Origin of the sequence: Flavobacterium sp. FlaQc-47 (assembly GCF_044006475.1) — a bacterium.
GTDB lineage: Bacteria > Bacteroidota > Bacteroidia > Flavobacteriales > Flavobacteriaceae > Flavobacterium.
On the sequence record NZ_JBIPCQ010000009.1, the window covers coordinates 57,672 to 115,342 of the forward strand.

The window sequence follows — 57,671 nt, forward strand, 5'->3', positions numbered from 1 at the left end:
TATACTATTCGTCACTTTACAGAACAAGCTGCGTCAACGGTTGAAGAAAACAAAGTAGTTTTACTAAAACAAGTGAGCCGTGAAACGATGCAAATTGTTACGAAAGAGATGAACTAAATCTTTATTAAGTTAATTATTCAATTCAAATATATTTAAAAGCTTCACTAATTGGTGAGGCTTTTTTTTCCGATTTACACCTTCCCTTTCTTTTTCAAATCCTTAATTACTTTTCTTAGTTCTTTTATCCTTTCTTCATATTGTTCAATTATATCATCAGATAACTGGTAAATCGTATCTCTGGAAGATTTATTTTTCTGACTGTCTAAGTGAAATAATTCTTCGGGAGTAATTTGAAAAATGGTACATATTTTTAAAATGTGACTTGCCCACGAATGACTTTCGCCGCTTTCTATTCTTGCGTAGGCAGATTGCGAAATAGTTAGATAATCTGCCACTTGTTCTTGTGACAAATTTTTCTTTTTCCGAAGTATTTTAAGCTAATACCTACAACAATATTCATAATTTATCGCATTTTTCCTTATAAATCAATAGAGACAGTTTTATAAAAATATACTCACAAAAAAAATTATTTTTCAAATAAAAAATAAGCGTAAATTACTTACTAAAAATACCCGATAATCACATAATACTAAGTGTAACAAAATAGTAATTTAGGCTTACCCAAAAACAAGTAAATAATTTCCTGAAAAATCAACCACAAGATCTGATAAAAAGGAACTAATGAAACCACAAAAAAATCATGATTAATCCAGCATTGCTTCTCTCGCTTCTTGTTATTATTATAGCATTGGGATACCGATTTAGTAAAAAATATCCCTAATAATTTCTTGTATAATAAATTACAATAAAAAAAATTCAAAACGATACAATCATGAATTTTAATAACGATCGCAACGAAGAGACTCAAAACGAATGGCAGAACGATCCTTATAATTGGATCTGGGGAATCTTCTATTATAATACAAAAGATAATAGATTATTTCCTCCTAAAAGAATAAAACAGTTGGGATGGACCATTAATTTTGCCAATCCAAATTCGTTATTTCTAATCATAGTTATAATTGCAATTCTTCTTATTGTAGGAGAACACATTGCCAAATAAAATTTTAAAAACAAACTCTTGTTTTTTGACAAAATCATTGATTGAAATATGAAATTCTTTATCTTCAAATATAGCATGGCTATTATTAGTTGTCTTTATTTAGCTTACTTTTTTTACAACCCTAATTATACCAGCAACATGATAAAAACAGGAACTTCTGTCGCTTTAGCCTTTTTTATTTCTGTATCCATGATCTTTCAAATAAGGAACGGAAGATGATGTACGACAATCTTTTATGCTTAATTAAAAATATTTAACTAAATTTACTTATCACCAAATACGCATAAATCAATAAACATCAATATTTTATAATTATGAAAAATGATGATGAACCAAGCCGAGAAACTCAAAACGAATGGGAAAATGACCCAAATAATTGGATCTGGGGAATGTTTTACTATAATCGAAAAGACAAGAGATCCTATTTTCCAAAAAAAATAAAAGAATTGGGGTGGCATGCTAATTATGCTGATCCTAATTACAGTATTATTCTTTTATTATTGATTGCAGTAATCCTAATTATGATAAAATATTTCCGAAACTAGTATTAGCGGCACTTTAATGCCTAACAAAACTAAAATATCCCTCGCAACATTTCCCGATTATAAATACTACTTTTGATTTTTTAGAGTTAAAGTATTTATGTTGAAAAAATTACTGTTTTTAACGGTTTTGATTTGGTATTCCGGGCTTCACGCACAGGAAACGGAATCATCGTATAAAACAAAAAAAGTAATTGTAACGCGCGACACGATTCATCTGGAAGAATTTAGTATTAATTCGAGTTTTTTCGAAATCTTAAATACTAAAAACCAGCTTCTGGATACTACTTTTTATAAGATTGATTTCCAAAAAGGGACTTTGATCCTTAACGAAAAGTCAGGTTCAATTTCAGATACTTTAATTGTAAATTATTTAAAATATCCCGATTTCCTAACGAAAGAGTACAGTTTTTACAAATCAGATCAGGTCGTTACAAACGATGTTGGTTCTGAAAAACTCTACAAAATAGAAAACACAGCTCTTAAAAAAGTTACCCCTTTTGATGGTTTGAATACTTCAGGAAGTATTACGCGCGGCCTTACGGTTGGAAACAATCAAAATACAGTTTTAAATTCTAATTTAGATTTGCAGATTACCGGAAAAATATCTGATAAAATTAGTTTGCGGGCTTCACTTCAGGATAGTAATATCCCGTTGCAGGATGGCGGTTATTCACAAAAACTGGATCAGTTTGACAATATTTTCATGGAACTTTTTAGTGACAACTGGAACATTCGTGCGGGAGATGTTTTTTTAGAAAACAGAAAAACTCAATTTCTAAATTTCAATAAAAAAGTACAGGGACTTTCAACAAGCTTTAATTTTGGAACTGAAGAAAGTAAAACTAATATTTTTGCTTCGGTTGCTTTTGTAAAAGGTCAATATGCCAAAAGTACGTTTACAGGTCAGGAAGGAAATCAGGGTCCGTATAAATTAAAAGGTCAAAATGGTGAATTGTATGTTCTGGTTATTTCCGGCTCTGAGCGTGTGTATGTAAATGGTGTTTTACTGAAACGTGGCGAAAACAATGATTATGTGATTGATTATAATGCAGGAGAAATTATTTTCACTTCCCTTTTTCCCATTACTTCTGAAATGCGAATTAACGTTGAATACCAATATTCCGAAAGAAATTATAATAGGTTAGTTACTTACGCGGGCGCAACACACGAAAATAAAAACTGGAGTTTTGGCGGTTATATTTATTCTGAAAATGATATGAAAAATCAGCCTCTGCAGCAAAATCTTTCTACAGATCAAGTTCAGATTTTAAGTCAGGCGGGAGATAATCCTGAATTAATGAAAGCGCCATCTGCTTATGAAGATTCGTATGCCGATAATAAAATATTGTACAAAAAAATATCCGTTAATTCAGTTGAAGCTTATGAATACTCAAATGATGCGAGCAATGTTTTATATAATGTAAAGTTTAGTCTTGTTGGAAATAATCTGGGAAATTATATCATTCAGAACAATAATTCGGTAGAACGTATTTACGAATATGTGGCACCAATTAACGGTATTTTACAAGGAAATTATGAACCGCTTTTCAATCTGGTTGCACCAATAAAACTTCAGGTGGCTACTTTTTTAGGAAAATACAATCCTGATGAAAAAACTTTGGTTGACTTTGAACTTGCCGTAAGTAATAACGATAAAAATTTGTTTTCAAAGATTGACGACGGCGACAATGGTGGAATTGCGCTTAAAACGAATATTAAAAAACGCCTTTTTACAAGAGACTGGACTTTAGATGCTTTTGCCAATTACCAGTTTGTTCAGGAAGATTTTAGATCTGTGGAACGACTGTACAATATAGAATTTAATAGAGACTGGAATTTAAACGAAACTCTTTTAGGCAATCAAAGTTTAATTGTGACAGGCTTGAATTTTGATTTATTTGCAAAAAAAGAAACGTCAAACATTGGTTTGTTTACCTATCAATTTGAGAAATTAGATTATACCGAAAGTTATTCGGGAGCGCGACATACAACAACTTCGCTTTTTAAATTAAAGCAATGGACGATTGAAAATCAAGGCAGTTTTTTGAATAGTGACGCGACAAGTTCTACTTCAAAATTTATCAGAAATCAAACCCGAACTAAATATCATTTTGGTAAAAACTGGATTGGCGCGAGTTTGCAAATGGAGAATAATCAGCAAAGAGATAAAGTTACCAATCAGTTTTCGGCTTTAAGCCAAAGATTTACAGAGTATGGTGCTTTTATTGGTCGCGGTGACAGTACGAAGGTTTTTGTTGAAATTGGATATTTACAACGCCGAAATGATAGTTTACAAAATGGATTATTACAACACGTCAACAATTCGCAAACCTATTATTTAAAATCGAAACTGATTCAGAATAAAACCACTGATTTAGCAGTTTATGCAAGTTATCGTAATTTAGATTTTACAGATTCATCCCGAAAAAATGAACCTTCGTTAAATTCGAGAATACTTTATAATGATCGGTTTTTTAATCAATTCATGCAAATTGGCTCAGCTTATGAAACCAGTTCCGGAACTATTGCGCAGCAGGAATTCACGTATATTGAAGTTCCTACGGGACAAGGGGTTTATACCTGGAATGATTATAATGGTAACGGAATTCAGGAATTGAATGAATTTGAAATCGCTGCTTTTGCAGATCAGGCTCGTTATGTCCGCATCTTTTTACCAAATCAGGTTTATATTAAAACAAATCAGAATAAGTTTTCGCAATCTGTTGCTTTGAATCCGTTGCAATGGCAAAATAAAACTGGTTTCAAAAAAATTGCTTCTTATTTTTACAATCAGACTTCGTTTATTATGGACCGAAAAGTAAAAAGTCAGGGCGAACGTTTAGAACTGAATCCGTTTGATTCATCTCAAGAAAATATTTTGGGGTTAAATTCAAGTTTTAGAAACAGCTTATATTACAACCGGGGCAAACAAAAACATTCTGTAACCTATACCTATCTTATTAACAAAGGTAAAAACCTGCTTTCGATTGGATCACAAAATGTCAAAAACAGTTCGAATCAATTGCAATACACCCATTTATATCAAAAAAGCTGGTTGTTCAACTTCTTTACAAAAACGATTAGCACCACTTTAGTTTCTGAAGATTTTGTCGAAAAGAACTATGATTTACAAGGCTATCAGGTAGCTCCAAAAATTAGTTATTTGTTTTCTAAAAATACGAGTCTGGATTTCTTTTACGAATTTCAAAACAAGGAGAATCAGATTGGTAATTTCGAAAGTTTGGTTCAAAACAGAATTGGGACTTCGTTTTCACTTGCCGGAGAGAAAAAAGTAACCTTAAACGGGGAGTTTTCTTTTTACCAAAATAAATTTACAGGAAACGAATTTTCATCTGTGGGATTTCAAATGCTTGAAGGACTTCAGCAAGGGCAAAATCTTGTCTGGAAATTACTTTTACAGAAGAATATTACACAGTTTTTAGATGTAAATGTCAACTATCAGGGGCGCAAAAGCGAGACCGGATCTGTGGTTCATACCGGTAATATTCAGCTTCGTGCTTATTTTTAACACTTTACGAAAAACGTATTAATAAATTGACTAATTTTAATTGAAATTTAAACATGTAACCTTATGAAAAAATTATTATTACTCTGTTTTATGGTTGTTTTTTCTTCTAATTTCTATGCTCAGGAAACCACTGTAAAAGATACAAAGAGCAAAACGGAAACTGCTGCCAAAAAGAAAAAAGCAACTGCTGACAAAGCGGCAACAGATGCCAAAAAAGAAGCAGCAAAATCGAAAAAAGCAGCCAAAGATGCTACTGATGCATCAACAACTGCAAAAAAAGAAAGTGCAGCAGCAACTAAAAAAGCGGCCGACAAAGAAGCGGCTAAAGCAAAAAGCGATGCAACTAAAGCGTCTAAAAAAGCAGCTGCCGCAGCAGATGGCACAAAAGCTGACGTAAAAAAAGCTGATGCAGCTGCTAAAACTGCCACTAAAAAGACCTTAAAGGAAACTACAGAAAAAGCTCCAAAAGTAGCGGATAAAGTGACCGGCGAATATAATGGCAAAAAAGTATATACAGGACCAAAAGGTGGTAAATACTACATTAATAAAAACGGAAACAAAACATATATTCAGGATTAGTGAAAGATACTGAGCTGTTAAGACATTAAGGTTCTAAAATGCTTAGATCATAAACTTTAAAGCCGAACTTTACGTTCGGCTTTTTTTATTTGGCAAAAAAACTTAGAATCTTAGAAGCTAAGTATCTTAGCAACTTAAAGAATATACAGACTTAATAATTTAGTAATATGTGCGAAATATCACAAAAAACATATTTATCTATCTTCGTTTTTAAAAAGCGTTAAACTATGAGCATTGACTATTCTGCGAACAAAACAATTTTAGTTGCTCCATTAAACTGGGGATTAGGCCATGCCACGAGATGTATCCCAATTATAAAAGCGCTTCAAGAAAACAATTTTATTCCAATAATAGCTTCTGATGGTGTTGCATTGGCGTTGTTAAGAAAAGAATTTCCATACATTCAAACGCTGGAATTGCCTTCCTATCATATTGAATATGCCAAGAATGCAAAAAACTTTAAATGGAAGCTGATTAAAAACCTGCCTAAAATGATCGTCGCTATTCTTGACGAGAAAAAAATGGTAAAAAGCTGGATCAAAAAACATGGTATTGACGGCATTATTTCAGATAATCGTCTGGGTGTTTTCAGTAAAAAGATTCCTTCGGTATTTATGACGCATCAATTGAATGTAATGACGGGAAATACCACCTGGTTTACAAGTAAATGCCATCAACATATTATAAAAAAATATACTGAATGCTGGGTTCCTGACACTAATGACGCTACAAATTTAACGGGTGAACTTGGACATCTTAAAACCAATGATCTTAATTTAAAATATATTGGTCCTTTGAGCAGAATGCGCAAAAAGGAAACGCCAAAATTATATGATTTAATGATTATTTTATCCGGACCTGAACCTCAACGTACTTTTTTAGATGACAAACTTCAAAAAGAAATTACGGAATATGATGGCAAAGTGGTCTTTGTGCAAGGTATTGTGGAGAAAACACAAACCAAATGGCAGGCGGGAAATGTGACATATTATAATTTCATGAACTCGAAACAACTGGAACAAACTTTTAACGAAAGCGATTTTGTTTTATGTCGTTCCGGTTATACGACTGTTATGGATTTGGCTAAATTAGGCAAAAAAGCTTTTTTTATTCCAACTCCGGGACAATATGAGCAGGAATATTTAGCCGTAAAACTTCAGGAAGAAAACTTAGTACCGTACGCAATGCAAGACGACTTTACTATTGAAGATCTTTCAAAAGTAAAGTCGTTTAAAGGTTTGACTCAGTTTAACGATACTATAGATTGGGATAAACTATTTACCGTTTTTGAGGATTAATTTTAGAAGTTAAACTGTGCCTGCAATCGTAACAAATTCCCTTGTTGACGATTGATTGGCAACACGCTGTCTTCAAAAGTACGATCAGCAATTACATATTCTGCAGTAAACTCAAAGGCTTTGAATGGTTGCCATTCTATACCAATTTCGTAATCGCGAACGACGTAACTTCTGGCATCTTTCTCGTATTTTTTCCCTCCGTCATAATATTGAAATTTGGCAAAAGGATAAATATGCTGTTTTTTTATATCTAATTTATAATTGAATATCACATAGCCACCATTTAAATCCGTTTCGTCAACTGTATTGGTTACGGTATTATAACGAGGCCCTGTACCTATATTATATTCGGTTTGAATCCCGAAAGGCCTTGGATACAAAACAAAAGTTGCTCCAACTCTTTGGTCTTTTACATATTGCGGATCATTTACTTTTACTCCTGGTGAAATTTCACCCGTAAAAGCCCATTTTCCTGTATAAGCCTGAATTCCGGGTTCGATAATCTGACTTCCTATTACAAAAGGATATGTTACTCTGGCGACAACATTTAAATCCCTGTTACCATCAAGTTTATTGGCAATTTGTCCGTTGTACACTCCAAAGGCAAAAACGCCAAAATCGCCTGAACCCTTATAACCATCTTTTACTAACATGGCAAAACGCTCTCTGATTTCGGCTGGAGCCCAATAAAAGAATAATCCTAAATCACGCTCATTTAATATCGCACTATTCATGGCGTCGTTACGATCTAAAGCCAATCGTTGTGAACTTGATTGCATATTTTCAAAACCATACGGAATTTTACTTTGCCCCACACGAACGCGATATTCCTTTTTCTTATCAAAAGAAAGATCGAAATACAAGTCACGAATCTGAACAAAATTCTGGATTCCTGTACTTGGTGAACTCGCAAAATCAGGTTGAAAATAAAAGAAAACATTGGGATGAACCTGACCTGAAAATACTAATCGCGCACGGCGGATAAAAAGTCCGTTGTTTGATTTTGCATCGGGTTCTGTAGAAGTTGTTCCCCAGGATTTATCACATTGTTCGCAGGAAACTTTATCATTTGTAGAGAATAAGCCATTGTAACGTATTTGTGCATAACCTCTTAAGGAGATTTTATCATACCAATGTTCTTCGTTGTTAACCCCGGATTTAGTATCAGGTAGTTTTGCTTTGTTGATAGAATCCAAAATACGCATTACTTCGTTTTTTACATCCTGTTTGTTCAAATCCTGAGCAATTGCTGCAAAATTTATCAGCAATAATACGGCAACTAATTTTATTTTTATCATCCTTTCTCTGATTCCCTTAATTATAAGATGCAAAGATGCTTCATCAATGTTAAGAAATCATTAACAAGACGTTACGATAATAAAAATTTAATGTTATGAAGTTTTGCCGTAAATTGCTTAATTGTTAAAACACATTCTTTTATGGTATATTCTAAAAATCTGGTTACAATTTTTTAACCTCAGCTTTCTGTGCCTTAAATGCTTTTTCGAGTGTAAAGGAAAATTCAGAACCAATTCCGAATTCACTTTCTACATATACTTTCTCTTTATGCGCTTCGATAATATGTTTTACGATTGCCAATCCTAGACCAGAACCGCCTTCTGAACGGGTTCCGCTTTTATCAACCCTGTAAAAACGTTCAAAAAGTCTCGGAATATTTTGTTTCTCGACTCCTTCTCCGTTATCACTAATTCTGATTAAGACTTTTTTCTTGGTTAAATTTACAACTCCAACTTCGGTTAAACCGCCGTCTTTACCATATTTCACAGAGTTTACAAGTAAGTTTTCTAAAACTTGCTGGATTCTGTCCTGATCTCCGCGCACGATCACCGATTGTACATTTTTGCTTTCAAATGCTAGTGTGATTTTCTTTTTATCAGCTTTCATTTCTAACAAATCAAACACATTCTGAATCAGTTCAACTATATTAAAATCGGTTATATTTAAATCTAAATCACCTGATTCTAATTTGGTAATCATATCTAAATCTTCAACGATATAAATCAATCGTTCCACTCCTTTTTCGGCACGTTTTAAATATTTCTTTCGGATTGTTTTATCGTCCATTGCGCCATCTAATAAAGTAGAGACATAACCCTGAACGGTAAACAAAGGTGTTTTAAGTTCGTGCGAAACGTTGCCTAAAAACTCTCTGCGGTACTGTTCGCGAATTTCAAGCATTTCGATTTCCAGTTTTTTGTCTGTGGCAAACTTTTTCACTTCGCGTGAAAGTGTTTCCATATCTGTAGTTATGGGCTGATTGATTAATGTTGTAGATTCTAATAAGGAAACCTCATCGTAGATTTTCTTAACCCTTCGATAAATAAAGCGTTCTACACGATATTGTAAAACCAAAAAGGAGAAGATATAAATTGAAATAATGAAGATTATTCCAAAAGCAACCTGATGTTTCAATTGATTTTTATAGAATAAATTCATCAATATCAAAACGAATCCTGTCCCAAAAAGGCTGATGTATAATGCTGATTTGACAGCAAATTTGTATGTTTTTTTAAAATTAATTTTCATTGATTTATTGAACCATTAAATAGATTGTTTTTTTTGCCATATAAGTGATATAAGTTCATTTAAACAAAAGCTAATTATTTAAATAAATAAGAATTTAAAAAGTCCATCTTATCAAAGTTTGAGCTTTGACAAGATGAACTTAGTATAGCATTATAAAAGTACGTTCTATAATTTAAATGAACTTATATCACTTATATGGTTCAAATTTTATCGACTGTTTATACTTCAAATTTATAACCAACTCCTTTGATGGTTTTAAAAAGTTCTTCTCCTATTTTTTCACGCAGTTTTCTAATGTGTACATCAATTGTTCTTCCTCCTACTACCACTTCGTTACCCCAAACTTTATCCAGGATTTCATCTCTTTTGAAAACTTTACCGGGTTTTGAAGCTAATAAATAAAATAATTCGAATTCTTTTCTTGGTAAAGCAATTTCGACATTGCCTTTGATGATCTTGTATTCTTCGCGATTAATCTCGATTCCGCCTACATTTAAGGTATCACTCACAACTTCTTGTTCCTTTAACCTTCTTAACAAAGCCTTTACTTTACTTACCAACAATTTTGGTTTAATTGGTTTTGTGATGTAATCATCTGCACCTGCATCAAAACCAGCCACTTGTGAGTAATCTTCACTTCTTGCCGTCAAGAATGTTATGATAACATTATTTAATTCAGGAATTTTTCTGATGTGTTCGCAAGCTTCCATTCCATCCATTTCGGCCATCATCACATCCATAATAATTAGGTCCGGCAATTCTTTCTGAGCCTTTGCAATAGCTTCTTTTCCGTTTGAAGCTGTTACAATTTGATAGCCTTCCTGAGCAAGGTTATAGCCAACGATTTCTAAGATATCTGGTTCATCGTCAACTAATAAAATCTTGGTTTGTGTTTTTTTCATAAATAGCAAAAATTGAGATTTTTACATCAAATTTTCTTGATTATACATTCGATGTTTTTTATTTCACAGCGTAAATATACTAACAAAATAACCGTTAAAAATTGTGGTTAACGGTAATTTAATCTGGTAACAATTTGATAATCTACAAGACACAAAAACATAACAAGTGCCTAACATGAACTTTACACAGCGTTTCTTTCTTTGCACAAAAATAAATTAAACACAACACTGAAATGAAATTCAATTTAAAATTTCTATTTATCACATTATTTATCTGTACGATTTCGATCGCGCAAACCAAAGGTACGATTTCTGGTTTATTGACCGACAAAGAAACCAATAATGAAGTTTTACCTTTTGCAAATGTTTTACTTAAAGGTACAAATATTAGCGCAAATACTGACATTGACGGAAAATATTCGTTAAGTGTAAATCCGGGAAATTATATTATTATTTTTAGTTTCGTAGGATATGAATCTGTAGAACAGCCGGTAACCGTTAAATCAAACGAAACTATTACTGTTAATCAGGTACTTTCATCAGGAGGTTATACATTAAAAGATGTTGTTGTAAAATCATCAGCAGTAAACAAACAAAAAGAATCAGCATTATTAATGGATCAAAAAAATGCAGTTTCATTTAAAGCTGCAATTGGTGCTGAGGAAATTTCCAGAAAAGGAATCAATGATGTCGCTAATGCTGTAGCTAAAGTTAGTGGGGTATCAAAACAAGATGATTCAGGAAATGTTTTCGTAAGAGGTTTAGGTGACCGTTACAATGTTACTACTTTAAATGGTCTTCCTTTACCATCAAACACTCCGGCTAATAAAAACATTCTTTTAGATATTTTCACAACAAATATTGTCGACAACATTGGGATCAGCAAAACATTTGAAACTCAAAATTATGCTGATTTTGGAGGGGCAAATATTGACATCAGTGCAAAAAAATTCAGTGGCAAACCTTTTGTTAGTTTTTCAATTGGTACAGGTGCAAATACAAACGTTTTGGGTCAGGATCATTTTTACCTACAAGACGGTCCTACATACACTGGATTTAAAAAAGTGGGCGTTCCTAACTCTCCGCTTCAGCCATATAGCTATGCAACAAGCTGGGACAGACAGGAAAACAAGAATGTATTAAATGCTTTTTATACTGTATCTGCTGGTAAAAGATTTAATATAAATGACGAGAGCTCAATTGGTACTTTTGTTACCGGTTCATTTAGTGCAAAAAATAAATATACAGAAGGATACAGCAGAGGAGGAATTACTTCTGACGGAGATATATTTTCTGACTTTAACAGAACAGCTTACAAACACAGCACTACAACAACTGTTATGGGTACTGCTGATTATAAAATCAACAACAAAAACTCGATCTTTTTTACTACTTTATTCTTAAATTCGAGTGATCAGGATTACAGTGAGTACGAAGGAACAAACCAAAATTTTGATGGTGGTGGAGACGCACTTCAACAAACTACTGGTTTTATCAAGCGTGGAACTTTTGAAAGAACTCAATTAATTGTAAACCAATTAACAGGGAAAAACAAATTCAACGATCAGTGGAATCTAAATTGGGGAGTAGGATACAGCATGTCTAACAGCGCAATTCCTGATCGTATGCAAAACTCATTTGTATATGCTCCTAATGCTATAGACTACACTTTTTTCACGAACTCTAATATTAATAATCACCGCTTTTTTCAAGATTTAAAAGAAAATGAAATTGCTGCAAATATTGCATTATCATATAATTTTAACAAAAAAGACGATGACTCCTATAAGGGAAAAGTAACACTGGGTTATTCAGGAAAATTCAAGGATGTAGATTACAACATGGAACAATATTCATTTTTCCCAAACAGAACTACAATTTCTTTTCCTAAAGAAGACATACATCATGTAGATAATTACTTAGATCCTGCACATTGGGGCTCATCTTACTCAAACAGAATTAACCAATTGTACAATGGAAATTTAGATATTAATGCTGCATTTGTGAATGTTCAATACTCTTTAACGGAAAGATTGAGTGTAATATTAGGCGCAAGACTGGAGCAATTAAATCAGAATGTTTTCTACATCACAACTACAGTTCCTGGCGGTGATAGCTCTAATGATTCAAAGTTTAACATTTTACCAAGTTTAATTTCGAAGTATACCTTGAATGATAAACAGAATTTAAAATTCTCTGCAAGCAAAACCTATACACTTCCTCAGTTTAAAGAAAAAGTGCCAATTATTTATGAAGATGTCGCACAAGCATACGAAGGAAACCCTAATTTGTACGCTTCAACAAATTACAACTTCGATTTAGGATGGGAATTTTTTCCGAAAGCAGGGGAGTTAATCTCTGTAACTGCATTTGGAAAAATTATTCAAAACCCAATCAATGAAATGTTCCTTAATTCTTCTTCAAATGATATCTCTTATGCAAATACTGGAGATAAAGGAACTGTAGCAGGAGTTGAAGTAGAATTTAAAAAAGACATTTTTGAAATTGAAAAAAATGACAACCTGAAGACAAAACTTTCGTTTGACGCAAACGGATCCTATTTGTACACCAACCAGGATCTTAGCAACGATAAAGTAAACAGCGAAAATGATTTTGGAGCAAACTTTACTTTTACAGAAAGTAAATTAACGGGAGCTTCTAATTTCCTTGCCAATGCTAACTTATCATTTTTAAATGAATTCAGAGAAGGACAAGATTTCAGTGCAACGGTATCTTACTCTTATTTCTCAGATAAACTAGCTGTAATTGGAACTTCAAGAGTAGGAAATCTGGTTGATAAAGCAGTAAATAAGTTAGACTTTATCGCTAATACAAGTTTGACTAAAAACTTAAAATTAGGCCTTATTTACAACAACATTTTAAACCCGACTTTTAAACGCGTGCAAGAGCAAGGAAAAGTACCAGGAAAAGAATCTGTTGGAGATATTACTGCAAATTCATATAAGGCAGGATCAGATTTTAGACTTACTTTAAATTATACATTCTAAAGTTAAAACCATATTAGAAACTCAAAAGGTGATTAGATAATACTAATCACCTTTTTTTATTAATCAAAAGTCAATGTAAATTTTACATTAAGCATATTTATTTTTTACCCGACATACTTAATGTATTGTTAATACGGTCTTAACTCACCAAAAACATATGTTCATTTACTTTGCCTTAAATAAATAAAACAATAAAACACAACAAAATGAAAAAAAGTTTATTTGCAATGGCTGCAATATTAGGACTTGCTTTAACAAGCTGTAGTTCTGATGACAACAACAAAAATGAAAACACAAGTACTTTCGTTTTAAAAGTTGACGATTTACAAGGAAACATCAATGACGGTGTTGTAACTTTAGACCCTACTAAAACTTATACTTTAACAGGTGGTTTAGTAGTAAAAGGTGGAGCAACTCTAGTTATTCCTGCTGGAACAGTAATCAAGAGTTCTGCTACTGCACTATCTACATCTTTATTTATTGCTGTAGAAAGAAATGCTAAAATCAACATAAATGGTACAGCTGCTAAACCAGTAGTTATGACATCTGGAAAAGCAACTCCTGCTCAAAGTGACTGGGGAGGTTTAATTATCGCAGGTAATGCTAAAGTAAACACTGGAGACAATGGTACTTCTGAAGTAGGTTCTTTAAGCTACGGTGGTAATGATAATGCAGATTCTTCTGGAAACATTAATTTCTTAAGAATTTCTTACACAGGTTCTAAATACACTGCTGAAAAAGAATACAATGGAGTTTCATTCTTCGGAGTAGGTTCAGGAACTGTAGTTTCTGATATCTACACTTTCGAAAGTGGTGATGACGGAATTGAATTCTTCGGAGGAGCAGTAAACGCTTCTAACTTAGTAATTATAAACTCTTATGATGATTCATTAGATTTTGCTGATGGATGGCAAGGTACTGCTACAAACGTTTACATCAAAGGTGTGACTAAAGCAGGTGTTGAAGGATCTACAAACGCAAAAGATCCAAGTGGAGCTGTTCCAATGACTAACGCTAAAATCGTTAATATCTCTATTATTAAAGGTGATGCAGCTTTCACAGCTGACGAAAAAGCAATCAATTACAAAGAAGGTGGTGGAAAACAAGCTTACACAAATTTATTTGTTGCTGACGGAATGCCAAAAGACCTTACTAAATTATCTGCTGATGCTGGTGCAACTGCAAATATAGCTGCTGGTAACTTTACTATCACAAACTATACTTTTGGAGCTTCTGTAACCGCTTTTGATGGTGTTAAATTATCAGGAACAACTACTGGTGCTCTTGGTGCTGGTGCTGGTGCTGACTTACCAACTTGGGCTAATTGGACTAAATAATCCAACAAAAATATTAAATATGAAGCTGCCTGAAATTACTTTCAGGCAGCTTTTTTTTTCGGTAGAATTTGTAATAGTATTGAAATGATTATTTTTCCCGTAATTCATTTCTATTGAACGAGTTCAAATATAAATTGTTAAAAACATCCTAAATTTTTAGGATGTTTTTTTTTGGCGTACTTTTTGTAATTTTTTTTATATATATTTACAGTAATCAAAATAACGCGATGGCAAAAAACTACTTTTATATTACATTCTTATTGGCTTTTTTCTTTACTATAAGTGTTTCGGCACAAGATAGTAAGCAATTACCAAAACCTCAAGATGCAACTACCATTGAGGGTTTAAGCTTGTACCCTAATCCGGTTACAAACGGAAAAGTAAACATTTCGTCTAAAAACGATTTGGAAAAAGAAATCATAATTTTTGATATTCTGGGTAAAAAAATACTTCAAACACATTTAAGTTCTAGAGAATTAAATGTCTCAGATCTTATTCCCGGCGTTTATATCATAAAAATAAGCGAAGAAAATGCTTCTGCAACCAGAAAGCTAATTATTCGATAAAACTAAAAAAGCTCCTTTGGAGCTTTTTTAGTTTTCAGTCTCAGTCACAGTTTTCAGTTTCACTACATTTCAAAAACTGCGACTGAAAACTGTAACTGAAAACTAAAAACAATATCTTTGCACAAAAAAAGTTTTGATCACACCCAACGATATATTCACGATTTCGAGTCAGAAACAATTTGAAAAAACAGCATTAAAAGTGTTTCGTTTTCAGCACGAGAATAACAAAGTATATCGTGATTTCTGCGATTTTCTAAAAGTAAATCCACAACAGGTAAAATCACTGGAACAAATTCCTTTTTTACCTATTCAGTTTTTCAAAAGTCATGATGTTGTCTCAAATAACGATAATGCGCAGGTAACTTTTACCAGCAGCGGAACAACAGGAATGATTACAAGCAGACATATCGTTACTGATGCTTCACTTTATGAAGAAAGTTACCGCAACGGATTTTCTCAATTTTATGGAAACATTGAGGACTATATTGTTTTAGCTCTTTTACCATCCTATTTAGAGCGTGATGGATCTTCACTTATTTACATGGTCGAAGACTTAATAAAACTATCCAATCAGCCTGAAAGCGGATTTTATTTGCACAATCATGACGACCTAATTAAACAACTAACCGCACTAGACGAATCTGGTCAAAATGTTATTTTAATTGGTGTTACTTATGCCTTATTAGATTTAATCGAAAAGTATCAATTCAATCTTCAAAATACCATTATTATGGAAACCGGAGGAATGAAAGGCAAACGCAAAGAAATGATTCGCGAAGAATTGCACGAGATTCTTTGTAAAGGCTTTGGAGTTTCAGCAATTCATTCAGAATATGGCATGACCGAACTTTTGGGACAAGCATATTCTTTAGGCGAAGGTGTTTTCGAATGTCCGTCCTGGATGCACATTTTAGTTCGTGATCCCGAAGATGCGCTCACTTACGTGAAAGATGGAAAAACCGGTGGAATAAACGTTATTGATTTAGCCAACATCAATTCATGCTCTTTTATTGCAACCCAGGATTTAGGCAAAAAAAATCCCAACAACTCTTTCGAGGTGCTGGGACGCTTTGATAATTCGGATATTCGTGGTTGTAATTTGATGGTGTTATAGTTTAATGTTGATTTGTTTAATTGGTGAATCGGACCAGCCACGTTCAGTTTTCCTCTATAACCCCTATACTTTCTATTCCGTCTTTACTGGCTAAATCTCTTTGTTTAAATCCTCTACTCTCTAGAAACTTATAAACACCATAGCATCCAAGTCCACCAAAAAGTGCGAAAATTAAATTTAATCCTGCATCATCGTAATCTCCATCAGCAAGAGAATCAAATCCATTAATGAATCCAAGTGTGATAGCATAAATAAATCCCGAAATAAAAGTCATTCCATAATAAGATACCAATCCAATAAAGAAATATTTCCATTTGTTTTTATTGAACTGAATAGCTAAATCACTGAACGCCTTCCAGATCCAATAGATAAATATAAATCCAAACATAGTTTTTATTATTAAGCAATAAACTTAACAAATAAATCATTTGATTTTATCGTTAACAGAGATTTTCTTTCGCTTTAAAATAAAAAAAAATCCCAACAACTCTTTTGAGGTATTGGGATGTTTTGATATTCCTAATTGTAATTAATCATTCATAAATATCTTTTCTATGCCCTAAATCGATAACATCAATCAAAAGCACCTCATCAAATATTTCGTAAATAACTCTGTAGTCGCCTACTCTAATCCTGTAACCAGATCTTCCTTTTAATTTTTTATATCCTTTCGGTCTTGGATTTTCAGCTAATTCGTAAATATGTTTTTTAATAGCCGAATAATAAGGTTCATTAATCTTAACTAAAACTTTTAAAACTTTATTTCGAAATTCAATATTATATGCCATCACTTCGCCAGTTTTCGCTTTTCTTCAATAATTTTAAAAGCGTCATCTATAGAAATTCTAAAACCATCATCATTTCTTTTAGCTTCATCATACAATTTAACATCCTCTAAATCTTCCAATTTTTCCAGAAGTTTATTGTATTGTTTTATTGGCAACAAAACAGCAGTTCTATTCCCTTTCTCATCTGTTATAAATTGTGTTTTCATAGTCTAAAAATAGGATTCAAGTAAAGTTAAGAAATTACTTTGCTCTAATCACAAAATAATTCTTCCTCCCACTTTGCAATAACACAAACTGATCATTAATCAAATCATTTGCAGTCAATACAAAATCTTCTTTTATCTTCTCTCTGTTCACCGAAATTGAGTTTGCCGTTAACGCACGTCTCGCCTCTCCGTTTGATTTAAAGAAACCCGTTTTTTCGTTTAAAACTGAGATGATATCCAATCCACTTTCTAAATCAGCTTTTGCGATTTCGGCTTGCGGAACTCCATCAAAAACTTCCAAAAAAGTAGCTCCATCCAATTGTTTTAAATCATCGGCAGTTGAATTTCCAAACAAAATATTCGAAGCCTGAATTGCTTTCTCCAATTCTTCTTCTGAATGAACAAAAATCGTAATTTCTTCAGCTAGTTTCTTTTGCAAAACTCTTAAATGCGGAGCCGTTTTATGTTCTTCAATTAAAGCATCAATCGTTTCTTTATCTAAAAAAGTAAAGATTTTAATATATTTTTCAGCATCAACATCTGTTGCATTTACCCAAAATTGGTAAAATTTATATACTGAAGTTTTATCGGCATCCAGCCAGACATTTCCTCCTTCAGATTTTCCGAATTTAGAACCGTCTGCTTTTGTAATCAAAGGCGTTGTCAAGGCAAAAGCTTTAGCTCCTTCTCCACCCATTCTGCGCACTAATTCTGTTCCGGTTGTAATATTACCCCATTGGTCAGAACCTCCCATTTGCAGCACGCAATTGTTGTTTTTATATAAATGATAAAAATCGTATCCTTGAATTAATTGGTAAGTGAACTCTGTAAAAGACATTCCTTCGCCTTCTCCGGCTAATCTCTTTTTAACAGAATCCTTTGCCATCATATAATTTACCGTGATACGTTTTCCAACTTCACGTGCAAAATCAATAAACGAGAATTCTTTCATCCAGTCATAGTTGTTCACCATAACAGGGGCATTTGCATCTTTTGAATTAAAGTCTAAGAAACGGGATAAAACACTTTTGATTCCCGCAACGTTTTTAGCCAGAGTTTCTTCGTTCAGTAAATTTCTTTCATCAGATTTTCCGGATGGATCACCAATCATTCCGGTTGCACCACCAACTAGAGCGATAGCTTTATGTCCCGTTCTGTTTAAGTGAACCAATAAAATAATCTGAACCATACTACCAATATGTAGTGAATCTGCCGTTGGATCAAAACCTATATATGCCGTAGTTACTTCTTTAAGCAATTGTTCTTCCGTTCCTGGCATGCTGTCATGATATAACCCGCGCCACTTTAATTCTTCAACTAGATTCTTCATTTTTAAAATAATTTGTGCAAATATAACGATTGTGAATTGCAATATCAAAAGGCAAATAGCAATCACAATAATAAATATCATTTTAAATATTACTAAAAATAATCTACTTCCAAAATAAAAACGTATTCCTTTTTAGCTATTTTTGGCGCAATCAAAAAGTCACCTCATGAAAAAGCTATTACTTATTGCATTCTTATTTTCTTACACTTTTATCAATGCCCAAATTTCGTTTGAAAAAGGATATTTTATTTCTAATAATGGAACCAGAACTGAGTGTTTTATAAAAAATCTGGAATGGAATTACAATCCAATTGACTTTAAATATAAAATCAACATAGAAGACAGCGATAGTAAAACCGAAACAATTACAAATGTCCAGGAATTTGGAATTGAAAACAACGCGACGTATAAAAGAGCTGAAGTCAAAATTGACATCTCCAACAATAAAATAGAATACATTTCAACAGATAAAAATCCTATATGGAAAGACAAAACGGTCTTTTTAAAAATATTAGTTCAAGGTGATGCTAATTTATATCAATACACAGGAGAGGATGTTTCCCGATTTTTTTACGAAACCAAAGAAAAACCTTTAGAACAACTCATACAAAAAGAATATCTTGTCAATGATGAAAATGGAGCGAAAACCGAAGAAAATAATTTTTACAAACAACAGCTTTATAATTATGTAAAAGGGGAAAACACGACACAGAATGAAATAAAAAGATTAGAATATAAAAAAAATCAATTGATGAAATATTTCTTGGAATATAATAATACTGAGCCTGATGCCATTAAGAAAAAAATAAATAAGGAGACCAAAAACATTTATTTATTTAAAATAATGGCAGGTGTAAGTAATGCATCTTTATCAATAAACAGCAACGAATCTTCTGGATACAGAAATGCAGAATACGACACTAAAATTGGTCCAAAAATTGGCTTTGAGGCTGAATACATACTTCCGTTTAACAAAAATAAATGGAGCTTATTTGTAAATCTTACTTACCAAAAATATGAAGACTCACAAGATTACGGTATTATAAGCGGTATTGATAACGGTGCAGAATTAAAATATTCATCAGAAGTTAAATATTCCGGAATTCAACTCCCAATAGGTTTGCGTCATTATTTCTTCTTAAATAATAATTCAAAAATATTTATAAATGCCGGATATACAGTAGATATCAATGGAAAATTTACATTTAAAAGCAAGCCAACTAATCTTGAGAGTAAAGCAGAAGGTAATTTTATTTTTGGACTTGGTTATAATTTCAAAAATAAATTAAGTGCAGAAATCAGAATGAATACAAATAAAAACCTGTTACGTGATTACGCTGCTTTTACATCTGACTATAGCTCAATTGATTTGATGTTTTCCTATACTATTTTTTAAAGGAGAAGTAAAATTAATAATTTAAAATGTCGAAAATAAAATTACAATATAAATATTGCGTTAAAAAAACCTTTGCAACTTTGAGCCTTTGTAACTTTGCACCTTTAACACAAAAAGTTATCTTTACAAAATGGTATTAGTAACTGGAGGAACAGGTTTAGTAGGCGCACATTTATTGCTTCATTTAATTGAAAATGGAGAAAACGTTCGGGCTATTTACCGCAACCAAAATAATATCCAAAAAACAAAATCGGTTTTTGAACTGTATAAAAAAGAGGATTTGTTCGACAAAATCAATTGGCTTGAAGCCGATATTTTAGATGTTCCCTCGTTAGAAATCGCTTTTATTGATATTGATTACGTTTATCATTCCGCGGCTTTAATTTCATTTGATCCAAAAGATGAAGAATTACTTCGAAAAACCAATATTGAAGGAACAGCTAATATGGTCAATTTTTCTATTGCCAAAGGAATAAACAAATTCTGTTTTGTAAGTTCTATTGCAGCTTTAGGAGATATAGCTCCACATGAAACCTATATTACAGAGGAAACGGACTGGAACCCGGAAAAGCCGCACAGCGATTATGCTATTTCTAAATATGGTGCAGAAATAGAAGTTTGGCGCGGACTTCAGGAAGGTCTTGATGTTATTATTTTAAATCCGGGCGTAATTTTAGGACCAATTCCAACTGCAAAAATCTGTGCGAAAGGAAGTGCCGAACTTTATACAAAAGTGGCTAACGGACTTTCTTTTTACACACTTGGAAGCACAGGATTTATAGTAATAAATGATGTGGTGAAAATTGCGCATGAATTAATGAAAAGTGATATCAAAAACGAACGCTTTACTTTAATTGCTGATAATGTTGTTTTCAGAGACATTCTAAACACAATTGCCGACGCTTTGAAAGCAAAAAGGCCTACTATAAATGCTAAGCCATTATTGATGAATTTTCTCTGGATAGGAGATTTGATTTTCGCTACTTTGTTTTTCCAGAAAAGAAGAATTACTAAAGCGACTGCAAAAGCTTCTTATTCTAAAAATTTGTATTCTAATGAAAAAATAAAAACCGCTCTGGGAACGGTTTTTTTAGATGTGCATCAATATATAAATGACGTATCGAAATTATAAACTACTTGTTTTTTCTGGATTGAATTAACTGTTTAATTGAATCAATATTTACCTCTTGCTTCAAAGGTTTTTTCACAACATCTTTTATAGAATCCTTCGGTTTGTTTTTCTTTTCTTTGGCTGCTTTTTTCTCTTCAATTTTTACAATTGAATCTGTAGCTCTTTGGGCAACAGAAAGTCTTTTACCAATTTCATCAAACATATCCTTGTAGTTCTCATAATCAGTTGCGTAGTACATATTACTTTGTGCAAACTGCAAACTATCAACTTTATATTTTTTTAGAATAAATTTAGTAGGATCAGTTTCAGTAGAGTCGGCTGACAAAGGATGTTGGTATTTCATAGCGTCCAACAGAGACAAATCATACATAATATCAATCATTTTTCCTCTTTCTATAAGTTTTGCAGGCTGTTTGACCAACTCTTTTTTACAACTTACACAAAGAAACAAAACCAGTACTATTACTATAAAATTTTTCATTTCAGTTTTTTATCTATCAAACAATAATCTTTTTCCGTTGCGGATATCTTTCACTTTAAAATTATTATAAACCAATTCACCATTCACAAAAGTGTGGGTAATTCTTGATTTAAACGTATAATTTTCAAAAGGCGACCATCCACATTTTGCCAAAATATTCTCTGGCTTTACGCTCCAGGGCAAACTTGGATTTACAATCACCAAATCAGCAAAATATCCTTCTTTTATAAAGCCTCTTTTTTCTATTTTGAAAATTTTAGCCGGATTGTGACACATTTTCTCCACAATTTTCTCTACTGTAATTTTCCCCTGATGATGCGCCTCAAACATTGCCACAACTGCATGTTGCACAAGTGGTCCGCCAGAAGGAGCATTTAAATACGATTGCATTTTTTCTTCCTTAGTATGCGGCGCATGATCTGTAGCAATTACATCAATACGACCGTCATTTAAAGCATCCCAAAGTGCTTTTCGATCTTTTTCAGTTTTAACAGCAGGATTCCATTTGATGAAATTTCCTTTTGTTTTATAATCTTCATCAGTAAACCAAAGATGGTGTACACAAACCTCAGCAGTAATTTTTTTATCTTCTAACGGAATTTTATTGGTAAACAATTCCATTTCTTTTGCAGTCGAAAGATGAAAAATATGCAAACGGGCTCCTGTTTTTTTCGCCAAAGCCACGGCTTTTGAAGACGAAATATAACAAGCCTCAGCACTACGAATCAAATGGTGCGCCGTTACCGGAACATCATCACCGTATTTCTCTTTAAATTCTGCAAGATTATTTTGAATGGTAGTTTCATCTTCACAATGAACGGCGATTAACATTGGCGTACTTGAAAATATTTTTTCTAAAGTCGCTTCGTTATCCACCAGCATATTTCCTGTTGACGAACCTAGAAAAATCTTGATTCCGGCAACATTTTTTGGATTTGTTTTTAAAACTTCTTCCAGATTATCATTTGTTGCACCCATCATAAACGAATAATTCGCAAATGATTTTACAGCAGCAATTTGGTATTTATCTTCAAGTATTTCCTGAGTAACTGCGTTAGGAACCGTGTTGGGCTGTTCGATGAATGAAGTAATTCCTCCCGCAACCGCAGCTCTCGATTCTGATTCGATATCTCCTTTATGGGTCAATCCAGGCTCTCTAAAATGTACCTGATCATCAATTGCTCCGGGAATTAAATAACTTCCTTCAGCATCAATCACTTTACAATCGGATGTTTTTAAGCTAATGCTGTCTGCAACTTCAACAATTAAATCGTTTTCAATCAGGACATCTCCATCAAAAACAGATCCTTCGTTTACAATTTTCGCATTTTTTATTAAAATCCTATTCATCGTTATGTATTTATAATTTATTGACTAATTTTTTTAATCGAAGTGATATTACACCAAGAATAGCTTCTTTTATAATGGCATTGCTCATTTTTGAAACTCCTTTAGTTCTGTCTGTAAAAATAATTGGAACTTCGGTAATTTCGAATTTAGCACAATAAGTCCTGTACTTCATTTCAATCTGAAAAGCATAACCCACAAATTTTATTTTGTTAAGATTAATTTTTTCCAAAACTTCTCTTTTATAACAAACAAAACCCGCCGTAGCATCGTGAATTTTCATTCCGGTAATAAACTTTACGTAAACCGATGCAAAATAAGACATTAAAACACGGCTCAAAGGCCAGTTTACAACATTTACACCTGTTACATAACGCGAACCTATTGATAAATGTGCTCCGCCAAAATGACAAGCATCAAATAATTTTTCAAGATCATTCGGATTGTGCGAAAAATCAGCATCCATCTCAAAAATGTAATCGTATTGGCGCGCTAAAGCCCATTTAAAACCGTGAACATAAGCAGTTCCTAAACCTGATTTTTTGGCTCTTTGTTCTAAAAATAATCTGTCCGGAAATTCTTCCTGCAACGCAATTACCTTAGCAGCTGTATGATCCGGAGAATTATCATCAATAATTAAAAGATGAAAAGGTTTATGTTGCGAGAGTACAGCTCTAACTATACTTTCTATATTTTCGATTTCGTTATAAGTGGGGATTATGACAATACAATCATTCATTTTTCTGCGTAAATTTCATCGCAAAAGTAAACTTTTTATAGCATTTCATTCATAATAAATTTATAATAAAAGTATTGAAACAAAAAATTACTAATTTTGTATCGTTATGATTGAACAACTTCACCCTCGAATTATCGAAAACAAAGACTGGGCGACACTTTTATTTGTGTTGGCTTTTGCTGTTGTTGCTATGACTAAATCAGCCTATGAAACTCGATTTAGTGAATTTAGCAAGCTTATTTTTTCAGACAAATACGCAAAAATCTATCGTGATAACAATCATTTAAAAAGCAGTTTTACGGTTGGTTTGTTTTTCGTACAGGTTATTTCGTACGCTTTCTTTATTCAGTTGGCGATGCATATTTTTGAATATCCTGCAAAAACCGATAAAACGGATTGGCTATTGTTTATTCAGATTGCTACATTTTTACTTTATTTTATTTTAGCAAAATTTCTAATCGAAAAAATTGTTGCAACTTCATTCAACATTGATGAATTTGCCGATCTTTTTAACTTACAAAAAGTTACATACAGAACTTATATTGGCATTTTAATCCTTCCGGTTAATGCAATTTTGTTTTATTATGACAATATTCCTCAGGTTATACCGCTGGTAATAATCGCTATTTCCCTGTGTATTAGCCTATACTCATATTTTATTTCAATAAAAACATATCAAAACGCAATAATCGGTAAGTTATTTTATTTTATTTTATATCTTTGCGCTCTTGAAATAGCACCTTATTATTTTCTCTATTATTGGATTACAAAAGGGAGTGCTTAGAAAACGTTTATTATATGAAAGTGAAAACAATTTTGGTGTCACAGCCTGAACCTAAAGTGGAAAATTCTCCTTACTTTGAGCTCCAACAAAAACACAAAATAAAAATTGATTTCAGACCATTTATTCATGTGGAAGGGGTTAATGCAAAAGAGATACGATTACAAAAAATCGATCTTAATCATTATACTGCAATAATTTTGACAAGCCGTAATGCGGTGGATCATTTTTTTAGAGTAGCTGATGAAATGCGTTATAAAGTTCCGGAAGGATTGAAATATTTCTGCCAATCTGAAGCTGTTGCATTTTACCTGCAAAAATATGTTGTGTATAGAAAGCGTAAAATTTACGTTGGAGCAAAAGATTTTGCAGATTTATCACCTCTTATTAAAAAGTACAAAGACGAAAAGTTTTTGCTTCCTGCATCTGACCAATTAAATGCCGATGCACCTATAACACTAAACAATCTGAAAGTTGATTGGGCACAAGCTGTTTTTTATAAAACAGTAATGAGTGACTTATCTGATCTTGCTGATGTTTATTATGATGTTTTAGCATTCTTTAGTCCAACGGGAATTAAATCATTGTTTAAAAACTTTCCTGATTTCAAACAAAACGATACCAGAATTGCTGTTTTTGGAAGTACAACTCAAAAAGAAGCTCTTGATCATGGTTTAAGAATTGATATTCTTGCTCCAACTCCTGAAACTCCTTCAATGACAATGGCTTTAGAAAAATACATTAGCGAAGCAAACAAAGGGAAATAATCCTTTTTTTAAATATAAAATATAAAATTCCAAACTCCAACTTTCTTGTTGGGATTTGGAATTTTTTTTTAATCCTGTTTCAATATTTGCAAGAGATATAAATTTTATAAAGAATTAAAAACAGCATGATTATATCAACTGTTGATTATAATAGATAAAATTTAGACGTAAGAAACAATTTGAACTTCAGTTAATCATTTGGAATTTTAAAATATTGTAATTTTTCTTTTTAAAGCATTTTAATTACATTTGATTTATAACTAAAACCAAATAACCAAAATTAGTTTGAAATTACAACTCTTATGAAAATCAACTCCCTTATAATTGAAATTGACGGAATCGACAAAGAAATTCTTCGCTATTTAATGGATGATGCCCGAAAACCTATTTTACAAATCGCTAATAAAATAGGCATTTCCGGAGCTGCGATTCATCAGCGTTTAAAGAAACTCGAACAATCAGGTGTAATTTCAGGTTCTAAATTTACGGTAAACCCAAAAGTATTGGGCTATAATACAATGGCTTTTATTGGCGTTTACCTCGACAAAGCTTCAAGAAACTCTGAAGCCGTAAAAGATTTAAAAAAAATTCCCGAAGTTCTCGAATGTCATTATACAACAGGAAACTGGTCGGTTTTGATAAAAATTATTTGTCGTGACAACGAACATTTGATGCAGCTTTTAAATACTAAAATTCAGGCGATAGAAGGTGTTTCACGAACTGAAACGTTTATTTCCCTGGATCAGCAAATTGACAGACAAATTCAATTATAGAAATCCCGCTTTTTTATACCGAAGCATTGCGAACAAATTTCAATTTATAACGGTTTGTTGTTTTTTATAAATATAATTTAAACTGGACTGAAGTCCAGCTCTACAATATAATGCGTTCCTTTGGAACTGTCTTTGTATTTTTGGGACGGATTTAATCCTTTGCAATTTGTATATAATAAAACCGGATAGTTTTTTATAACTATCCGGTTTGAAATTCTAATAATTTGGATTTTTTAATTTCTTCTGCTTCCGGAATAAATCGAGATATAATATAACAATGTAGCAATTGATCCTATTGCAGCTACTAAATAAGTTCTTGCTGCCCATTTTAGAGCGTCTTTTGCTCCTGCTTGCTCTTCTTGCGTTAACATGTGTTTATTTTCTAACCATGCCAGCGCTCTGTTACTTGCATCGTATTCTACAGGCAAAGTTATGATTGAAAATAAAGTCGTTACTGCAAAAACTACAATTCCAACTAATAACAATTGCGGAAAAGTTCTAATCATCAGGATTCCGGCCAGTAAAATCCATTGCATATAATTTGATGCAACGTTTACAATTGGCACTAATTTAGATCGCATTGTCAACCATTCATAACCTATAGAATGTTGAACGGCGTGACCACATTCATGTGCCGCAACAGCCGCCGCAGCCGCATTACGATGATTATAAACGGCTTCACTTAAATTTACTGTTTTATCTGTAGGATTATAATGATCTGTTAACTGTCCCGGAGTTGAAATCACACGAACGTCAGTGATACCATTATCAGCTAACATTTTTTCGGCAATTTCAGCGCCACTCATTCCGTTTCGTAATTGTAATTTCGAGTATAATTCAAATTTACTTTTGAGCTTTGAACTCACCATCCAACTAAACAACATAATTGCTCCTGCCAGAATTAAATATCCACTTCCCATATTATAATTTTTATTTGATTGATTATTAAAGTTACAAAACAAACTGCAATTTATGAACCAATTTCAAAAAATGTCAATTTGGCATTTTAAAATCCAATTAATTTAAAAGATTATTCTTGATAAGAAATGTTATTAATTCGGCAACATTCTTCGTTTTATACTTTTGTAAAATATTACGGCGATGCGTTTGAACGGTTAGAAAACTAAGAAACAATTCATCAGCAATTTCCTGAGTCGATTTACCTTTTGAAAGCAACAAAGTAATATCTTTTTCTCTTCGGCTCAGACTAGGAATATGCTCTAAATCTTCAGATAACGGCTGACTTACAATTGTACTTACCTCATCGCTAAATACAATTTCACCATCAATTGCTTTATTAATACAACGCTTAAACTCTTCAAAAGAAGCACTTTTCAAAATATAACCATTTCCACCATTATGAATAAATTGCATTACCAGACTTCGTTCAGACTGACTGCTCATTCCAATAATGATGATTTGCGGATATTTTTGCTTGATTGTTTTACAAAGATCTACGCCATTAATTACAGGTAGAAAAATATCCATTAAAATTAAATCGACTTGATTTTCCTCGATATAATCTACAAGTTTTACGCCGGATTCTAACTTACCAACGATCTCAACAGTTTCTAAATCTGATAATAATCCTGAAATTCCCGAAATCACAATAGGATGATCGTCTACAATTATTGTTTTATATATTTTATCCATTCGATGTTGTCTCGTTTTTTACTTTTAATTCGATATATGTAGAAGTTCCTTTGTTTGGTGCACTTTCGATTTCTAATTTTCCTTTGAGAAATTCCACGCGATTTTTTATATTTCGCAATCCCATTCCGCTATTATTTTTATCGGAAACATCAAAACCAATTCCGTTATCTTCGACTGTAATAAAAAAAGTATCTTTATTTTGAGAACATGAAACCAAAATTTGTGTTGCTTCGGCATATTTTAAAGCATTATTCAATAATTCCTGAATAATCCTGTAAATCACAATTTCATAGTTTTTTGGTAAATTTGGTTTTTGGATTAAATACTGAAATTCAATTGTAGTTTTTGCATTTGAATTTGCCATACATACATCTCGTAATGCATGTTCTAAACTTAATTTCAGCAAACTTTCGGGCATTAAATTCTGCGAAATATTTCTCAATTCCTTAATTGAATTATCCAGCAAAGTATTTATTTCTGCAGGACTTAATGCATTCTCTTTTTCCGCCAGTTTCAAATGAATTTTTAATCCTGACAGCATACTTCCCAATCCATCATGTAAATCCCTTGCTATTCTTTTTCGCTCGACTTCTTCACCTTCAATCAAGGCGTTCGTGACTGATAATTTTTGCTGATTTTCGAGCGCGGTTAATTCCTGTTCGTGATTAATTTCTTTTTGAACGCTTAACTTTTTTTCATTCTTGTTCAATATCCACAAAAACAGTACGATTAAAAACAGAAGAACTGATAATACCGCGAACAAAATAGAATTCAACCGATTATTATTCAACATCAATGCTGCATTTTCATTTTGTGACTGAAGCATCGTGATTTTTTTTTCATTTTCAGCTTTTTTATATTTCGCTTCGAGTTCTACAATCTCGCTTTTAAATTTAGTATCGTTTAAACTATCATTAATTACATTGTATTTGTTGGCATAAAAATACGCCTTGTCATAATTTCTGGTGGCATTATATACTTTAGACAACTCATTATAATAGTTTTTCTGATCTACAACAAATGGTGTTTTCTCCAAAAGATATTCCAGATTATCTTTGGCTCTGTCATATTTTTTCAATTTAAAAAGCACTTCATATTCAGCAAACTTTAATCGGTTTAATGCAATTTGATTTAGATGCTTTTCTGCTGATTTAATTCCTTTTTCAAAACTTTCCGAAGCTCTTTCATGTTTGTTTTGCTTGGCATAATATATTCCTTCTGAATAAAAATAAGAATCATTTAAATTCGATTCAGGATGATTTTCTAATTTAGAAAATGCTTTATCCAAAACTTTCTTTGCATCATAAAACTGCTTTAATTCAACCAAATTTTCGGCATTAATAATATAAGTTTCAATTTTAGATTCTATAAGCGTGGGAGATTTTTTGGTGGCAACTTCAATATAATATTGTGCATCATGCAAATATTCACTGGCTTTTTCGCGCTCATTATTATTCATAAAAATAATAGCGACAGCTTTGTATAAACCGCTTATTAACTCATAATCGCCACTTTTTTTAGCAATAGGAATCGCTTCATTTACTAATATTTTCATGTAGCCTTTTTCATTATTACGTCTTTGCTGCATGATTCCATAATTCTGAAGTATGATGGCACGCAATCTGTACCCTTCGGTATTATTGTATTTCTTTAGTTTATTATTGGCATCAAGAAGTGTTTTTTCAAAACCCTCAGCATCTCCCTTTTCAAGAAAACTATATGAATTGTAATAGATCGCCAAATCATTTAAAAACGGAAACTTAGTTTTTAATCTATTGGCTTGCTGTAAATATTCTTTTGATTTTTTAACATCCTGAATCATCAGGTATAATTTTGACAATCGAAAACTATAAATACATTTGACACTATCAGAATGCGCATTTTTAGTAATTTTTGCAATACTGTCTATATAAACCCTGTCGTCATCCAGAGACAGAATAACCTGCGAGTAGGTAATGGCAGAAAAAAACAAAATCAGTAATAGGTAAATCTTCTTCATGAAATGTGGTTTCCCTCAAATTTATTAAATTTTAAAGTATTCCAATAAAAACCACCTCTTTTTACCTGATATCAGGTAGTACAAATTACACTTTATCAGGTATTGACCTTTCGTTAATAAGCGTTTAATTTTGTTCAATAACGAATATTAATTATTAAAAATTTTATTATGAAATCAATTTTGAAAACTTTGGCGATTGTATTAACCCTTGCTTTTACAGTAGGATCTTGCAGCAGCGACAACGATAACAACTCAGGTTCAAGCTCAAGAGACATCAAGTATGAAGTAACCGGAAATTACACTGGAAAACTTAGCACTACTTATACTGAATCAGGAAATGGCGGGCAAAGCGCTGACATTAATTCATTACCGTGGAGTAAAGAATTTACAGCAAGCGCGGATACTTATGGAGCAGGAATAACGGTAAGTGGTTATGGCGGTGTTGTAGATCAAACCGTGACTGTTAAAATCATTGTAGGCGGAAAAGTGCAAAAAGAAACTACTGCAAAAGCAACGAGCGACGGAATTATTGTCGCTATACCGGGTTCTTTTGTATTTGGACAATAAAAAATACATGTAAATTGTTTGCATAGATTATTACAATTTATCTTCAGGACGATCTTACAAAACAAAAAATCCAAATTCCAATGTTTGTCACTGGAATTTGGATTTTTTAATAACAGATAGTTACACGTGAAATGCACTGCCGTTCGCCTTTACCATTTTGCCACGAATTACACAGATTTTCACAAATTCAATTCGCGTGAATTCGTGCAATTCGTGGCAAAAAAACAAAGAAACGCTAAATGACAAACTTTGGCGCAAAAAAAAAATCCAAACCCCAACAAAAGTTGGAATTTGGATTTTTAATCCCGATAGCTATCGGGATAGAACTATTTCGTTACCCAACCAAATTAATGATTTTACCCGGAACAATAATCACTTTATTTGGTGTTTTACCATCTAATTGTCTTTGTGTTCTTTCATCTTTCATGATGATTTCTTCGATTTGTTCTTTAGTTAAATCCAAAGGCAACTCAATAGTAAAACGCATTTTTCCGTTGAAAGAAACCGGATATTCCTTATTCGTTTCAATTAAATGTTTTGCTTCAAAAACAGGAAAAGCCACTGTCGAAATTGATTCTTTATGTCCTAATTGTGACCATAATTCCTCAGCAATATGTGGCGCGTATGGCGAAACCAAAATTGCTAATGGCTCCAAAATCGCTCTTGAATGACAATTTTGAGTTGACAATTCATTTACACAAATCATAAATTGTGAAACCGAAGTATTAAAAGAGAAACTCTCAATATCTTCAGCTACTTTTTTGATTGTTTTATGTAATGATTTCAAGTTATCTTTTGTTGGTTCGTCGTTGTTTACGATTAAGCCATTATTTTCATCAAAATACAATCTCCATAATTTTTTAAGGAAACCAAATACTCCTGAAATTCCAGCGGTATTCCAAGGTTTTGCCTGCTCTAACGGACCTAAAAACATTTCGTACAAACGTAATGTATCAGCTCCATATTCATTACAAATATCATCCGGAGTAACTACATTATATTTTGATTTCGACATTTTTTCGACTTCGCGACCAACGATGTATTTTCCGTTTTCATCAGTGATAAATTCTGCGGTTTTGTATTCTTCCCTTGAATTTCTGAATTTTTCAACATCTAATTCATCAGAAGAATTTACTATTGAAACATCAGCGTGAATTGGCTGTACTTTTTGATCACCAATTTTATTTTTAGAAACAAAAGTATTTGTTCCCTCTACTCTATAAACAAAAGCACTAGTTCCCAAAATCATTCCCTGATTGATCAGTCTTTTGAATGGTTCTTCGGTTGGAGCAAAACCTTTGTCTTTTAAGAATTTGTTCCAGAAACGAGAATACAATAAATGTCCGGTTGCGTGTTCGCTTCCTCCAATATATAAATCTACGCTTTCCCAGTAAGCCAAAGCTTCTTTACTGGCAAATCTATCTTCATTGTGTGCATCCATATAACGCATCCAATACCATGAACTTCCTGCCCAACCTGGCATGGTGTTCAATTCAAGAGGGAAAATCTCGAAATTATCAACTAAATCTGTATTAACAACTTCATTGTTTTTGGTATCCCAAGCCCAAATTGTTGCGTTTCCTAACGGAGGCAAACCATCTTCGGTTGGTAAATATTTCTCCACTTCAGGCAAAATAATTGGCAAATGCTCTGCAGCAATCATTTTTGGTAAACCATTTACATAATACACCGGAAAAGGTTCTCCCCAATAACGCTGACGAGAAAAAACAGCATCACGCAAACGGTAATTTGTTTTTCCTGTACCTTGATTGATCGCTTCTAATTCGGCAATTACTTTTTGAGTTCCTGCTTTATAATTTAATCCGTTTAGGAAATCAGAATTATTTAAAATAAAGCCTTCTTTTGAAGTGTACGCTTCATTCATAATTAAATTTTCTGCTTCCTCAGTTCCCACTTTGGGGGTTAGGGGGCTAAAAATATTCTTGATTTCCGGCATTCCGTTTTGACCTTTAAAGAAATTCGCAAAAGCATAATCTCTTTCGTCTCCACAAGGAACCGCCATTACAGCACCAGTTCCATAACCTGCCAAAACATAATCCCCTATCCAAACCGGAATTGGTTCTTTTGTAAACGGATGTTCCGCATACGCGCCCGTAAACACGCCCGAAATGGTTTTTACATCGGCCATACGCTCACGCTCAGAACGTTTTGATGTTTTTTCGATATACGCTTCAACAGCATTTTTTTGATCGGCCGTTACAATTTTAGCCACCAAATCGTGTTCCGGTGCCAAAGTCATAAAAGTTACTCCGAAGATAGTATCAGGACGGGTTGTAAAAACTTCGATCCCCCTAGCCCCCGAAGGGGGAACGTCTACTGCATTATTTAATTCGTGCTTAATTATGGTTAGCACACTATCTATATTATTTAAAACTTCCTTATTATTAAAACGGATTACTTTAAATCCTTTTTCGTTAAGAATTTCAGTCCTTTTAGCATCTGCTTCTTGTTGCGAATCATGTATCTCTCCATCAACTTCAATGATTAGCTTTTTTGAAAGGCAAACAAAATCTACAATAAAATCATCCACTAAATGTTGTTGTCTAAATTTAGCTTCAAGACCTTTTGATTTTAAATGTAACCACAATATTTTTTCTGCTTCAGTAGGATTATTTCTCATTTCTTTAGCTCTTTCAAGCAATAAATGAGAATTATTTCCACCTGTCATATAACCCAAAGTTTTTTTAGACTCCAAGTTCTCTTCCCCTTCGGGGAAGGATAGGATGGGGAAATTTACCATCGCCCCAACCGATTTCCCGATCCAGTTTCTTTGTGATTCTTTAATAGATTCGCTCCAGTCAATATCATTCAAACCTTGTAGCAAACGCTCTGCATAAGCAGAAATTCGCATGCTCCATTGGGTCATTTTTTTACGGATTACAGGATATCCTCCACGTTCCGAAACTCCGTTTACAATCTCGTCATTTGCCAATACAGTTCCTAAACCAGGACACCAGTTTACTTCTGTTTCAGCCAAATATGTCATTCTGTATTGCAAAAGGATTTTTTCTTTCTGGTCATCAGAATACGAATTCCATTCTTCTTTTGTGAATATGGCAACATTATCATCACAAACTGCTTCAACCAATTTATTTCCTTCTCCTTCAAAAACTTTTACAAGTTCAGAAATATCAAAGGCTTTATTTTCTTTTCTGCAATACCAGGAATTAAACAACTGGATAAAAATCCATTGTGTATGTTTGTAATAATCAGGATTTGAAGTACGTACTTCACGACTCCAGTCAAATGAAAACCCAATTTTATCTAATTGTTTTCTATATCCGGCAATTTGTTTTCCTTCTTTATCAACTCCACCGTCAATATTTACGCGCGTTGTATCTTCAGGACGCTGTCCGGTTTGAATCGCATATTGTTCTGCAGGCAATCCAAAACTGTCATATCCCATTGGGTGCAAAACATTGAAACCCTGATGTCTTTTGAAACGAGAATAAACATCTGAAGCAATGTAACCCAGCGGATGCCCAACGTGTAATCCTGCACCTGACGGATAAGGAAACATGTCCAGAACATAATGCTTTGGTTTTTCAGAATTGTTTGATGCAGCAAAAGTTTGGTTTTCAGCCCAATATTTTTGCCATTTTTCTTCGATTTCGTTTGGATTGTATTTCATTTTTTAAGGTTCAAAGTTGCAAAGTGACAAAGGTTCTAAGGTTTCATCACTAATTAATTAGCCGCAAATTTACATTTATTGTCGTTTGTAACCAAAGCTATTTCAATACAAACAAATAAAAACTGAATATATATTGTGTTTATACTTTATACTCACCAAATTTAAAGTTCCGAAGGAACGACCAATATTGTAGGGCTGGATTTCAATCCAGCACAAATAACAAATAATAATCCTACTTTTGTAGGACAAAAAAAATCAAATTGGATAATAGCAAAAAATATTCTGTTGAAGTCCGACTTTGGATTGAAGAAACCGAAGGACCATTTTTAGGCATTGGAAAAATCTGGCTTTTGGAAAATATTCAAAAAACAGGATCTATTACTAATGCTGCAAAAGAAATGAAAATGTCCTATCGACAAGCCTGGCAATTAGTTGAAGAAATGAACCAACGTTCCGAAAATCCTTTGGTAGAAAAACTTCTGGGAGGAAAAGGCGGCGGCGGTGCAAAACTAACCGAAGCGGGAGAAAAAGCAATTGTCATTTTTTACGAAATCGAGAAACGAATTAAAGATTTTGCTTTAAAAGAAACCCGGAATTTAAAATTTTAAAACCCTCAAATTTCATTTAAAAAAATCAAACTAACACAACCAATTTTGCTAACTTTCAGTATTCATTTTAAAACATACTGAAATAAAATTTCAGATTATGCAAATACGACTTTACCTATTTTTTCTTTTAATCAGTTTTCAATCTTTTTCACAAATAGAAAATACCAAAACTGATACGGACAGTATTAAAAAAGAAGAACTAAATGAAATTGTAATTACGGCATCTCGTCGTTCCGAAAAAATCATGCGTTCGCCTATCAGTATTGAGCAATTAAAATCGGCGGAAGCCAAAAAAATGGGTTCTCCAAGTATTTATGAAGCGCTTGAAAATGTAAAAGGAGTTCAAATTATAACGCCTAGTTTGGGTTTTAAAGTTATCAATACACGAGGTTTTGCGAACTCAACAAACGTACGTTTTGCGCAATTAGTGGACGGAATTGATAATCAGGCACCACATTTGGGCGCTCCAATTGCTAATGCACTCGGAGCAAATGATCTTGATATTGATAAAATCGAAATTATTCCGGGAACCGCCGCTGCTTTATACGGCATGAATGCCATAAACGGTTTGGCAAATATTCAAACTAAAAATCCTTTTGAACATCAGGGAATAAGCGTTCAGCAATTGACAGGAGTAAATCATGTTGGAAACATTGACAGGTTTTCACCGAAGATATATTCGCAGTTTAATCTGCGATTTGCAAAAGCCTTCAATGAAAAATTGGCGATAAAATTAAATGCATCTTCCACCGGAGGAACAGATTGGGTTGCTGATGACAGAACTGATTTGGCTCCAAATGCCAATGCTTCTACTAATTTATATGGATCTGATAATCCCGCTTATGACGAAGTAAATGGTTACGGAAACGAATCGGCTAATAGAAAAACACTGAATTTAAACGGTAAAAATTATGTTGTTGCCAGAACCGGATATCGCGAAACTGATATTTCTGATTATGATATCAAAAATTATAAGGCTGATATTGGTTTATATTTCCGTCCGAAAAAAGACCATGAATTAGTCGTGACTTATAAAACGGCTTTAATTAATACAATTTATCAGCGTTCGAATAGATTTCGCTTAGACGATTATACGCTGAATCAATTTTCGACAGATTATCATACGCCAATATTTCAGATCAAAGCGTATGCAACAACTGAAAATACCGGAAACTCATACAATATGCGTTCACTTGCGGAGAACATGGATCGCGCTTATAAATCTGACGATAAATGGTTTGCAGATTACACTACAGCTTATAAAAGTGCCATAACAGGCGGTTCTGCTATTGCAGATGCTCATAAAATTGCACGAACAATATCTGATCAGGGGCGATTTGAGCCAGGAACCGAAGCTTATGAGGAAAAGAAAAACGAACTAATCGATATTAATAATTGGGATATTGGCGCGGCTTTACGCGTAAAATCGACTTTGGTTCATGCCGAAGGTTTATTGAATTGGGATAAAGCTTTTTCTTCTTTCTTTGAAAAAATAGATGCCAAACTTTTAAGCGGTTTTGATTACAGAACATATATTATTGTACCTGACGGGAACTATTTTATCAATCCTTTAAATCCTTCTGAAAACTTAACGTATCAAAAAACAGGTGGATTCACACAATTGACCAAAGATTTCCTGCAGGATAAATTAAGCCTTGGTGCGATTTTAAGAATGGATAAAGCCGATTATTTTAATGCCAAATTCACGCCTCAATTTACGGCAGTTTATTCGCCAAAGGAAACGATCAGTTTTAGAGCGTCGTATCAAAACGGATATCGTTTCCCCAGTATTTTTGAAGGTTTTTCAAATGTCAATTCGGGCGGTGTAAAACGAGTTGGCGGATTAAGGATTATGTCTGATGGTATTTTTGAGAATTCTTATACCAAAGCTTCTATAGATAAATTTCAATCGCAGGTAAATAATGACGTAAACACAACTGGAATTACGCAGGCACAAGCCATTGAAAAGAATAAAAATACGATTCAAAAAAATCCTTATACGTATTTACAGCCTGAATTTGTAAATTCTTTTGAATTTGGTTTTAGAGGAATTGCGCTAAACAATACTCTCTTTATAGATTCTGATTTTTACTACAACTCCTATAAAAATTTCATTGCTCAGGTCGAAGCGAGCGTTCCGAATACCACAGATTCTAATCAGATTCCGACGGCTTTATATTCAAAAAACACTCAAAACAGGTATCGTTTATGGACCAACTCAAAAAGTAAAATTTACAATTACGGAGGAAGTTTAGGTTTAAAATACAGACTTGATGAAAATTTCACCGCATTAACGAATCTAACGTATACCAAACTCGACCGGACAGATGATAAAGACGGGCTTGAAGATGGTTTTAACACGCCTGAATTCAACATTAACGGTACATTAATCGCAACAAACATTTGGAAAAATCTTGGTGCGAGCGCAACAGCACGATATCAGAACAATTTTGACTATGTTTCGTTTTTGGTCAGCGGAACCGTTCCTGCTTATTGGTCTATGGATGCGCAGGTAAATTACAACTTCAAAAAAACAGGCATTACCACCAAACTTGGAGCAACGAACATTCTAAACCAACCTTATACTTCTATTCTTGGCGGTCCATCAATTGGCGGATTGTATTATTTATCTCTGGTTTGGGAAACCAAAAAAATCTAAAAAAATCAACTTACTATGAAAACAAAAAATTACATCTTCGTTCTCTTCATCGCATTTATTTGCAGCATGTGTAATTCTTCTAAAAAAGAAGATAAAACCATCATTGGGAAATCTGTTATGACAGAAAAAGAAAGTGAACACACAATACTAACTCCGGCTGATAGCTTAAAATTAGTCAATCATCAAATCGAAGTAAAAGGCGAAGTTGAATTTCCATTGCAATTAAGTGTTGATTCTTTAAGAAGAATGAAAGTAGCCACAATCTCAAATTTAAAAATAACTGGTCAAAGCGGTGAAATAAAAAAAGACGATAAAACAAGCAAAGGCGTATTATTAAAAGATATTCTTGAAAAAGCTAAAATCATACAAAACGGACATAAAGACCGTAACTTTTATATCGTTGCCAAAGCTTCAGACGGATATATGGCAACTTTTTCATGGGCAGAAATTTTCAACAACCCAACTGGAGAAAACACCTACGTTTTATTTGAAGAAAATGGAAAACCGGTCAAAAACGGCGAAATGATTTTGATTTGTAAAAATGATATCAAAACAGGTCCGCGTCATGTTTACTGGCTTAAGAGTATTGAAGTTTATAAGGTTAAGTAAGGTTCTGACTTTGCTAAGATTCTAAGTTACTAAGTTTTTTTATTAACTGCGCCGCACATTGAGGTTTGAGCAAAGTTTTTTGATCCGTTTAATTTTTCGCTGATTTTTTCTTTTTGATTTTCTGATAATATAAAAACAGATCTGCTTACATCTGTAAAATCTGCGGGAACTTTAACCGCAAATAACCATAAGATTTTCTACCTGTAAGTATGGCTAAAAAACACAAAATTCGCAAAGCTAAATCAACATTAAGCTTTGCGAACCTTGCACTTTTATAAAAACAAACATTTTAAAAAATTTTGCGTTCTTTGCTGTTAAATAAATTTTTATTAATCCTGAATTGTATCTTTATGGTACGAAAGTCAAAACTTTGATCGTTATTAACTTCAAATAAAGAAATTCTTTATTATTTTTACCACATAATTTAAGCAAACTATGAGTTCTAACTTTGATAAATTTCAAAAGCGCAGGTTAATTTCCTCTTATTTTTCGGTTGTACTAAGTGTATTCCTTGTTTTATTCCTTTTAGGAGTACTGGGATTATTCATTATCAATTCTAAAAAACTAGCCAATGATTTTAAAGAAAAAATCGCGATGACGGTTTTCTTTAAAAATGAAGCTAATGATAGTGTGATAAAGGCATTTGACACTGAATTAAAAAGAGCTCCTTTCGCCAGATCTCATGTGTATGTTACCAAAGACAAAGCAGCAAAAGAACATACTGATATTATTGGAGAAGATTTTCTTACTTTTTTAGGAGAAAATCCTTTATTGAATTCATACGACATTCACTTAAAAGCGGATTATGTTGAAAGAGACAGTATTTTACAAATTGAAAGCAAATTGCGCAAAAACACTATGATTGAAGACATTGTTTATGATAAACAATTAGTAAATCTGGTAAACGACAACATTAAAAAAGTAAGTATGTGGATCTTGATTATTAGCTGTTTCCTTGCTGTAATCGCTGTTTTACTAATCAACAGTTCCTTACGTTTATCAATACATTCAAACCGTTTCATTATTAAAACCATGCAAATGGTTGGAGCAACAAAATCGTTTATTCGTAAACCTTTTGTAATGCGAAGCGTAAAATTAGGAATGTTAGGCGCAGGATTAGCAATTGTAGCTTTGATTGGTGTTTTATTCTACGTAGAAACTAACTTCCCGGGATTAGGAATTTTAGAAGATAAAGTCCTGATAGGATTGGTTTTATTAGCCGTTTTCGGATTAGGAGTTTTAATCACCTGGGTCAGTACACACTTTGCAACACAACGTTTCCTAAATTTAAGAACTGACGATCTTTACTAAGAAAAGTATTCAGTAACAGTTTTAAGTTTACAGTAAAAAATAGCCTTCGACTTCGTTAAGGCTGATAAAAAAAACAAATAATGAAAAGTAATTATAAAGAAGATTCACAAAATCCACAAAATCAACAATTCCTTTTTGATGGTATCAACTACAAAATCTTATTAATTGGAATTGGTGTTATCGCATTAGGCTTTATCTTAATGTCTGGCGGAGGAAGTGATAATCCGAATGTTTTTAGTGAAGATGTTTTTAGTTTTAGACGTATTCGTTTAGCTCCAACAACTGTTTTAATTGGTTTTGGAATCACGATTTATTCTATTTTCAAAAAATCAAAATAGACTTTTTTAGACTCCTTAGATTCTGGCCATCTTAGATAAATAGATGATCTTTAAAAAATTTGATATCTAAGAAGTCTAATAATCTAACAATCTAAATAAATGAATACATTACAAGCTATTATTCTTGCCATAATTGAAGGAATCACAGAGTTTTTACCTGTTTCTTCAACTGGTCACATGATTATTGCCTCTTCTTTTTTCGGAATTGCTCACGAAGATTTTACCAAACTTTTTACAATTGTTATTCAGCTTGGTGCAATACTTTCTGTAGTGGTTTTATATTTCAAAAGATTCTTTCAAACACTTGATTTTTATTTTAAACTTTTGGTTGCGTTTATTCCAGCCGTAGTTTTGGGATTATTATTAAGTGATTTTATCGATGGTTTATTAGAAAATCCGGTTACAGTTGCCGTTTCACTTTTAATAGGAGGATTAATTTTACTAAAAGTTGATGAATGGTTCAATAAACCAAACATTGCCGAAACATCACAGGAAATTACGTATTTACAGGCTTTCAAGATTGGAATGTTTCAATGTCTCGCAATGATTCCCGGAGTTTCAAGAAGTGGAGCAAGTATTGTGGGCGGAATGTCGCAAAAATTATCAAGAACAACTGCTGCTGAATTCTCGTTTTTTTTAGCCGTGCCAACAATGTTAGGGGCAACCGCAAAAAAATGTTACGATTATTATAAAGCAGGATTTGAATTATCACACGATCAGGTAAATTTATTAGTTATAGGGAATGTTGTTGCTTTTATTGTAGCACTTTTGGCAATTAAAACCTTCATTGGCTTTTTGACTAAAAATGGTTTTAAAGTTTTTGGTTATTATAGGATAATCGCCGGAATCGTTTTATTACTGATTCACTTTTTCATTCATCCCCTTACCATAATATAATGACGCCTGAAGATTATTTAAACGGACAAATTTTATTGATAGACAAGCCTTTAAAATGGAGTTCGTTTCAAGCTGTCAATAAATTAAAATACCTTTTGATCAATAAAGTAGGACTTCCTAAAAAGTTCAAAATTGGTCATGCAGGAACTCTCGATCCTTTAGCAACCGGATTATTATTAATTTGCACCGGAAAATTCACTAAAAGAATTACTGAATTGCAAGGTCAGGCAAAAGAATATACAGGAACTTTTTATATTGGAGCCACTACTCCATCGTATGATTTAGAAACTGAAATTGACGAAACTTTTCCAACTTCGCATATTGATGAAGCTTTGATTCATGAAACCGTGAAACAATTTTTAGGGGAAATCGATCAAAAACCACCTATTTTTTCCGCAATCAAAAAAGACGGCGTTCGTTTATACGAACACGCACGCGCTGGAGAAACGATTGAAATTGAAAGCAGAAAAACTACTATTCACGAATTTGAAATTACCCGAATTGCACTTCCCGAAATAGATTTCAGAGTGGTTTGCAGTAAAGGAACTTATATTCGCTCACTAGCTTATGATTTTGGAAAGACTATGAATTCAGGATCGCATTTAACTGTTTTACGCCGAACAAAAATTGGTGATTACGATGTAAAAAATGCTATTGATGTTACTTTATTTGAAGAAAGCCTAAAGTAAAAAATGCGAAAAGCACATTACTACAAATTAAATTATTAGTAATGTGCCAACTTCTTAATTAAGATATTTCTACTCCTTAATTGGTGTTTCCCGCAGTTAATAATGTGGAATGTTTTTTCCTCCAAATAATAACTCTGAAACTAAATCGTAAAAACCTTCGAATAACTTATTCATAATAGTGCATTTTTAATTGTTAGACATTAAATTAGACACCAATAAAAACAGTAAATCAAAAAATAAATAATAGAAGTGGGATTCTGTCAGCAAGTTACAAAATATTTGTAATAAAAAAACATTTCGACACGTTTTTAACTCATACACCGTTTATTATCAAGTCATTAACCTGTAAGCTGCATATCCACTCCCTTTATTATACCGCTATAAACGGTTATATTTTATACTTTCTATGATTTGCATTAGCTCATTCTGAACAGAAACTCCTTTGTCAGCTAAATACCACAATTGCAAATCAGTTTTGATTTTTTCATCAATTACGCCAAACTCCTTTTTATAATTTGCCAATAATTCAGTGGCTCCTTTTGGTCTTGGTCCCCAATCTGATCTCACAATTCCTGCTTCTTTACAAATTACAATAACCTTTGGGATTGCTCTTCCTCCATTTGTCAAATATTGCTCCATCAATTCCTCATTTTCATCACGCAGAACAATTCTCAGATCAATTTTTTTATTTGATGCCAGAGCCATTTTATTCAATATTGGCAATATTTGCGCTGCATCACCACACCATCCTTCAGAAATTACAAGCCAAATATATTTATGATCCAGGTTTTCCAGTTTTAAAAGAACATCATCAGGAATTTTAATCGTTTTGTCTAACCGATTCATTCGGGCATCATTCAGCTTACTATAATTCGTCAGACTTTCAGATTGCTGATTACCTGTTGATTTTTCTTCTGATAATAAATCTGTAACTAATTTTCGATATTCAGAATACGGGTAACTTTTAAACAAGGCTTTGGCGATACTGTTTTTCATAATTGTACAATTTTTGAATTGGATAAATTTACACATTTCAAGGAGACTCAAAGAATGACTTTTATCACATTCAAAAAAATCCTGAAAAATCATTATAAATTTAAATATAAAAGAACTACTATTTTTTTTAAAACATTATTTTTAAAAAACAGAATATGTCTATATTTGCACAAATTAACGCAACAACACATGAAATATAAAAGAATTCTTCTAAAACTAAGTGGCGAAGCCTTAATGGGTGATTTACAATATGGAATTGACCCTAAAAGACTTGCCGAATATGCCGAAGAAATTAAGCAAATTCACAGTAAAGGGGTAGAAATTGCTATTGTTATTGGAGGAGGAAATATTTTTAGAGGCGTTGCAGGTGCAAGTGCCGGTATGGATAGAGTACAAGGCGATTATATGGGAATGCTTGCTACAGTAATTAACGGAATGGCTTTACAAGGCGCTCTTGAGGAAAAAGGAATGAAAACCCGTTTGCAGACTGCCTTAAAAATGGAATCTATTGCAGAACCATATATTAAAAGAAGAGCAGATCGTCACCTTGAAAAAGGAAGAATTGTAATTTTTGGTGCAGGAACAGGAAATCCATATTTCACAACTGATACCGCTGCCGTTTTAAGAGGTATTGAAATCAATGCAGATGTAATATTAAAAGGAACCCGTGTTGATGGTGTTTATGATTCAGATCCTGAAAAAAATGCATCGGCAGTAAAATTTGATATGATCTCGTTTGAAGATGTTCTTAAAAAAGGATTAAACGTGATGGACACAACAGCTTTTACATTAAGTCAGGAAAATAAATTGCCAATCGTTGTTTTTGATATGAACAAAATTGGAAATTTATTAAAAATCTGTGAAGGCGAAAACATAGGAACTGTAGTAAATATATAGTCATCAGTAACAGTTTACAGTCGCAATCGCCGACCTGAACTGAAAACTGAGAATGAAAACTGAAAATTTAAAAATAATGACTGAAGAAATAGAATTTATATTAGATAGTACTGAAGAATCAATGAATGGTTCGATTGCGCATTTAGAGAAAGAATTTCTTAACATTCGTGCAGGAAAAGCTTCTCCGGCAATGTTGGGGAGTGTTTTTGTAGATTATTACGGATCAGCAACACCACTTTCGCAAGTGTCTAAAATTAGTGTTCCTGATGCAAGAACAATTACATTACAGCCTTTCGAAAAAAACATGTTACAAGTTATCGAAAAAGCAATTATGATTGCCAACATCGGTTTTAACCCAATGAATAATGGTGACGTGATCATTATAAGCGTTCCGCCTTTGACAGAAGAGCGTCGTAGAGATCTTGCCAAACAAGCAAAATCTGAGGCTGAAGATGCAAAAATTGGTGTGCGTAATGTGCGTAAAGATGCCAATACAGACATTAAAAAATTAGAAAAAGAAGGAACTTCTGAAGACGTTTGTAAATCAGCAGAAGAGCAGGTTCAGAATTTGACCAACACTTACATCAGAAAAATTGATGAATTACTTGTTGCCAAAGAAGCTGAAATCATGAAAGTGTAATCTTTTTCAACACAAAATAAAAATCCGTTTAGTTAAATTGTTACTGGACGGATTTTTTTATTCCTACTTTTGCATACCAAAATTATATTCTTTTCGTTTTTGAAACTATAACATTCTGTATGAGGCTATTTTGTTTATTGACTTTGTTTTTCACGCTTAGCATTCAGGCGCAATTTCAAATAAACGGAATTGTAACTGATTCCGGCAACAAACCACTCCCTTTTGCTACAATAACAACCTCTGACAATATTAGTACAATTACTGATGTTGACGGAAAGTTCATTTTTAAACCTTCGGAAAAAGCAACAACATTTTCAGTTTCCTATATTGGTTTTCAAACCAGGATTGTTGCCATTACAGAAAAAACATATTATCAAATTTCGCTTTCGCAAAAAACCGATGATTTAAAAGAAGTGGTTATTTCTAATGAAAATCCGGCTTTGACAATTATAAGAAAAGTAATTGCGAATAAAAACAAAAACAATCCTCAAAAAAAACTGAGTAGTTTTGAATATAAAAGCTATAATAAACTTATTGTTACTGCTAATCCGGATTCTATCGACGGCAGAATTGATTCAACAGCCGCTTATAAAGACCTGAACAAAAAACGCATCAACATAGATTCATCTGATTATAAATTCAAAGAAATAATCAGCAAACAGCATTTATTTCAAACCGAAAAAGTGTCACAATATCAGTTTGGAAATAATAAGCTTAAAGAAACTATTCTGGGTACAAAAATGGCTGGTTTCAAACAACCCGTTTACGAAATCATTGCGTTTAACTTACAGTCAATTTCGATTTATGGGGCTAAATATGAATTATTCGAAACTAAATATGAGAATCCAATTTCGAATGGCGCCAGTCAAAGTTACAATTATAAATTACTGGATACTGTAAACATAAAAGGTCGCGAAACCTATATGATTTACTTTAAAAACAAACAAAAAAGGAAAGCATCAGGATTAGAAGGCGTACTGTATATCGATCAGGAAAATTTTGCTGTAGCCAAAGCCGTAATGCGTATAAAAGGTGTTCTGGATATTAGCGGAATCCATGAATTTGAATATGTTCCAAGTGAAAAAATATGGTTTCAGAGTAACACAACTTTTAAAATCGTAAAAGGAAAAAACGATGATGATATTAAAATTCTGGGCGGAACGATTCAGTTTGACGGAGATGTAGAAGATAATTTTGAGACGAGAAAAAAATCAGCTTCAGATTTTACTTATTTGCTTTCGGAAAGCAACAATTTTGATATTCATTACAACACAAATACACCCATAAAAGATCCGTCACTTTATATCGAAATTAAAGACGATGCCAATAAAAAACCGGAAGCATTCTGGAATGAATACCGCAAGGAAAGTTTAGACCTTAAAAGCCAGAAAACATATCAATTAATCGATAGTCTTTCCATCAGTAAAAAAATAGAAAATCGTTTAGGTTTCGGACGAAAAATCATTAACGGGTATATCCCAATCGGACCTGTTGATCTCGATTTAAAAAAGATTATCAGTTATAATAATTACGAAGGTTTTCGTTTGGGTCTTGGCGGAATTACCAATGATAAATTCTCTAAAAACTTTAGAATCGAAGGATATTCTGCTTACGGAACAAAAGATGGCGAAGTTAAATACAGTTTAGGAGCCGGCGTTTTATTAGACAAAAGCACTAATACATGGATAAACGGATATTATACAGATGATGTTCGGGAGATAGCAAGTACTGTTTTTGCTGTTGACAAACGCGTTTTTAAAATTTATGATCCCCGCCCAATCAACATTAGTACTTTCTACAAATATGTTGCCTGGAAAGGAAATGTGCAGACTAAAATTATTCCAAAAACAGAAGCTGTTCTTGAATTAGCAAGAACTTATGTGGAACCGCAATTTGACTATCTTTTTAATTATAACGGACAATTGTATTCCCATTATGTGATGACAACCGCGATGGTTTCGATTGTTTGGGCGCCATTTAGTAATTTCATGCAGACACCAACCGGAAGAAATGAATCTGATAAAAAATTTCCGAGATTTACTTTTCAGTACACACAATCCTTACCGGATGTTTTAGGCAATGATTTCAGTTTTGGTAAAATAGATTTCAAAACCGAATATGAAAAAAAGTACCTGAATGGTCAAAAAACAAGTTTGTTATTACAAGGCGGTTATGCAATTGGCGATGTTCCGCTGACGCATTTGTACAATACAATGCCTAATAATTTAACAAAAGAAACGGTCTTTCAGCGTATTACATTTGCTGGTCGAAACAGTTTTGAAACCATGTATTTTAATGAGTTTTTCTCTAGTCAGTATGTCTTTTTTCAAATCAAACATGGTTTTGACCGAATCAGAATCCTCAAAAAAGTTCGTCCATCATTAGTATTAGTAACCAGAATGGCTTGGGGACATATGGAAAATCCGGAACAACACGTGGGTCCTGAATACAAAACATTAGACAAAGGTTATTTCGAATCCGGACTCGAATTAAACAAGATTTATAAAGGTTTTGGTCTTGGAGGTTTTTATCGCTACGGACCAAATCAGTTGCTGAAATTTGAGGACAATATTGCCGTTAAGATTTCTTATGTACTTGATTTGGGACTGTAAATATAAATTTCAATATTTTTTAAATTGCTTCGCCTGTTCACTATCGCTCGGGTCCAAATTCCAATTTGACATATAATTTGTCACTCTAATCGAAGTTGAAGAATCAGGAGCTATTTCCTGCTATCCGTTTCAATCTTTTGTGCCTAACACCGGCACAAAAGGATTTCCACTTCTATCAGGGCTAGGGCATTCATTTTCATAAGTGAACAAAACTTACGATAAAAAAATCCGTACAAATCCGTGTTTTCGCTTAAGCGAATCAGTGTCATCCGCGTGCCATCTCGCAATCTAAATAATACTTAGCAAAAAAATTCCAAACCCCAATCATAACAATTGGAATTTGGAATTTAAAAAACTTTTATGGTTTCAAAATCAAAACTGAAGGCGTATTATTCAACCAGGTACTTTGAGATTCAATTAGTTTTTTCCAGCTGTCTAAACTAATAATCATCAGGTTCTGGGTTTCTAAAAACTCTTTTTTGATTGTTCTGTCGTGCATAATCATAATATGATTAGGTGCAATTTGTTCGATTGAGCGAATGGTTTCCTGAATATCCCTGGTGTTTTTCACTTCGCCACTTGCATCCAGCACCGTAATTTGAGATCCGTTATTGTTGATTAGTTTTTTAGCATATTCAATCAGGAAAGAATCCTCTTTACTAAAAACAGGCATAAAAATCTGATCTACTTCTTCTAAATCTTTATCAATAAAAATTCCGACCGGCATTTTGCTTTTTGCAATAATATGACGCGTTCTTTCATCAAAAGGAGAATTCTCAAACAAACCTTCTTTTCCCGTAAACTTATCAATCAAACGATCCGGATTTACGATTCGGGTAGTGAAACCCAGAATTTTTCCAAGCAAAGTTCCGTCAAAAATAGATTGTCCTAATCCAACTAATAATAAATCATATTCACCTTGATTTGCCGAATCAATAATATCAGTATCGATATCATTTGTCACTTTAAAAACGCTCACCATATTCTGATTCAATCGTTCTGATTCTTCAATAACAGGAACTAACATTTTACGTTCGTGATCCTTTACATCAAATGAATGTATCTCTGTACTCAATGACAAATGCATCGCTGTTACAATCGAATTATCACCTTGTTTTTTAACTAAACTATTAGCGATTCTTAATAATTTTTTACCTCTTTCAGGAGTTGCAAAAGATAGTAAAATCTTGTACTTGCTTTTATTGCCAATTTCCTGAGGAACTACGTTTATCTTATCTTTAAAAATAAATCCTATAAAATCCAAGGCCGGACCCGTCATAAAAGTAGTTACCAAAGCCATAATGACCATCATGGTAAAAATTTCTGTAGATAAAACTCCTAAATCATAACCAATATTTAAAACTACAAGTTCCATTAAACCACGGGTGTTCATCAAAGCCCCGATAGCTAAACTATCTTTCCAGCTTTGTCCCACAAATTTTGCTGCTAAAGCACTTCCGAAAAATTTCCCTGCAACTGCAACTGCAATAATTACAGCAGTAACTTTCCATAAATAAGGATCGTTTAACAAACCTATTTGTGTTCGTAATCCAGTAAAAACGAAGAACAATGGCAATAAAACGATAATGGCAACATCTTCAACTTTTTCGATAAATATATTTCTGAACTTGTTATTTTCAGGCATAATTGCTCCGGCTAAAAAAGCACCAAACAAAGCGTGAATCCCTATTAACTCGGCAGCATAAGCAGAAAATAAAAGTGTCAGAAAAAAAATAGCCACAACAGGTTTATTCAGACTTTCGCGGGTTGAATTTAAATCTCCAACACGTTTCAAAAACGGACGCACTATTTTAAGCATCACAATTACATACAAAATTGCCAGACCTATTACATACAAAGCACTTGTAAACGAACCTGCTTTTACAATCGCAATAACAACGGCTAAAATACACCACGCCGTAATATCATCTGCCGCAGCACAAGTTATGGCAATGGTTCCCAGTTTTGTTTTTTGCATGCCTCGCTCCTGCACGATTCTTGCCAAAACAGGAAACGCAGTAATACTCATGGCGATTCCCATAAATAAACCGAAAGAAGCAAACTCAACTCCAACCGGAGCAAACGTATGATAGATAAAATAAGCTAATGATAATCCTAATGCAAAAGGAATTACAATACTGGCGTGACTAATTACAACTGCATCGTGCGCTTTATTTTTAAGAACTTTTAAATCTAATTCCATCCCGATAACGAACATGAAAAGAATTAAACCAATCTGACTTAAAAATTGTAAGTTTCCTAAAGATTCCTTTGGAAACAATGCTGCAGAGAATTCAGGAAAATACATTCCGACCAAAGACGGCCCTAAAACAATTCCTGCAATCATTTCACCAATTACAGATGGCTGTCCAATTTTTCTAAATACCCACCCAAATAAACGTGCTACTAAAATAATAGTGACAATTTGAGCCAATAAAATAGCCAAAGGATGTTTTAAATTATCGATCATCGAAGTAAGAAAATCATTCCAATGATTGCCTTCTATTTTTTTATGAACGATTCCGCGCCCAACTTCAAGTGCTGCACCTTTTGAAATTACCCAATATATCAGCGCTGTAAAACCACCAATAACAGTAACGTAAAACAAGGAGTTTTTAATACTATTCATAACTCGTTTTTCTGATTTTAATGGTGCAAATATCTACACTCAGAATTAAGTGAAAAAGATTTTTTTAACTTAATTTTAAATGTATGTAACAAGTGGGAAAAACTTTGTAATAAGTTATAATTTCACCTTTTTCAAAAAGTCAGAACGATAGGTTTCACTTAAAATCAAGGTGCTGTTTTTATCATTTTTCTCTAAATGATGCAGGATAATTTCGTTATGGTTAAAAAACTTAATAGCTTTTACCGCTACGATTTCTTTTTTGTTTACACGACAAAAATCAGCATCCGGTAATTCGGTTAAAAGTGTATCAAATTTTACGTTTTTCAAATTCATGAAACTTCCATCTGTAAGTAAAACAGTTTTGTCGCGACTGTCGCTAACCGCAGTTTTGATATATTGAATCTGATTGAAATAAAGCAACGTCTTTCCTTTATCCGTATTTAACTGAATAAACTTTTTTGCTGCATCAGGTTTATGAAAACGTTCATAAGCTTTTGAGATCGCTTTTTGTAAACGTTCCAGTTTTACGGGTTTTGTGATATAATCTACCGCATCAATATTAAAAGCATCGGCGGCATATTCTTTATAAGCTGTGCAGAAAATTACTAATTTATTATCCAGCATTTCGGCAAGATGCAAACCATCAATTCCGGGCATTTCAATATCTGATATCAGCAAATCAAAATCGAGATTTGGAATATCAGCAAGCAGTTTCTCAGGATTGTTATACGTTTTTACGATTTCAACTTCAGGAACTTGTTCGCAAAGCATTTTCAGGTACATTAATCCCGGTAACTCATCGTCCAGAAGCAAGCATTTCAGTTTTGTATTCAAGTAAATCTATTTTAAGATGAGCAATATAAATATCGTTTTCTACGAATTTATCAAGTTTGAAGTTATTCTTATAAATGATGCGCAAACGGTGTTCTAAAGTGGCGTGTCCAAAACCGCTTCGTTCCTTCTTTAATACTTTTTTATCTGATATCTTATTCGAAACCGTCATAAAAAAGGCATTATCCCTGAACTCAAAAAGAACCGAAATAAAAGCATCGGCACTTTGCAAATCAGCATGTTTAAAGGCATTTTCGATTAAATCAATAGAAATTAACGGTGCCAGTAAAGGCTGTTCGTATAATTTATCTTCCTGATTGATATTGGTTTTGATCTTCAACTCAAAAAGCGGACTGATCTTGATTTTATTGATTTCGATTAAATTCAGTGCAAAATCAATTTCTTCTTTTGCGGTGACAAATTTCTTTTTGCTTTCGTATAAAATATAATCCAGAACATTCGCCAGTTTATCTAATGCAAAATAAGTTTGATACGCGTGGGACTGAATCGAGTTCAAAATATTCTTAAACAAATGCGGATTCAGTTTTGATTCTAAAGTTTCTAACTGCAAATCGTTCACTTTCATTTCGAGTGCATAAAAACTCTTTTCGGCATCGTCTTTTGCTTTTTTAGATTGCATCAATTGATAGATCAAAAAACAAATGATAACGATTAGCAATAAAAGAATCGCCAGAAATATAAAAGTGATAGTATTGTTTTCCTGCATATTTATGTAAAGTTAAAACGTTTTTTTTACGGGTTTTACGGATGGAACTGGTTTACACCGATTTTATTTTTATAGCATTTAATTCTATCTGCATAAATTTGTTAAACCTGTACAATCTGTGGGCTGTTCTTTTGTCACGAATTGCACGAATTATGATATCTGCAAATATTGTTTTCTTGCAATATTTATGTAAAGTTTATAAAGTTTTTTTGCCCACGGGTTTTACGGATGGAACTGGTTTACACTGATTTATTTCACAGTATTTAATTCTATCTGCGTAAATCCGTTTTATCTGTACAATCTGTTGGCTGTTTTTTCGCCACGAATTGCACGAATAAAAACGAATTATGATATCTGTAAATATTGTTTTCCTGCATATTTATGTAAAGTTTATAAAGTTTTTTTTGCCCACGGGTTTTACGGATTTAACTGGTTTACACTGATTTATTTCACAGTATTTAATTCTATCTGCGTAAATCGGTTAAACCTGTACAATCTGTGGCTGTGTATTCGCCACGAATTGCACGAATAAACACGAATTAAGGAATCTGCTTTATCTGCAAAATCTGCGAGAACTTTTTTTATTAAAATTAATTTATCCGCGTAAATCAGTTAAATCTGTAAAACCCGTGGGCAATATCTTTAATGACTAGAAACAAACTTCAGCCCAATGATCGAAGCAATTAAAGTCGAAAGAAAAAATATTCTCCAGAAAGTTGCCGGTTCTTTAAAAACCAAAATCCCCACTAAAACAGTTCCAACGGCTCCAATTCCTGTCCAAACCGCATAAGCGGTTCCTATTGGTAAAACTTGCGTCGCTTTATACAATAATAACATGCTTATAGAAAGACAAACAAAAAACCCAACCATCCAATATGTGGAGATTATTCCTGTAGTTTCTTTGGCTTTGCCTAAACAAGACGCAAATCCAACTTCAAAAAGTCCGGCTATTATTAATAAAATCCAGTTCATTTTCTTTTCATTTTTAAATTAAGTACAAATATGAGAAAAGCTAACGTAGAATTGAACAAAACATCTAAATTTTCCTAAATACTACAATATTAACTATGTTAATAAACAGTAAAAACCGAGGTCATAAATTATGATTTAGAGCACTTTTCATTACATTTGCATCCATTTTAAACAATTTATGAAAAACGCAGTACAAGTTGGATTTTGGGAAAAACTAGCCCGAATCATACTTAAAAACAGAATAGTAATACTAGTAATCCTATCTGCTTTAACGATTTTCCTTGGTTATCAATGGAAAAACCTTGCTATGACTTACACTGAAGCAAACTTGCTTCCAAAAGATCATATTGTAAACAGACAATACCAACAGTTTTTAGATAAATTTGGTGAAGAGGGGAATTTAGTGGTAATTGGGTTTCAGGATCCTAAATTTTTTACACCGAAAAACTATGCTGCCTGGAATGAATTAATGACAGGTTTAAAAAATTCTAAAGAGGTAGATTTAGTCGTTTCATTAAACGATTTAAAGAAACTGGAAAAAGATACGGTGAACGAAAAATTTGTTCTGAATCCGTTCATTGATCAGAAGAAAGCACTTGATCCGGAATATTTAAAAAAGGTACAATATGAGTTGTTTCACAATTTGCCTTTTTACGAAGGATTGCTGTTTAATAAAAAAAGCGGAAGTATTCGTTCTGCAGTTTACATCAATAAAGCGCTTGTAAATACTGCCGAAAGAAAAACTTTTATCCTTGAAAATCTGGTTCCAAAGATCGATAAATTCGAAAAAACAACCGGAATTGATTTGAAAGTTTCCGGAATGCCCTATATCAGAACAATTAATGCTGATAATATGAAAGGCGAAATCGGACTTTTTATTGGTGCGGCTTTGTTTACCGTTTCCTTGATTTTCTTTTTCTTTTTCCGTTCGTTCAGAGCGACTTTTATCTCCATTTGTATTTTGGTTATTGGAGTAATCTGGTCTTTTGGAACACTTGGATTATTTCATTATAAAATCACGATTTTAACGGCAATTATTCCGCCATTAATTATCGTAATCGGAATTACGAATTGTATTTTCCTGATCAATAAATACCAGCAGGAAATTAAATTACACAATAATCAGGCAAAAGCTTTGCAGCGTATTATTTCTAAAATTGGGGTTTCGACTTTGATGACGAATTTAACTACTGCAATTGGCTTTGCTACGTTTATGATTACGGGCAATGATTTGCTTTTTGAATTTGGTTTGGTTACTTCTATAAATGTTATTTCGGTTTATTTACTGACACTTTTAATTGTACCTATTGTTTACAGTTTCATGTCGGTTCCCGGAGAAAAACATTTATATCATTTGACTAAAACTTATATTTCTACTTTATTGGATTTCGTCGAAAATGTGGTCAAAAACAAACGCAAAACAATTTATATCATTTACGGTTTACTTTTGGTTTTTAGTATCATTGGAGTTACACAAATGAAAGTTTCCGGAAGTCTGATTGGTGAAATGCCAAAAAGTGCTTCTTTTTATAAAGACATTTTGTTTTACGAAAAAGAATTTAATGGTGTAATGCCGCTGGAAATCATGATTAACACCAAACATAAAAAAGGTGTTATGAAAATATCGACAATGCGTAAAATGGATGAACTCCAAAATACTATTGCTGAACTTCCTGAATTATCAAAACCGGTATCTATTGTGAATTTGGTTAAATATTCGAAACAGGCTTTCTACAACGGAAATCCTGAATATTACCAATTGCCAACTTCGCAGGAACAGACTTTTATTTTATCATATGCTAAAAATGCGACTAAAAACAGTAAAGACAATTTAATGAAAGCTTACGTGGATTCAACTGGTCAATATGCCCGAATCACGACTTTCATGAAAGATATTGGAACACAGGAAATGGCAAGAGTAGAGAAAAAACTACGCTCAAAAATTGCTGAAATTTTCCCAAAAGACCGCTACGAAGTTACCCTGACCGGAAAAGCATTGGTTTTCCAGAAAGGAACATCTTACCTGGTTGACAACTTAATAGAATCGCTGATTTTTGCTATTTTAGTAATTGCAGGATTAATGCTGTATTTGTTCAGATCATTTAAAATGGTGATGGCATCTGTAATTACAAATGTTTTACCGCTTTGTATTACGTCAGGATTAATGGGTTATTTCGGGATTCCTTTGAAACCTTCAACGATTTTAGTATTCAGTATTGCGTTTGGAATTTCGGTAGATAATGCGATTCAGTTTATGGCGAAATACAAGCATGATTTAATTCAGAGCAACGGAAAGGTTAAAAAATCTGTTTTCAGTGCTTTGAGAGAAACAGGAATCAGTACATTTTATACTTCGGTAGTTTTGATTCTAGGTTTTGCTACTTTCACGCTTTCAAGCTTTAGCGGAACAATCGCTCTTGGCGGATTAATTTCTTGTACTTTGGCGTTTGCAATGTTTGCAAATTTATTGGTTTTACCGGCTTTGGTTTTGACTTTTGAAAAGAAGAAGGCTAAGAAAGAGGATTTGGAGAATTTAGAGGGAAACACGAATTTGGAATAAACATTAAAGTATGGATACAGATTTTTCGGAGATCACCAGTTTAATTAAACAAACCCGAATTAACGCTATAAAAATAGTCAATTCTGAGTTGATCAATTTATATTGGAATATTGGTCAATATATCCATTTAAAAATAGAAAAAGCAGCTTGGGGACAATCTATAGTAAAGGAATTATCTGAATATATTCAATACAATGAACCCGGCGCAAAAGGCTTTTCAGACAAAAATCTTTGGCGAATGAAGCAATTTTATGATGCTTACAAAGATTTTCCAAAACTCTCAACACTGGCAAGAGAAATTAGCTGGTCACACAATTTAGCTGTTTTTTCAAGATGTAAATCAGTTGAAGAAAGAGAATTTTATCTAAAACTTTCCAAAGAAGAAAATTATAGCTTTAGAGAACTTGAGCGCCAAATTTCAGCAAGTCTTTTTGAAAGAACAATGATAGGAAATTCAAAACTCTCAACAGTGTTGAGAGAAATCGACTCAGACATCACCAATTCTTTTAAAGACAACTATGTTTTTGAGTTTCTAAATCTTCCTGAACCACATAATGAAAGTGATTTACAAAAGGGTCTAATCAAACAAATGAAGAATTTCATTCTTGAATTAGGAAAAGATTTTTTATTTATAGATGAAGAATACAGAGTGCAAGTAGGAAACAGTGATTTTTTTATTGATTTATTGTTTTATCATCGTGGCTTACAATGCTTAGTTGCATTTGAGTTAAAAACAGACAAATTTAAACCTGAACATTTAGGCCAATTGAATTTCTACTTAGAAGCACTTGATAGAGATGTAAAAAAAGCAAATGAAAACCCAAGTATTGGCGTTTTACTATGCAAAGACAAGGATAATGAAGTTGTTGAATATTCTTTAAGTCGAAGCTTGTCGCCAACATTGGTTGCTGAATATAAAATGCAACTTCCGGACAAGAAATTACTTCAGCAAAAATTACATGAATTATTTGGTAGAGAAACTGGTGATGAATAACAAAAATAAATCACACACGTAATGCCACAAAGATTGATTGCTTTTGCTTGCGGAATTTCTAGGCTGATTTCTCCTTCGTCGAAATTGACAAAAATGAGAGAAATTGTAAATTTATAAGTAATAATTGCTTCTTAAGAAAACGAAATCCCTAGCCCCGATAGCAGCGGCATCCTTTTTATTGCTTCTTTAGCAATAAAAAGATATAGCGGATAGCGGGAAACAGCTTCAAAAATTAATTATTATCGTTTATATTTGCAACTCGATATAAAAACACTGATTTTTATTTTAATCTAAAATCAGAAATCTAAAATCTAAAATTAAAATGAAACACACAAAAGTTAAAGACTTATTAAACAGTACGACGACGCTTCAGGAGGTTAATGCAAAAGGATGGGTGAGAACATTTAGAAATAATCAGTTCATCGCGCTTAATGACGGTTCTACCATTAATAATATACAATGTGTTGTTGATTTTGAAAATACACCGGATGAAACTTTAAAGAGAATCACTACCGGAGCTGCTATTTCTGTAATTGGTACTTTAATCGAAAGTAAAGGTGCGGGTCAGAAATATGAAATTCAGGTAAACAAACTGGAGATCTTAGGAGATTCTGATGCAGAAAAATTCCCAATACAGCCAAAAAACAAACCTAGTTTAGATTTCTTGCGCGAAAATGCTCATTTACGTGTTCGTACGAATATGTTTGGTGCGATTATGCGTGTGCGATCTGTATTGTCGTTTGCAGTTCATAACTATTTTCAACAAAAAGGATTTGTGTATGTAAATACGCCAATCATTACAGGATCTGATGCTGAAGGTGCCGGAGAAATGTTTAAAGTTACGGCTTTACCTTTTGACAATACGCCAAGAACTGAAGACGGAAAAGTAAATTATAAAGAAGATTTTTTCGAAAAAGAAACGAACTTAACAGTTTCCGGACAATTAGAAGGTGAAACTTACGCGATGGCTTTGGGTCAGATTTATACTTTTGGACCAACTTTTAGAGCTGAAAACTCTAATACTTCTCGTCACCTTGCAGAATTTTGGATGATTGAGCCGGAAGTTGCTTTCAACAATCTTGATGACAACATGGATTTGGCTGAAGATTTTATTCAGTACGTAATTAAATATGCTTTAGACAATTGTCAGGATGATTTGAAATTTTTAGAAGGAAGACTTTTAGAGGAAGAAAAATCAAAACCTCAGGCAGAAAGAAGCGAAATGGCTTTGTTGGAGAAATTAAACTTCGTTTTGGAGAACAACTTCAAACGCGTTTCTTATACAGAAGCAATTGATATTTTAAGAGATTCAACTCCAAACAAGAAGAAAAAATTTCAATATATCATCAACGAATGGGGAGCTGATTTACAATCAGAACACGAGCGTTATTTGGTGGAAAAACACTTTAAATGTCCGGTAATCTTGTTTGATTACCCGGCAAATATCAAAGCGTTTTACATGCGTTTGAATGACAACACTGAACCAGGAAGAGAAACGGTTCGTGCAATGGATATCCTTTTCCCTGGAATTGGAGAAATCGTTGGTGGATCTGAAAGAGAAGAGCGTTACGATGTTCTAATCGAAAAAATGAAAGCGTTAGAAATCGACGAAGAAGAATTATCATGGTATTTAGATACCAGAAGATTTGGTTCTGCAACTCACGCAGGATTTGGTTTAGGATTTGAGCGTTTGGTATTGTTTGTTACAGGAATGACAAACATTAGAGATGTAATTCCTTTCCCGAGAACTCCTGGAAATGCAGAATTTTAGAAATAGTTTAATCGGTTAATCGTTCATTCGGTTAACCGATTTTCACGAACTCACGAATTGACGATTAAACAAATAAACGATTAAACATTATAAATGCTAAAGCAATTTTTAAATTTAAAATTATCCCAAAAATTATCTCCTCAGCAAATTCAGCTGATGAAGTTAATTCAATTGCCTACGCAAGCTTTTGAACAACGTTTATTAGAAGAAATGAACGAAAATCCGGCGCTTGAAGCTGGAAAAGAAGATGAATACGAAGCAGATGAATTTGCTAATGAAGAATATGACGATTATGATGATGCAGAAGGTGACAGAATCGAAGCAGACGATATTAACATAGACGAATATTTAAGCGACGACGATACACCGGATTACAAAACTCAGGTGAATAATTATAGCGAAGACGAAGAGCGCGAAACGCCTTTTGCTTCGCCAATAAGTTTTCATCAGGATTTAATCAATCAGTTGAATACTTTTATTTTGAATGATGAAGAGCGCGAAATCGCGGAATTCCTTGTTGGAAGTATTGATGATATGGGTTACATCCGCAGGAGTGTTGCAGATATTGTAGACGACATGGCATTTACTCAGGGTATTTATACAGATGAGAAAATGGTCGAGAAAATGCTTCAGGTAATTCATGAACTGGAACCATCAGGAGTTGGAGCGCGTGATTTGCAGGAATGTTTATTATTGCAATTAAAACATAAAACACCAACGGAATATGTTGATTTAGCAATTGATATTATCGAAAATCAGTTTGATGCTTTTA

Annotated in this window: 50 protein-coding genes (2 of these 50 cut by a window edge); 30 read left to right on the forward strand and 20 right to left on the reverse strand. The window is 33.1% G+C overall.

The window, feature by feature from the left end; genetic code table 11:
- Positions 1 to 117: the 3' portion of an aspartate kinase gene (locus tag ACHRVX_RS22080; RefSeq protein ID WP_395336360.1), read on the forward strand. It extends 1,143 nt beyond the left edge of the window; the window shows 117 of its 1,260 coding nt (coding positions 1,144-1,260); its start codon lies beyond the left edge, outside the window; its stop codon occupies positions 115 to 117.
- Between the two features lie 74 nt (positions 118 to 191).
- Here ACHRVX_RS22080 and ACHRVX_RS22085 read toward each other — a convergent pair whose 3' ends face one another.
- Entirely contained in the window at positions 192 to 491 is a 300-nt protein-coding gene (locus tag ACHRVX_RS22085; RefSeq protein ID WP_395336583.1) for a helix-turn-helix domain-containing protein, read from the reverse strand.
- Positions 492 to 892: 401 nt separating this feature from the next.
- Here ACHRVX_RS22085 and ACHRVX_RS22090 point away from each other — a divergent pair, with 401 nt between their 5' ends.
- From ACHRVX_RS22090 to ACHRVX_RS22110, 5 genes are all read left to right on the forward strand, one after another.
- On the forward strand, positions 893 to 1,123 hold the full coding sequence (locus ACHRVX_RS22090) for a DUF5808 domain-containing protein (RefSeq protein ID WP_395336362.1): 231 nt from the start codon (positions 893 to 895) through the stop codon (positions 1,121 to 1,123).
- A gap of 314 nt (positions 1,124 to 1,437) precedes the next feature.
- Positions 1,438 to 1,668: a hypothetical protein gene (locus ACHRVX_RS22095; RefSeq protein WP_395336364.1), complete on the forward strand. Its 231-nt coding sequence runs from the start codon at positions 1,438 to 1,440 to the stop codon at positions 1,666 to 1,668.
- Between the two features lie 97 nt (positions 1,669 to 1,765).
- A complete protein-coding gene (locus tag ACHRVX_RS22100) occupies positions 1,766 to 5,197 on the forward strand; it encodes a hypothetical protein (RefSeq protein WP_395336366.1) in 3,432 nt (1,143 codons plus the stop codon).
- 63 nt (positions 5,198 to 5,260) lie between these two features.
- Positions 5,261 to 5,776: a hypothetical protein gene (locus tag ACHRVX_RS22105; protein WP_395336368.1), complete on the forward strand. Its 516-nt coding sequence runs from the start codon at positions 5,261 to 5,263 to the stop codon at positions 5,774 to 5,776.
- A gap of 227 nt (positions 5,777 to 6,003) precedes the next feature.
- Positions 6,004 to 7,074, forward strand: a complete 1,071-nt coding sequence (locus tag ACHRVX_RS22110; RefSeq protein ID WP_395336371.1) for a glycosyltransferase — start codon at positions 6,004 to 6,006, stop codon at positions 7,072 to 7,074.
- 2 nt (positions 7,075 to 7,076) lie between these two features.
- Here ACHRVX_RS22110 and ACHRVX_RS22115 read toward each other — a convergent pair whose 3' ends face one another.
- The 3 genes from ACHRVX_RS22115 to ACHRVX_RS22125 all read right to left on the reverse strand — a co-directional run bounded on the left by ACHRVX_RS22115 (position 7,077) and on the right by ACHRVX_RS22125 (position 10,523).
- Positions 7,077 to 8,372: a porin gene (locus ACHRVX_RS22115; RefSeq protein WP_395336373.1), complete on the reverse strand. Its 1,296-nt coding sequence runs from the start codon at positions 8,370 to 8,372 to the stop codon at positions 7,077 to 7,079.
- Between the two features lie 163 nt (positions 8,373 to 8,535).
- Positions 8,536 to 9,621, reverse strand: coding sequence for a sensor histidine kinase (locus ACHRVX_RS22120; protein ID WP_395336376.1), 1,086 nt, complete (start codon positions 9,619 to 9,621; stop codon positions 8,536 to 8,538).
- 218 nt (positions 9,622 to 9,839) lie between these two features.
- Positions 9,840 to 10,523, reverse strand: coding sequence for a response regulator transcription factor (locus ACHRVX_RS22125; RefSeq protein ID WP_213299981.1), 684 nt, complete (start codon positions 10,521 to 10,523; stop codon positions 9,840 to 9,842).
- A gap of 233 nt (positions 10,524 to 10,756) precedes the next feature.
- Here ACHRVX_RS22125 and ACHRVX_RS22130 point away from each other — a divergent pair, with 233 nt between their 5' ends.
- The 4 genes from ACHRVX_RS22130 to ACHRVX_RS22145 all read left to right on the forward strand — a co-directional run bounded on the left by ACHRVX_RS22130 (position 10,757) and on the right by ACHRVX_RS22145 (position 16,548).
- On the forward strand, positions 10,757 to 13,531 hold the full coding sequence (locus tag ACHRVX_RS22130) for a TonB-dependent receptor domain-containing protein (protein ID WP_395336378.1): 2,775 nt from the start codon (positions 10,757 to 10,759) through the stop codon (positions 13,529 to 13,531).
- A 206-nt stretch (positions 13,532 to 13,737) separates the two neighbouring features.
- On the forward strand, positions 13,738 to 14,868 hold the full coding sequence (locus tag ACHRVX_RS22135; RefSeq protein ID WP_395336380.1) for a hypothetical protein: 1,131 nt from the start codon (positions 13,738 to 13,740) through the stop codon (positions 14,866 to 14,868).
- 227 nt (positions 14,869 to 15,095) lie between these two features.
- Positions 15,096 to 15,434 (forward strand): T9SS type A sorting domain-containing protein, encoded by a 339-nt coding sequence (locus ACHRVX_RS22140; RefSeq protein ID WP_395336382.1) that lies wholly within the window; start codon positions 15,096 to 15,098, stop codon positions 15,432 to 15,434.
- A 133-nt stretch (positions 15,435 to 15,567) separates the two neighbouring features.
- A complete protein-coding gene (locus ACHRVX_RS22145; RefSeq protein ID WP_395336384.1) occupies positions 15,568 to 16,548 on the forward strand; it encodes an acyl transferase in 981 nt (326 codons plus the stop codon).
- Between the two features lie 43 nt (positions 16,549 to 16,591).
- Here the strand turns inward: ACHRVX_RS22145 and ACHRVX_RS22150 are convergent, their stop codons facing one another.
- The 4 genes from ACHRVX_RS22150 to tyrS all read right to left on the reverse strand — a co-directional run bounded on the left by ACHRVX_RS22150 (position 16,592) and on the right by tyrS (position 18,872).
- Positions 16,592 to 16,936 (reverse strand): hypothetical protein, encoded by a 345-nt coding sequence (locus tag ACHRVX_RS22150; RefSeq protein ID WP_395336386.1) that lies wholly within the window; start codon positions 16,934 to 16,936, stop codon positions 16,592 to 16,594.
- A 145-nt stretch (positions 16,937 to 17,081) separates the two neighbouring features.
- Positions 17,082 to 17,336, reverse strand: a complete 255-nt coding sequence (locus tag ACHRVX_RS22155) for a type II toxin-antitoxin system RelE/ParE family toxin (protein WP_395336388.1) — start codon at positions 17,334 to 17,336, stop codon at positions 17,082 to 17,084.
- The gene (locus ACHRVX_RS22160; protein ID WP_395336390.1) at positions 17,336 to 17,542 is read right to left on the reverse strand and encodes a hypothetical protein; all 207 of its coding nucleotides are present in this window, start codon (positions 17,540 to 17,542) and stop codon (positions 17,336 to 17,338) included. The genes ACHRVX_RS22155 and ACHRVX_RS22160 overlap by 1 nt, the downstream gene beginning before the upstream one ends.
- A gap of 34 nt (positions 17,543 to 17,576) precedes the next feature.
- Positions 17,577 to 18,872 (reverse strand): tyrosine--tRNA ligase, encoded by a 1,296-nt coding sequence (gene tyrS, locus ACHRVX_RS22165; protein ID WP_395336392.1) that lies wholly within the window; start codon positions 18,870 to 18,872, stop codon positions 17,577 to 17,579.
- A 166-nt stretch (positions 18,873 to 19,038) separates the two neighbouring features.
- Here tyrS and ACHRVX_RS22170 point away from each other — a divergent pair, with 166 nt between their 5' ends.
- The gene (locus tag ACHRVX_RS22170) at positions 19,039 to 20,268 is read left to right on the forward strand and encodes a tRNA modification GTPase (RefSeq protein WP_395336394.1); all 1,230 of its coding nucleotides are present in this window, start codon (positions 19,039 to 19,041) and stop codon (positions 20,266 to 20,268) included.
- A gap of 130 nt (positions 20,269 to 20,398) precedes the next feature.
- On the forward strand, positions 20,399 to 21,400 hold the full coding sequence (locus ACHRVX_RS22175; protein ID WP_395336396.1) for an NAD-dependent epimerase/dehydratase family protein: 1,002 nt from the start codon (positions 20,399 to 20,401) through the stop codon (positions 21,398 to 21,400).
- Between the two features lies 1 nt (position 21,401).
- On the opposite strand, the gene ACHRVX_RS22180 is transcribed toward ACHRVX_RS22175, so the two are convergent.
- The 3 genes from ACHRVX_RS22180 to ACHRVX_RS22190 are packed head-to-tail and all read right to left on the reverse strand — an operon-like array spanning position 21,402 to position 23,967.
- Positions 21,402 to 21,881 carry a DUF4296 domain-containing protein gene (locus tag ACHRVX_RS22180; RefSeq protein ID WP_395336398.1) on the reverse strand — a complete coding sequence of 160 codons (480 nt, stop codon included), beginning with the start codon at positions 21,879 to 21,881 and terminating at the stop codon, positions 21,402 to 21,404.
- 9 nt (positions 21,882 to 21,890) lie between these two features.
- Entirely contained in the window at positions 21,891 to 23,231 is a 1,341-nt protein-coding gene (locus tag ACHRVX_RS22185; protein ID WP_394776935.1) for a dihydroorotase, read from the reverse strand.
- 10 nt (positions 23,232 to 23,241) lie between these two features.
- Positions 23,242 to 23,967, reverse strand: coding sequence for a polyprenol monophosphomannose synthase (locus ACHRVX_RS22190; protein WP_395336400.1), 726 nt, complete (start codon positions 23,965 to 23,967; stop codon positions 23,242 to 23,244).
- A gap of 106 nt (positions 23,968 to 24,073) precedes the next feature.
- Between ACHRVX_RS22190 and ACHRVX_RS22195 the strand changes: the two genes are divergently transcribed.
- The 3 genes from ACHRVX_RS22195 (at position 24,074) to ACHRVX_RS22205 (ending at position 26,288) form a co-directional block, all read left to right on the forward strand.
- Complete coding sequence (locus tag ACHRVX_RS22195; protein ID WP_395336402.1) at positions 24,074 to 24,751, forward strand: DUF4271 domain-containing protein; 678 nt, start codon at positions 24,074 to 24,076, stop codon at positions 24,749 to 24,751.
- Positions 24,752 to 24,765: 14 nt separating this feature from the next.
- The gene (locus tag ACHRVX_RS22200) at positions 24,766 to 25,515 is read left to right on the forward strand and encodes a uroporphyrinogen-III synthase (protein WP_173965978.1); all 750 of its coding nucleotides are present in this window, start codon (positions 24,766 to 24,768) and stop codon (positions 25,513 to 25,515) included.
- Between the two features lie 302 nt (positions 25,516 to 25,817).
- On the forward strand, positions 25,818 to 26,288 hold the full coding sequence (locus ACHRVX_RS22205) for an Lrp/AsnC family transcriptional regulator (protein ID WP_041518480.1): 471 nt from the start codon (positions 25,818 to 25,820) through the stop codon (positions 26,286 to 26,288).
- 233 nt (positions 26,289 to 26,521) lie between these two features.
- Here the strand turns inward: ACHRVX_RS22205 and ACHRVX_RS22210 are convergent, their stop codons facing one another.
- From ACHRVX_RS22210 to ACHRVX_RS22220, 3 genes are all read right to left on the reverse strand, one after another.
- Complete coding sequence (locus ACHRVX_RS22210) at positions 26,522 to 27,208, reverse strand: zinc metallopeptidase (protein ID WP_395336405.1); 687 nt, start codon at positions 27,206 to 27,208, stop codon at positions 26,522 to 26,524.
- Positions 27,209 to 27,305: 97 nt separating this feature from the next.
- Positions 27,306 to 27,941 (reverse strand): response regulator, encoded by a 636-nt coding sequence (locus ACHRVX_RS22215; protein ID WP_395336407.1) that lies wholly within the window; start codon positions 27,939 to 27,941, stop codon positions 27,306 to 27,308.
- Entirely contained in the window at positions 27,934 to 29,940 is a 2,007-nt protein-coding gene (locus ACHRVX_RS22220; RefSeq protein ID WP_395336409.1) for an ATP-binding protein, read from the reverse strand. Before ACHRVX_RS22220 ends, ACHRVX_RS22215 begins: the two co-directional genes overlap by 8 nt.
- A gap of 168 nt (positions 29,941 to 30,108) precedes the next feature.
- Between ACHRVX_RS22220 and ACHRVX_RS22225 the strand changes: the two genes are divergently transcribed.
- Positions 30,109 to 30,507 (forward strand): MmpS family transport accessory protein, encoded by a 399-nt coding sequence (locus tag ACHRVX_RS22225; protein ID WP_395336411.1) that lies wholly within the window; start codon positions 30,109 to 30,111, stop codon positions 30,505 to 30,507.
- 334 nt (positions 30,508 to 30,841) lie between these two features.
- On the opposite strand, the gene leuS is transcribed toward ACHRVX_RS22225, so the two are convergent.
- The gene (leuS, locus tag ACHRVX_RS22230; protein WP_395336413.1) at positions 30,842 to 34,159 is read right to left on the reverse strand and encodes a leucine--tRNA ligase; all 3,318 of its coding nucleotides are present in this window, start codon (positions 34,157 to 34,159) and stop codon (positions 30,842 to 30,844) included.
- Positions 34,160 to 34,419: 260 nt separating this feature from the next.
- On the opposite strand from leuS, the gene ACHRVX_RS22235 reads away from it, so the two are divergent.
- The 7 genes from ACHRVX_RS22235 to truB all read left to right on the forward strand — a co-directional run bounded on the left by ACHRVX_RS22235 (position 34,420) and on the right by truB (position 41,270).
- Positions 34,420 to 34,767: a winged helix-turn-helix domain-containing protein gene (locus ACHRVX_RS22235; protein ID WP_395336415.1), complete on the forward strand. Its 348-nt coding sequence runs from the start codon at positions 34,420 to 34,422 to the stop codon at positions 34,765 to 34,767.
- 97 nt (positions 34,768 to 34,864) lie between these two features.
- Complete coding sequence (locus tag ACHRVX_RS22240) at positions 34,865 to 37,426, forward strand: TonB-dependent receptor plug domain-containing protein (RefSeq protein ID WP_395336417.1); 2,562 nt, start codon at positions 34,865 to 34,867, stop codon at positions 37,424 to 37,426.
- A 15-nt stretch (positions 37,427 to 37,441) separates the two neighbouring features.
- Positions 37,442 to 38,035, forward strand: coding sequence for a molybdopterin-dependent oxidoreductase (locus ACHRVX_RS22245; protein ID WP_395336419.1), 594 nt, complete (start codon positions 37,442 to 37,444; stop codon positions 38,033 to 38,035).
- 435 nt (positions 38,036 to 38,470) lie between these two features.
- Entirely contained in the window at positions 38,471 to 39,346 is an 876-nt protein-coding gene (locus ACHRVX_RS22250; protein ID WP_395336422.1) for a cell division protein FtsX, read from the forward strand.
- 80 nt (positions 39,347 to 39,426) lie between these two features.
- Complete coding sequence (locus ACHRVX_RS22255; RefSeq protein ID WP_395336424.1) at positions 39,427 to 39,684, forward strand: DUF3098 domain-containing protein; 258 nt, start codon at positions 39,427 to 39,429, stop codon at positions 39,682 to 39,684.
- 99 nt (positions 39,685 to 39,783) lie between these two features.
- Entirely contained in the window at positions 39,784 to 40,581 is a 798-nt protein-coding gene (locus ACHRVX_RS22260; protein ID WP_395336426.1) for an undecaprenyl-diphosphate phosphatase, read from the forward strand.
- The gene (truB, locus tag ACHRVX_RS22265) at positions 40,581 to 41,270 is read left to right on the forward strand and encodes a tRNA pseudouridine(55) synthase TruB (protein ID WP_395336428.1); all 690 of its coding nucleotides are present in this window, start codon (positions 40,581 to 40,583) and stop codon (positions 41,268 to 41,270) included. Before ACHRVX_RS22260 ends, truB begins: the two co-directional genes overlap by 1 nt.
- 378 nt (positions 41,271 to 41,648) lie before the next feature.
- On the opposite strand, the gene ACHRVX_RS22270 is transcribed toward truB, so the two are convergent.
- Entirely contained in the window at positions 41,649 to 42,266 is a 618-nt protein-coding gene (locus ACHRVX_RS22270) for a thioredoxin family protein (protein ID WP_395336430.1), read from the reverse strand.
- A 189-nt stretch (positions 42,267 to 42,455) separates the two neighbouring features.
- On the opposite strand from ACHRVX_RS22270, the gene pyrH reads away from it, so the two are divergent.
- From pyrH to ACHRVX_RS22285, 3 genes are all read left to right on the forward strand, one after another.
- On the forward strand, positions 42,456 to 43,163 hold the full coding sequence (gene pyrH, locus ACHRVX_RS22275) for a UMP kinase (protein ID WP_213299919.1): 708 nt from the start codon (positions 42,456 to 42,458) through the stop codon (positions 43,161 to 43,163).
- 76 nt (positions 43,164 to 43,239) lie between these two features.
- Positions 43,240 to 43,803 (forward strand): ribosome recycling factor, encoded by a 564-nt coding sequence (gene frr, locus ACHRVX_RS22280; protein WP_395336432.1) that lies wholly within the window; start codon positions 43,240 to 43,242, stop codon positions 43,801 to 43,803.
- Positions 43,804 to 43,922: 119 nt separating this feature from the next.
- Positions 43,923 to 46,415, forward strand: a complete 2,493-nt coding sequence (locus tag ACHRVX_RS22285) for a DUF5686 family protein (protein WP_395336434.1) — start codon at positions 43,923 to 43,925, stop codon at positions 46,413 to 46,415.
- Positions 46,416 to 46,773: 358 nt separating this feature from the next.
- On the opposite strand, the gene ACHRVX_RS22290 is transcribed toward ACHRVX_RS22285, so the two are convergent.
- The 4 genes from ACHRVX_RS22290 to ACHRVX_RS22305 form a co-directional block, all read right to left on the reverse strand.
- On the reverse strand, positions 46,774 to 49,044 hold the full coding sequence (locus tag ACHRVX_RS22290; RefSeq protein ID WP_395336437.1) for a cation:proton antiporter: 2,271 nt from the start codon (positions 49,042 to 49,044) through the stop codon (positions 46,774 to 46,776).
- A 114-nt stretch (positions 49,045 to 49,158) separates the two neighbouring features.
- On the reverse strand, positions 49,159 to 49,878 hold the full coding sequence (locus tag ACHRVX_RS22295; RefSeq protein WP_395336439.1) for a LytR/AlgR family response regulator transcription factor: 720 nt from the start codon (positions 49,876 to 49,878) through the stop codon (positions 49,159 to 49,161).
- Complete coding sequence (locus ACHRVX_RS22300; protein ID WP_395336441.1) at positions 49,841 to 50,602, reverse strand: histidine kinase; 762 nt, start codon at positions 50,600 to 50,602, stop codon at positions 49,841 to 49,843. The genes ACHRVX_RS22295 and ACHRVX_RS22300 overlap by 38 nt, the downstream gene beginning before the upstream one ends.
- A 642-nt stretch (positions 50,603 to 51,244) precedes the next feature.
- Entirely contained in the window at positions 51,245 to 51,574 is a 330-nt protein-coding gene (locus ACHRVX_RS22305; protein WP_395336443.1) for a DMT family transporter, read from the reverse strand.
- A 178-nt stretch (positions 51,575 to 51,752) separates the two neighbouring features.
- On the opposite strand from ACHRVX_RS22305, the gene ACHRVX_RS22310 reads away from it, so the two are divergent.
- The 4 genes from ACHRVX_RS22310 to rpoN all read left to right on the forward strand — a co-directional run.
- Positions 51,753 to 54,134, forward strand: coding sequence for an RND family transporter (locus ACHRVX_RS22310; RefSeq protein WP_395336445.1), 2,382 nt, complete (start codon positions 51,753 to 51,755; stop codon positions 54,132 to 54,134).
- A 10-nt stretch (positions 54,135 to 54,144) separates the two neighbouring features.
- Positions 54,145 to 55,128, forward strand: a complete 984-nt coding sequence (locus ACHRVX_RS22315) for a YhcG family protein (protein WP_395336447.1) — start codon at positions 54,145 to 54,147, stop codon at positions 55,126 to 55,128.
- A 322-nt stretch (positions 55,129 to 55,450) separates the two neighbouring features.
- Positions 55,451 to 56,899 carry an asparagine--tRNA ligase gene (gene asnS, locus ACHRVX_RS22320; protein ID WP_395336449.1) on the forward strand — a complete coding sequence of 483 codons (1,449 nt, stop codon included), beginning with the start codon at positions 55,451 to 55,453 and terminating at the stop codon, positions 56,897 to 56,899.
- A 93-nt stretch (positions 56,900 to 56,992) separates the two neighbouring features.
- Positions 56,993 to 57,671, forward strand: partial view of an RNA polymerase factor sigma-54 gene (rpoN, locus tag ACHRVX_RS22325; protein ID WP_395336451.1) — the 5' portion only. It continues 782 nt past the right edge of the window; only the first 679 of its 1,461 coding nucleotides appear in the window; its start codon is at positions 56,993 to 56,995; its stop codon lies beyond the right edge, outside the window.

Coding starts and splice junctions, on each gene's coding strand:
- ACHRVX_RS22090 (WP_395336362.1), top strand. CDS start 893: ATGAATTTTAATAACGATCGCAACGAAGAGACTCAAAACGAATGGCAG.
- ACHRVX_RS22095 (WP_395336364.1), top strand. CDS start 1,438: ATGAAAAATGATGATGAACCAAGCCGAGAAACTCAAAACGAATGGGAA.
- ACHRVX_RS22100 (WP_395336366.1), top strand. CDS start 1,766: ATGTTGAAAAAATTACTGTTTTTAACGGTTTTGATTTGGTATTCCGGG.
- ACHRVX_RS22105 (WP_395336368.1), top strand. CDS start 5,261: ATGAAAAAATTATTATTACTCTGTTTTATGGTTGTTTTTTCTTCTAAT.
- ACHRVX_RS22110 (WP_395336371.1), top strand. CDS start 6,004: ATGAGCATTGACTATTCTGCGAACAAAACAATTTTAGTTGCTCCATTA.
- ACHRVX_RS22115 (WP_395336373.1), bottom strand. CDS start 8,372: ATGATAAAAATAAAATTAGTTGCCGTATTATTGCTGATAAATTTTGCA.
- ACHRVX_RS22120 (WP_395336376.1), bottom strand. CDS start 9,621: ATGAAAATTAATTTTAAAAAAACATACAAATTTGCTGTCAAATCAGCA.
- ACHRVX_RS22125 (WP_213299981.1), bottom strand. CDS start 10,523: ATGAAAAAAACACAAACCAAGATTTTATTAGTTGACGATGAACCAGAT.
- ACHRVX_RS22130 (WP_395336378.1), top strand. CDS start 10,757: ATGAAATTCAATTTAAAATTTCTATTTATCACATTATTTATCTGTACG.
- ACHRVX_RS22135 (WP_395336380.1), top strand. CDS start 13,738: ATGAAAAAAAGTTTATTTGCAATGGCTGCAATATTAGGACTTGCTTTA.
- ACHRVX_RS22140 (WP_395336382.1), top strand. CDS start 15,096: ATGGCAAAAAACTACTTTTATATTACATTCTTATTGGCTTTTTTCTTT.
- ACHRVX_RS22150 (WP_395336386.1), bottom strand. CDS start 16,936: ATGTTTGGATTTATATTTATCTATTGGATCTGGAAGGCGTTCAGTGAT.
- ACHRVX_RS22155 (WP_395336388.1), bottom strand. CDS start 17,336: ATGGCATATAATATTGAATTTCGAAATAAAGTTTTAAAAGTTTTAGTT.
- ACHRVX_RS22160 (WP_395336390.1), bottom strand. CDS start 17,542: ATGAAAACACAATTTATAACAGATGAGAAAGGGAATAGAACTGCTGTT.
- tyrS (WP_395336392.1), bottom strand. CDS start 18,872: ATGAAGAATCTAGTTGAAGAATTAAAGTGGCGCGGGTTATATCATGAC.
- ACHRVX_RS22170 (WP_395336394.1), top strand. CDS start 19,039: ATGAAAAAGCTATTACTTATTGCATTCTTATTTTCTTACACTTTTATC.
- ACHRVX_RS22175 (WP_395336396.1), top strand. CDS start 20,399: ATGGTATTAGTAACTGGAGGAACAGGTTTAGTAGGCGCACATTTATTG.
- ACHRVX_RS22180 (WP_395336398.1), bottom strand. CDS start 21,881: ATGAAAAATTTTATAGTAATAGTACTGGTTTTGTTTCTTTGTGTAAGT.
- ACHRVX_RS22185 (WP_394776935.1), bottom strand. CDS start 23,231: ATGAATAGGATTTTAATAAAAAATGCGAAAATTGTAAACGAAGGATCT.
- ACHRVX_RS22190 (WP_395336400.1), bottom strand. CDS start 23,967: ATGAATGATTGTATTGTCATAATCCCCACTTATAACGAAATCGAAAAT.
- ACHRVX_RS22195 (WP_395336402.1), top strand. CDS start 24,074: ATGATTGAACAACTTCACCCTCGAATTATCGAAAACAAAGACTGGGCG.
- ACHRVX_RS22200 (WP_173965978.1), top strand. CDS start 24,766: ATGAAAGTGAAAACAATTTTGGTGTCACAGCCTGAACCTAAAGTGGAA.
- ACHRVX_RS22205 (WP_041518480.1), top strand. CDS start 25,818: ATGAAAATCAACTCCCTTATAATTGAAATTGACGGAATCGACAAAGAA.
- ACHRVX_RS22210 (WP_395336405.1), bottom strand. CDS start 27,208: ATGGGAAGTGGATATTTAATTCTGGCAGGAGCAATTATGTTGTTTAGT.
- ACHRVX_RS22215 (WP_395336407.1), bottom strand. CDS start 27,941: ATGGATAAAATATATAAAACAATAATTGTAGACGATCATCCTATTGTG.
- ACHRVX_RS22220 (WP_395336409.1), bottom strand. CDS start 29,940: ATGAAGAAGATTTACCTATTACTGATTTTGTTTTTTTCTGCCATTACC.
- ACHRVX_RS22225 (WP_395336411.1), top strand. CDS start 30,109: ATGAAATCAATTTTGAAAACTTTGGCGATTGTATTAACCCTTGCTTTT.
- leuS (WP_395336413.1), bottom strand. CDS start 34,159: ATGAAATACAATCCAAACGAAATCGAAGAAAAATGGCAAAAATATTGG.
- ACHRVX_RS22240 (WP_395336417.1), top strand. CDS start 34,865: ATGCAAATACGACTTTACCTATTTTTTCTTTTAATCAGTTTTCAATCT.
- ACHRVX_RS22245 (WP_395336419.1), top strand. CDS start 37,442: ATGAAAACAAAAAATTACATCTTCGTTCTCTTCATCGCATTTATTTGC.
- ACHRVX_RS22250 (WP_395336422.1), top strand. CDS start 38,471: ATGAGTTCTAACTTTGATAAATTTCAAAAGCGCAGGTTAATTTCCTCT.
- ACHRVX_RS22255 (WP_395336424.1), top strand. CDS start 39,427: ATGAAAAGTAATTATAAAGAAGATTCACAAAATCCACAAAATCAACAA.
- ACHRVX_RS22260 (WP_395336426.1), top strand. CDS start 39,784: ATGAATACATTACAAGCTATTATTCTTGCCATAATTGAAGGAATCACA.
- truB (WP_395336428.1), top strand. CDS start 40,581: ATGACGCCTGAAGATTATTTAAACGGACAAATTTTATTGATAGACAAG.
- ACHRVX_RS22270 (WP_395336430.1), bottom strand. CDS start 42,266: ATGAAAAACAGTATCGCCAAAGCCTTGTTTAAAAGTTACCCGTATTCT.
- pyrH (WP_213299919.1), top strand. CDS start 42,456: ATGAAATATAAAAGAATTCTTCTAAAACTAAGTGGCGAAGCCTTAATG.
- frr (WP_395336432.1), top strand. CDS start 43,240: ATGACTGAAGAAATAGAATTTATATTAGATAGTACTGAAGAATCAATG.
- ACHRVX_RS22285 (WP_395336434.1), top strand. CDS start 43,923: ATGAGGCTATTTTGTTTATTGACTTTGTTTTTCACGCTTAGCATTCAG.
- ACHRVX_RS22290 (WP_395336437.1), bottom strand. CDS start 49,044: ATGAATAGTATTAAAAACTCCTTGTTTTACGTTACTGTTATTGGTGGT.
- ACHRVX_RS22300 (WP_395336441.1), bottom strand. CDS start 50,602: ATGCAGGAAAACAATACTATCACTTTTATATTTCTGGCGATTCTTTTA.
- ACHRVX_RS22305 (WP_395336443.1), bottom strand. CDS start 51,574: ATGAACTGGATTTTATTAATAATAGCCGGACTTTTTGAAGTTGGATTT.
- ACHRVX_RS22310 (WP_395336445.1), top strand. CDS start 51,753: ATGAAAAACGCAGTACAAGTTGGATTTTGGGAAAAACTAGCCCGAATC.
- ACHRVX_RS22315 (WP_395336447.1), top strand. CDS start 54,145: ATGGATACAGATTTTTCGGAGATCACCAGTTTAATTAAACAAACCCGA.
- asnS (WP_395336449.1), top strand. CDS start 55,451: ATGAAACACACAAAAGTTAAAGACTTATTAAACAGTACGACGACGCTT.